Origin of the sequence: Limnobacter sp. (assembly GCF_036405155.1) — a bacterium.
In the GTDB taxonomy this organism is placed as follows: Bacteria; Pseudomonadota; Gammaproteobacteria; order Burkholderiales; family Burkholderiaceae_B; genus Limnobacter.
The window spans coordinates 1-57,671 of record NZ_DASWYD010000006.1 but is presented as its reverse complement, the minus strand read 5'-3'; the positions used below and the strand labels follow the sequence as shown (position 1 = coordinate 57,671).

At 51.6% G+C, this 57,671-nt stretch carries 52 protein-coding genes (1 of these 52 running past the window's edge); 28 read left to right on the top strand and 24 right to left on the bottom strand.

Annotation, left to right across the window (positions count from 1 at the left end; translation table 11 throughout):
* Positions 1 to 598 carry the 5' portion of an acyl-CoA dehydrogenase family protein gene (locus VGE55_RS06660; RefSeq protein WP_331130933.1) on the bottom strand. It extends 545 nt beyond the left edge of the window, so only the first 598 of its 1,143 coding nucleotides appear in the window; the start codon lies at positions 596 to 598; its stop codon lies off the left edge, out of view.
* Positions 599 to 783: 185 nt separating this feature from the next.
* Here VGE55_RS06660 and VGE55_RS06655 point away from each other — a divergent pair, with 185 nt between their 5' ends.
* Positions 784 to 1,431, top strand: coding sequence for a helix-turn-helix domain-containing protein (locus VGE55_RS06655; protein WP_331130932.1), 648 nt, complete (start codon positions 784 to 786; stop codon positions 1,429 to 1,431).
* 7 nt (positions 1,432 to 1,438) lie between these two features.
* On the opposite strand, the gene VGE55_RS06650 is transcribed toward VGE55_RS06655, so the two are convergent.
* On the bottom strand, positions 1,439 to 1,762 hold the full coding sequence (locus VGE55_RS06650; RefSeq protein ID WP_331130931.1) for a hypothetical protein: 324 nt from the start codon (positions 1,760 to 1,762) through the stop codon (positions 1,439 to 1,441).
* Between the two features lie 162 nt (positions 1,763 to 1,924).
* On the opposite strand from VGE55_RS06650, the gene VGE55_RS06645 reads away from it, so the two are divergent.
* The 3 genes from VGE55_RS06645 to VGE55_RS06635 all read left to right on the top strand — a co-directional run bounded on the left by VGE55_RS06645 (position 1,925) and on the right by VGE55_RS06635 (position 5,850).
* Positions 1,925 to 3,628, top strand: a complete 1,704-nt coding sequence (locus VGE55_RS06645; protein ID WP_331130930.1) for an acyl-CoA dehydrogenase family protein — start codon at positions 1,925 to 1,927, stop codon at positions 3,626 to 3,628.
* A 65-nt stretch (positions 3,629 to 3,693) separates the two neighbouring features.
* Positions 3,694 to 5,193, top strand: coding sequence for a hypothetical protein (locus VGE55_RS06640; protein ID WP_331130929.1), 1,500 nt, complete (start codon positions 3,694 to 3,696; stop codon positions 5,191 to 5,193).
* Between the two features lie 18 nt (positions 5,194 to 5,211).
* Entirely contained in the window at positions 5,212 to 5,850 is a 639-nt protein-coding gene (locus tag VGE55_RS06635) for a DUF305 domain-containing protein (RefSeq protein WP_331130928.1), read from the top strand.
* A 15-nt stretch (positions 5,851 to 5,865) separates the two neighbouring features.
* Here VGE55_RS06635 and VGE55_RS06630 read toward each other — a convergent pair whose 3' ends face one another.
* Together VGE55_RS06630 and VGE55_RS06625 are read right to left on the bottom strand one after the other, a co-directional pair.
* Positions 5,866 to 7,344 (bottom strand): hypothetical protein, encoded by a 1,479-nt coding sequence (locus VGE55_RS06630; protein WP_331130927.1) that lies wholly within the window; start codon positions 7,342 to 7,344, stop codon positions 5,866 to 5,868.
* 25 nt (positions 7,345 to 7,369) lie between these two features.
* Positions 7,370 to 8,068: a DUF305 domain-containing protein gene (locus VGE55_RS06625; RefSeq protein ID WP_331130926.1), complete on the bottom strand. Its 699-nt coding sequence runs from the start codon at positions 8,066 to 8,068 to the stop codon at positions 7,370 to 7,372.
* 160 nt (positions 8,069 to 8,228) lie between these two features.
* Here VGE55_RS06625 and VGE55_RS06620 point away from each other — a divergent pair, with 160 nt between their 5' ends.
* The 4 genes from VGE55_RS06620 to VGE55_RS06605 are packed head-to-tail and all read left to right on the top strand — an operon-like array spanning position 8,229 to position 12,512.
* Complete coding sequence (locus tag VGE55_RS06620; RefSeq protein ID WP_331130925.1) at positions 8,229 to 8,687, top strand: (2Fe-2S)-binding protein; 459 nt, start codon at positions 8,229 to 8,231, stop codon at positions 8,685 to 8,687.
* Between the two features lie 14 nt (positions 8,688 to 8,701).
* The gene (locus VGE55_RS06615; protein WP_331130924.1) at positions 8,702 to 10,915 is read left to right on the top strand and encodes a xanthine dehydrogenase family protein molybdopterin-binding subunit; all 2,214 of its coding nucleotides are present in this window, start codon (positions 8,702 to 8,704) and stop codon (positions 10,913 to 10,915) included.
* 8 nt (positions 10,916 to 10,923) lie between these two features.
* On the top strand, positions 10,924 to 11,928 hold the full coding sequence (locus tag VGE55_RS06610; protein WP_331130923.1) for an XdhC family protein: 1,005 nt from the start codon (positions 10,924 to 10,926) through the stop codon (positions 11,926 to 11,928).
* The gene (locus VGE55_RS06605; protein WP_331130922.1) at positions 11,925 to 12,512 is read left to right on the top strand and encodes a nucleotidyltransferase family protein; all 588 of its coding nucleotides are present in this window, start codon (positions 11,925 to 11,927) and stop codon (positions 12,510 to 12,512) included. Before VGE55_RS06610 ends, VGE55_RS06605 begins: the two co-directional genes overlap by 4 nt.
* Here VGE55_RS06605 and VGE55_RS06600 read toward each other — a convergent pair.
* The 4 genes from VGE55_RS06600 to VGE55_RS06585 all read right to left on the bottom strand — a co-directional run bounded on the left by VGE55_RS06600 (position 12,509) and on the right by VGE55_RS06585 (position 17,324).
* Complete coding sequence (locus tag VGE55_RS06600) at positions 12,509 to 13,246, bottom strand: hypothetical protein (RefSeq protein ID WP_331130921.1); 738 nt, start codon at positions 13,244 to 13,246, stop codon at positions 12,509 to 12,511. The two genes, VGE55_RS06605 and VGE55_RS06600, sit on opposite strands and share 4 nt — an antisense overlap.
* A gap of 14 nt (positions 13,247 to 13,260) precedes the next feature.
* Positions 13,261 to 14,388 (bottom strand): cyclopropane-fatty-acyl-phospholipid synthase family protein, encoded by a 1,128-nt coding sequence (locus VGE55_RS06595; RefSeq protein WP_331130920.1) that lies wholly within the window; start codon positions 14,386 to 14,388, stop codon positions 13,261 to 13,263.
* A 20-nt stretch (positions 14,389 to 14,408) separates the two neighbouring features.
* Positions 14,409 to 15,200, bottom strand: a complete 792-nt coding sequence (locus VGE55_RS06590; RefSeq protein ID WP_331130919.1) for a DUF1295 domain-containing protein — start codon at positions 15,198 to 15,200, stop codon at positions 14,409 to 14,411.
* A 78-nt stretch (positions 15,201 to 15,278) separates the two neighbouring features.
* On the bottom strand, positions 15,279 to 17,324 hold the full coding sequence (locus VGE55_RS06585) for an ATP-binding protein (RefSeq protein ID WP_331130918.1): 2,046 nt from the start codon (positions 17,322 to 17,324) through the stop codon (positions 15,279 to 15,281).
* Between the two features lie 179 nt (positions 17,325 to 17,503).
* Here VGE55_RS06585 and VGE55_RS06580 point away from each other — a divergent pair, with 179 nt between their 5' ends.
* The gene (locus VGE55_RS06580) at positions 17,504 to 19,972 is read left to right on the top strand and encodes a hypothetical protein (protein ID WP_331130917.1); all 2,469 of its coding nucleotides are present in this window, start codon (positions 17,504 to 17,506) and stop codon (positions 19,970 to 19,972) included.
* An 11-nt stretch (positions 19,973 to 19,983) separates the two neighbouring features.
* Here VGE55_RS06580 and VGE55_RS06575 read toward each other — a convergent pair whose 3' ends face one another.
* Positions 19,984 to 20,403 carry a hypothetical protein gene (locus VGE55_RS06575; RefSeq protein WP_331130916.1) on the bottom strand — a complete coding sequence of 140 codons (420 nt, stop codon included), beginning with the start codon at positions 20,401 to 20,403 and terminating at the stop codon, positions 19,984 to 19,986.
* A 197-nt stretch (positions 20,404 to 20,600) separates the two neighbouring features.
* Here VGE55_RS06575 and VGE55_RS06570 point away from each other — a divergent pair, with 197 nt between their 5' ends.
* On the top strand, positions 20,601 to 21,866 hold the full coding sequence (locus VGE55_RS06570) for a GDSL-type esterase/lipase family protein (protein ID WP_331130915.1): 1,266 nt from the start codon (positions 20,601 to 20,603) through the stop codon (positions 21,864 to 21,866).
* A 44-nt stretch (positions 21,867 to 21,910) separates the two neighbouring features.
* Here VGE55_RS06570 and VGE55_RS06565 read toward each other — a convergent pair whose 3' ends face one another.
* The 4 genes from VGE55_RS06565 to VGE55_RS06550 all read right to left on the bottom strand — a co-directional run bounded on the left by VGE55_RS06565 (position 21,911) and on the right by VGE55_RS06550 (position 24,469).
* On the bottom strand, positions 21,911 to 22,321 hold the full coding sequence (locus tag VGE55_RS06565; protein WP_331130914.1) for a type II toxin-antitoxin system VapC family toxin: 411 nt from the start codon (positions 22,319 to 22,321) through the stop codon (positions 21,911 to 21,913).
* Positions 22,322 to 22,332: 11 nt separating this feature from the next.
* A complete protein-coding gene (gene vapB / locus VGE55_RS06560) occupies positions 22,333 to 22,560 on the bottom strand; it encodes a type II toxin-antitoxin system VapB family antitoxin (RefSeq protein WP_331130913.1) in 228 nt (75 codons plus the stop codon).
* 561 nt (positions 22,561 to 23,121) lie between these two features.
* Positions 23,122 to 23,988, bottom strand: a complete 867-nt coding sequence (locus VGE55_RS06555; RefSeq protein ID WP_331130912.1) for a MobA/MobL family protein — start codon at positions 23,986 to 23,988, stop codon at positions 23,122 to 23,124.
* A gap of 52 nt (positions 23,989 to 24,040) precedes the next feature.
* Positions 24,041 to 24,469: a hypothetical protein gene (locus tag VGE55_RS06550; protein ID WP_331130911.1), complete on the bottom strand. Its 429-nt coding sequence runs from the start codon at positions 24,467 to 24,469 to the stop codon at positions 24,041 to 24,043.
* 160 nt (positions 24,470 to 24,629) lie between these two features.
* Between VGE55_RS06550 and VGE55_RS06545 the strand changes: the two genes are divergently transcribed.
* On the top strand, positions 24,630 to 25,055 hold the full coding sequence (locus VGE55_RS06545) for a hypothetical protein (protein ID WP_331130910.1): 426 nt from the start codon (positions 24,630 to 24,632) through the stop codon (positions 25,053 to 25,055).
* On the opposite strand, the gene VGE55_RS06540 is transcribed toward VGE55_RS06545, so the two are convergent.
* The 5 genes from VGE55_RS06540 to VGE55_RS06525 form a co-directional block, all read right to left on the bottom strand.
* On the bottom strand, positions 25,027 to 25,281 hold the full coding sequence (locus tag VGE55_RS06540) for a hypothetical protein (protein ID WP_331130909.1): 255 nt from the start codon (positions 25,279 to 25,281) through the stop codon (positions 25,027 to 25,029). The two genes, VGE55_RS06545 and VGE55_RS06540, sit on opposite strands and share 29 nt — an antisense overlap.
* Before the next feature lie 6 nt (positions 25,282 to 25,287).
* Positions 25,288 to 26,334: a site-specific integrase gene (locus tag VGE55_RS06535; RefSeq protein ID WP_331130908.1), complete on the bottom strand. Its 1,047-nt coding sequence runs from the start codon at positions 26,332 to 26,334 to the stop codon at positions 25,288 to 25,290.
* Positions 26,334 to 26,558 (bottom strand): DUF4224 domain-containing protein, encoded by a 225-nt coding sequence (locus VGE55_RS15030; RefSeq protein ID WP_414674971.1) that lies wholly within the window; start codon positions 26,556 to 26,558, stop codon positions 26,334 to 26,336. The genes VGE55_RS06535 and VGE55_RS15030 overlap by 1 nt, the downstream gene beginning before the upstream one ends.
* An 89-nt stretch (positions 26,559 to 26,647) precedes the next feature.
* Positions 26,648 to 28,048: an AAA family ATPase gene (locus VGE55_RS06530; protein ID WP_331130907.1), complete on the bottom strand. Its 1,401-nt coding sequence runs from the start codon at positions 28,046 to 28,048 to the stop codon at positions 26,648 to 26,650.
* Between the two features lie 254 nt (positions 28,049 to 28,302).
* On the bottom strand, positions 28,303 to 28,704 hold the full coding sequence (locus VGE55_RS06525; RefSeq protein WP_331130906.1) for a helix-turn-helix domain-containing protein: 402 nt from the start codon (positions 28,702 to 28,704) through the stop codon (positions 28,303 to 28,305).
* Positions 28,705 to 28,828: 124 nt separating this feature from the next.
* Between VGE55_RS06525 and VGE55_RS06520 the strand changes: the two genes are divergently transcribed.
* From VGE55_RS06520 to VGE55_RS06500, 6 genes are all read left to right on the top strand, one after another.
* Positions 28,829 to 29,053 carry a YdaS family helix-turn-helix protein gene (locus VGE55_RS06520; RefSeq protein ID WP_331130905.1) on the top strand — a complete coding sequence of 75 codons (225 nt, stop codon included), beginning with the start codon at positions 28,829 to 28,831 and terminating at the stop codon, positions 29,051 to 29,053.
* Positions 29,054 to 29,093: 40 nt separating this feature from the next.
* Positions 29,094 to 29,426, top strand: coding sequence for a hypothetical protein (locus VGE55_RS06515; protein ID WP_331130904.1), 333 nt, complete (start codon positions 29,094 to 29,096; stop codon positions 29,424 to 29,426).
* A 412-nt stretch (positions 29,427 to 29,838) separates the two neighbouring features.
* The gene (locus VGE55_RS06510; RefSeq protein ID WP_331130903.1) at positions 29,839 to 30,738 is read left to right on the top strand and encodes a helix-turn-helix domain-containing protein; all 900 of its coding nucleotides are present in this window, start codon (positions 29,839 to 29,841) and stop codon (positions 30,736 to 30,738) included.
* On the top strand, positions 30,735 to 31,595 hold the full coding sequence (locus VGE55_RS06505; protein ID WP_331130902.1) for an ATP-binding protein: 861 nt from the start codon (positions 30,735 to 30,737) through the stop codon (positions 31,593 to 31,595). The genes VGE55_RS06510 and VGE55_RS06505 overlap by 4 nt, the downstream gene beginning before the upstream one ends.
* Positions 31,592 to 31,972, top strand: coding sequence for a RusA family crossover junction endodeoxyribonuclease (locus VGE55_RS15025; RefSeq protein WP_414674970.1), 381 nt, complete (start codon positions 31,592 to 31,594; stop codon positions 31,970 to 31,972). The genes VGE55_RS06505 and VGE55_RS15025 overlap by 4 nt, the downstream gene beginning before the upstream one ends.
* Positions 31,893 to 32,342, top strand: a complete 450-nt coding sequence (locus tag VGE55_RS06500) for a hypothetical protein (RefSeq protein WP_331130901.1) — start codon at positions 31,893 to 31,895, stop codon at positions 32,340 to 32,342. The genes VGE55_RS15025 and VGE55_RS06500 overlap by 80 nt, the downstream gene beginning before the upstream one ends.
* A 278-nt stretch (positions 32,343 to 32,620) precedes the next feature.
* Here the strand turns inward: VGE55_RS06500 and VGE55_RS06495 are convergent, their stop codons facing one another.
* Positions 32,621 to 33,307: a M48 family metalloprotease gene (locus VGE55_RS06495; RefSeq protein WP_331130900.1), complete on the bottom strand. Its 687-nt coding sequence runs from the start codon at positions 33,305 to 33,307 to the stop codon at positions 32,621 to 32,623.
* A gap of 185 nt (positions 33,308 to 33,492) precedes the next feature.
* On the opposite strand from VGE55_RS06495, the gene VGE55_RS06490 reads away from it, so the two are divergent.
* From VGE55_RS06490 to VGE55_RS06465, 6 genes are all read left to right on the top strand, one after another.
* Entirely contained in the window at positions 33,493 to 33,990 is a 498-nt protein-coding gene (locus VGE55_RS06490; RefSeq protein ID WP_331130899.1) for a porin family protein, read from the top strand.
* Positions 33,991 to 34,043: 53 nt separating this feature from the next.
* Positions 34,044 to 35,186 (top strand): hypothetical protein, encoded by a 1,143-nt coding sequence (locus VGE55_RS06485; RefSeq protein ID WP_331130898.1) that lies wholly within the window; start codon positions 34,044 to 34,046, stop codon positions 35,184 to 35,186.
* Between the two features lie 67 nt (positions 35,187 to 35,253).
* The gene (locus VGE55_RS06480) at positions 35,254 to 35,463 is read left to right on the top strand and encodes a hypothetical protein (protein WP_331130897.1); all 210 of its coding nucleotides are present in this window, start codon (positions 35,254 to 35,256) and stop codon (positions 35,461 to 35,463) included.
* Positions 35,464 to 35,662: 199 nt separating this feature from the next.
* Entirely contained in the window at positions 35,663 to 36,649 is a 987-nt protein-coding gene (locus tag VGE55_RS06475) for a transglutaminase-like domain-containing protein (RefSeq protein ID WP_331130896.1), read from the top strand.
* A 70-nt stretch (positions 36,650 to 36,719) separates the two neighbouring features.
* Positions 36,720 to 37,505, top strand: a complete 786-nt coding sequence (locus VGE55_RS06470) for a 3',5'-cyclic-nucleotide phosphodiesterase (protein ID WP_331130895.1) — start codon at positions 36,720 to 36,722, stop codon at positions 37,503 to 37,505.
* Between the two features lie 23 nt (positions 37,506 to 37,528).
* On the top strand, positions 37,529 to 38,149 hold the full coding sequence (locus VGE55_RS06465; protein WP_331130894.1) for a Crp/Fnr family transcriptional regulator: 621 nt from the start codon (positions 37,529 to 37,531) through the stop codon (positions 38,147 to 38,149).
* Between the two features lie 19 nt (positions 38,150 to 38,168).
* Here the strand turns inward: VGE55_RS06465 and VGE55_RS06460 are convergent, their stop codons facing one another.
* Positions 38,169 to 39,872 (bottom strand): adenylate/guanylate cyclase domain-containing protein, encoded by a 1,704-nt coding sequence (locus VGE55_RS06460; protein WP_331130893.1) that lies wholly within the window; start codon positions 39,870 to 39,872, stop codon positions 38,169 to 38,171.
* A 220-nt stretch (positions 39,873 to 40,092) separates the two neighbouring features.
* Between VGE55_RS06460 and VGE55_RS06455 the strand changes: the two genes are divergently transcribed.
* The 5 genes from VGE55_RS06455 (at position 40,093) to VGE55_RS06435 (ending at position 46,793) form a co-directional block, all read left to right on the top strand.
* Positions 40,093 to 40,713, top strand: coding sequence for a hypothetical protein (locus VGE55_RS06455; protein WP_331130892.1), 621 nt, complete (start codon positions 40,093 to 40,095; stop codon positions 40,711 to 40,713).
* 24 nt (positions 40,714 to 40,737) lie between these two features.
* Positions 40,738 to 42,501 carry a CHAT domain-containing protein gene (locus VGE55_RS06450; RefSeq protein WP_331130891.1) on the top strand — a complete coding sequence of 588 codons (1,764 nt, stop codon included), beginning with the start codon at positions 40,738 to 40,740 and terminating at the stop codon, positions 42,499 to 42,501.
* Between the two features lie 61 nt (positions 42,502 to 42,562).
* The gene (locus tag VGE55_RS06445; protein ID WP_331130890.1) at positions 42,563 to 43,816 is read left to right on the top strand and encodes a hypothetical protein; all 1,254 of its coding nucleotides are present in this window, start codon (positions 42,563 to 42,565) and stop codon (positions 43,814 to 43,816) included.
* 374 nt (positions 43,817 to 44,190) lie between these two features.
* Positions 44,191 to 45,326, top strand: a protein-coding gene (locus VGE55_RS06440; RefSeq protein ID WP_331130889.1) for an IS3 family transposase whose coding sequence is annotated in 2 segments (ribosomal slippage) — positions 44,191 to 44,449 and positions 44,449 to 45,326 — 1,137 coding nt in all. Because the reading frame shifts where the segments join, the coding sequence is not laid out codon by codon here.
* A 342-nt stretch (positions 45,327 to 45,668) separates the two neighbouring features.
* Positions 45,669 to 46,793: a DNA methyltransferase gene (locus tag VGE55_RS06435; protein ID WP_331130888.1), complete on the top strand. Its 1,125-nt coding sequence runs from the start codon at positions 45,669 to 45,671 to the stop codon at positions 46,791 to 46,793.
* Positions 46,794 to 46,808: 15 nt separating this feature from the next.
* Here the strand turns inward: VGE55_RS06435 and VGE55_RS06430 are convergent, their stop codons facing one another.
* From VGE55_RS06430 to VGE55_RS06415, 4 genes are all read right to left on the bottom strand, one after another.
* Positions 46,809 to 51,077, bottom strand: a complete 4,269-nt coding sequence (locus VGE55_RS06430) for an ATP-binding protein (protein WP_331130887.1) — start codon at positions 51,075 to 51,077, stop codon at positions 46,809 to 46,811.
* Between the two features lie 26 nt (positions 51,078 to 51,103).
* Positions 51,104 to 53,806, bottom strand: a complete 2,703-nt coding sequence (locus VGE55_RS06425; RefSeq protein WP_331130886.1) for a TnsA endonuclease N-terminal domain-containing protein — start codon at positions 53,804 to 53,806, stop codon at positions 51,104 to 51,106.
* On the bottom strand, positions 53,796 to 55,742 hold the full coding sequence (locus VGE55_RS06420) for a site-specific DNA-methyltransferase (protein WP_331130885.1): 1,947 nt from the start codon (positions 55,740 to 55,742) through the stop codon (positions 53,796 to 53,798). Before VGE55_RS06420 ends, VGE55_RS06425 begins: the two co-directional genes overlap by 11 nt.
* A partial coding sequence (locus VGE55_RS06415) for a PD-(D/E)XK nuclease family protein (RefSeq protein ID WP_331130884.1) occupies positions 55,742 to 57,671 on the bottom strand: 1,930 nt, incomplete at its 5' end. The genes VGE55_RS06415 and VGE55_RS06420, both read right to left, overlap by 1 nt.

The following is a 57,671-nucleotide window of genomic DNA, read 5'->3' as shown; positions in this document are numbered from 1 at the left end:
GGCCCACCTTGAAGCCCGGTGCATTGCGGGTTTCGAGTATCAACAGGGTCACGCCCTTGGCACCTGCATTGGGGTCGGTTTTGGTGACCAGAACAATCAGGTCAGCCATGTAGCCGTTGGAGATAAAAATCTTGGAGCCATTCACGACGTAATCGTTGCCATCCTTGACCGCGGTGGTGCGTATGCCTTGCAGGTCAGACCCAGCGCCTGGCTCGGACATGGCAATCGCACCAATCATTTCCCCGGTGGCCATCTTGGGCAGGTACTTCTGTTTTTGCTCTTCGGTGCCGTGGTTCAAAATGTAGTGGGCTGCAATCGCATGCACATGCACACCAAACGCACGGTCACCACCATAGGCCAGCTCCTCAAACAACACGGCCATGTGCGAAAAATCACCACCACTGCCACCGTACTCGTCGGGAATATCCGCCAGCAGCAGGCCCAGTTCACCCGCCTTCAACCAGGTGTTGCGGTCCACATGCTGCTGCTCTGCCCAGCGTTTCTGGTGAGGCACAATTTCAGCCTCCACAAAGCGGCGCACATTGGCGCGGTAAAGTTCAAGGTCGGAATTCATCCAGCTGGGCGTGGGGTATTTCATGGTGCGTCAAGTCCGTGGGAAAAGTAATAAATCAAACGATTGTTTGAATGCTTCAGCGATTATAGGTCGATCGACCTATTTGTCAATGATCCCTCGCCCCATACCCGTGGCTTGCAAGCCAATTCAAGTGTGAGAGAATGCCGCCATCGAACACCATGCCCAACATTCAGCAGCCCTGCCCTTTCATGATCAGCTCCACCTCAGCGTCAATCGGCGACCTGGCCGCGAACAAACACAGCGCCACCACCGACAAAGGCATGCTGCGCGTGCAGGCCATTCTGGACGCTGCGCGGCAACTGCTGGCCACCGAGGGCTACGCAGGCTTGACCATGCGGGCGGTGGCGCATGAAGTGGGCGTGTCGCTAAGCACCGTCCAACACTACTTCAACAACAAAGAGGTGTTGGTGCAGGCTGTTCTCACCTATGTGATGGACCATTACCAGGCGGTGGTGGCCGACCTGATGAACACCTTAAGCCAGCAGAGCCAGCTTGAACGGTTCATGGTGATCATCGACATGGTGCTGATAGAAACCCGTCGCCCGGAAACCTACGGCATCCTGACCGAAATGTATGCCTTGGCCAACCGCTTGCCGTTTGCAGCGCAGCTCATGGAAACGGTGTTTGCACGTGAACAAAAAGAAATTTTTCGGTTGATTTACGGCATTGAGCCAGCGCTGTCAGCCCATGAATGCAAGCGAAGGTCGGCCATCATCGTGGCGCAAATTCATGGATTGGCCACGCAACTGGTGGGCAAGCACGGCACAGGGCTCACCCGTACGCAACTGGAAGACGCCGCCCGCCAGTCGTTCATCCGCCTCGCAACCCTGCCCTAGGCACTGTTTAACGGCCCCGTTTGGCCCGCTCCAGAATTTGGGCAACCAATTCGCCCCGAACCTGTGCACCGCGCTCCAGGTTTTGTGCCTGCAGCAGCACGTTTTCTTCAATCAGTTTGGCCATGGCGCTCAGCAGCACATAAATCAGGTCTTCCGCGCTAAAACTGGCGGCATGTTGCAAAATGTTGAGCGCACCCTGACAACACGCCTGGCGCAAGGTGGCCTCATCCACAGGCAAGTCGGCATAATCCAGTGGATCTTCAGCAGCCACTTCGCTCACCAAACGCATCAGCACATTCAAGTCGATCTCAACACGGTGGGTGTCGGCCATGAACACTCCTTGGTATGGATGTTCAACTTTTATACATGAAGCCCATTGGTTTCGTCACTCACCCACTTTAAATTACATTTAATTGCTTGATTTGTTATTTAATGTAACTAATAATGCAAGCACCGTGCTGAACTCCATTCTTTTAAAGCCAAGGTCATCGCCATGAAAACCGCCAAAGAACTGCTGAACACACCTGCCCTTGGTGAAACCCACCAGGTCACCAACGTGGCCAGTGAGCTGCACAGTTACAACCTGTTTAGCACCGATGCTGCGCTGGTCGACGGGGTGCAACGGGAAGGCGGAGCATGGGGCATCGAAGAAATTCGCCAATTTGGCGCGCTGTGCGGTCAACCCGACTACTTGGAGCTTGGTCACCTGGCCAATAAATACACCCCTGAGCTGGACACCCATGATCGCTTCGGCAACCGGGTTGACCTCGTGCGCTACCATGCGGCGTACCACACCCTGATGAAAACAGCCCTGGAAAACGGCCTGCACAGCCAACCTTGGACCGACCCCAAGCACGGTGCCCATGTGGTGCGTGGCGCCAAAGCATTCATGCAAAGCCAGGTGGAGGCAGGTCATGGTTGCCCGGTCACCATGACCTTTGCGTCCATTCCCAGCATCCGCACGCAGCCTGAGGTGGCCGCGCTGTTTGAACACAAAATACTGGCGCGGGGTTACGACCCACGCAACCTGCCGATTGACCACAAGGCCGCCATCACGGTGGGCATGGGCATGACTGAAAAACAGGGCGGATCGGATGTTCGTGCCAACTCAACACAGGCAAGCCCGGTGGGTGAAGCTGGCCCGGGCAAGTTGTACAGCCTGGTGGGGCACAAATGGTTTTTGTCGGCTCCCATGTGCGATGTATTCCTGATTCTCGCCCAGACTGGTGCGGGTGTGTCCTGCTTTGCCGTGCCCCGCTGGCTTCCGGATGGCACCAAAAACGCCCTCAACGTCATTCGACTGAAGGACAAGATGGGCAACAAGTCCAACGCCTCCAGCGAAGTGGAGTTTCGCGGTGCGCAAGGCTGGTTGGTCGGTGAGGAAGGTCGCGGTGTGCCAACCATCATTGAAATGGTCAGCTTGACCCGGTTTGACTGCATGGGCGCATCGGCCGGCTTGATGCGTGCCGGATTGGCCAACGCCATTCACCACACTCGGCACCGTGCAGCCTTTGGTGCCAAGTTGTTGGATCAGCCCCTGATGCAAAACGTGCTGGCCGACCTGGCCCTGGAATATGAAGGTGCGATGGCATTTTCCATGCGCATGGCACGGGCGCTGGACCACAAGGACAGCGACGAACACGAAGCCAAACTGGCCCGACTGGCCACGGCAGTGGGCAAATACTGGATTTGCAAACGCGCGCCCCAGCATGCCTATGAAATCATGGAATGCATTGGTGGCAGCGGTGTGATGGAAAACTCGATCTACCCTCGCCTGTTCAGGGAATCGGTCATCAACCCGATTTGGGAAGGCAGCGGCAACGTGCAGTGCCTGGATGTGCTGCGCGCTGTAGGCAAGGACCCCGCCGTCCTCATGGCCTTTGTGCAGGAATTGAACCTGGCCCGGGGCGGCAACAGCATTCTGGACACAACATTGAACAGCCTTCAGGCTCAACTCATGGGCCTGAGCAAGGCCACACCCCACGACCTGCAATTCATGGCCCGCCATTTGGTGGACCAAATGGCAGTGGCCTTTGAAGCCGCATTGCTGGTTCGCCATGCACCCGCTTCGGTGAGTGACGCATTCTGCAGCAGCCGACTGGCCAGTGTGGACCAACACAACTATGGCACCTTGCCCACAGGCTCGGCTGTGCGGCAAATCATCGAGCGTGCAGACCCAGCCGTGGACAAGATTTAACACCACATCCAGATGCAAACAACGGCGGTATCAATGGGTGTAACCATCCACCTGTTGACACCACCATGCATCGCCCCTACCCGCTTCTGGCCACCGGCCTGTTGGCCCTGTTTTCCCTGCAAGGGTGCAATTCCGACACGGCCACGGCACTGACCACCGCTGCGCGCATTGGCTTTGCTGCCAGTGAATTTCCCAGTGTTGCGCCGGTGGCCCAGTGCGCCCCGGGCGGCCAACCCGAGACTGACATTCAAGGACGAGTGCCCATCACCGACCGGAACAGCGGACGAAGCCAGTCTGGTTATTGGTGCAACCTGACCCGCATTGGGCAATTTCAGGGTGAAGGCAGCACCTGGGTCAACCCGTCCACCGGCCACTGTGCCTACATGGCCACCTCATTTTCCGGCTTGCTCACGAAGAAACTGCCGGGCGTGCAGGTGATTGATGTTCAAAACCCATCCTCACCCCGCTATGTAAAGAGCCTGGACAGCATCGCTTTTGTGCAGAGCACCTGGGAAAGCCTCAAGGTGAATGAAAAACGGGGCTTATTGGGTGGCGTGGCAGCAGGCCCCATCGAAGATGTGGCCTTTTTTGACTTGTATGACATTTCCGGCGACTGTGCCCAGCCGAGATTACTCAACGGTTTGACCGGCAAAATCACCCTGCCCGCCAACCTGCTGGGCCATGAAGGCGAATTCAGCCCCGATGGCAACACTTACTGGGCCACGAGTTCGGCTGGGGGCAGCATCACTGCCATCGACATTCGAAACCCAGCGCAGCCCAAACCTGTGTTTATTGGCAATAGCTTGCTGCCCAACCATGGGTTTTCATTCAGCGCCGATGGGCGACGCATGTACCTCACCAGTGCAAACCCCGCCGGCGTGATGATTCTCGATGTGAGCGACGTGCAGGACCGCAAACCCATTCCCATCGTCAAACCAGTGGGCAGCCTGTTTTGGCAGGACGGCAATATTTCCCAACACACCATCCCTGTGAGCATTCGCGGTGTGCCGCACCTGGTCGTGGTGGATGAATTTGGCACTGGCGCCGCCCGCATTCTGAACATCGCCGATGAAACCAAACCCTTTATCGTGAGCAAAATGCGGTTGGCCATTCAGCAGCCAGAACATGCCGACAAACGGCGTGCAGACCTCGGCAACAATGGCTTGTTTGGTTACGAAGCCCATTACTGCACGGTGGACCGAACCACAGATCCGCAAGCCATGGCCTGCGGATACTTTCAGTCCGGCGTGCGGGTATTCGATATTCGTGACATCACCAAACCCCGTGAAATTGCCTATTACAACCCACCTGCCCAAGCAAACAATGCAGCCATTCTCAAGGGGTGGGAACACGCAGTCAGCCGCGCAGGCATTGGCCCTTCTGTCAGCGACGCCCAAAACCTTGGCATTGGCATACCGACCAAAGTCAGCCTTCAAAGCGACCTCAGCACCGACTGGTGCAGCTCACCACCGCGATTTGTGAACGACCAACTGTGGGTGACCTGTCAGGACAATGGGTTCATGGTGTTGCAATTTGCACCGGGGGTGTATCCTTTCGCGGAGTAATCACTTCCGCAGACCACCATGCAATCCCGTTTAAAACCCTGGTTGTTGGCGCTCGGTGTTTCCGTGCTGTCGGTTCCAGTGTCCATTCAGATTTGGCAGGCTCACCAGTTGAGCCTGCAGCAGCAGGCGCTTGAAGTCACCGACATTCCGTTTCTGCAGCACATGACCATCCACCACGACCAGGCCATCACCATGGCTCAAATCATGGCGGGAAAATCCACCGGCGTGCTGAAAAACCTGGCCCGACAAATTGAACAGACCCAACGCAGCGAGACTGGCATGTTCAAGGCCTGGTTGATGTTGTGGCAGGCTGAGCCCCTACCCCGGACAATCAATATGGACTGGATGAACCACAACGCCACGGCCGATGAAGCCTTGTACATCAGCCGCTGCAAAGCCACCGATGGCGGCATGGAAGGTTTGGCCACAGTGAGCCAACTGAACCAACTGACCACAGCCCAAGGCGAAGAAGCCGAACGACTGTTTGTGAGCCTCATGATTGCACACCATGAGAGTGCACTGCCCATGCTGGCCTATGCAGCCCGCGAGGCCCACACCCCGGCTGTGCGGCAAACCGCACAAGCCATGTGGGCTGAACAACGCAAGGAGCTGCTGACCCTGCAGGCGCTGCGCAATTCGCAAAGCACCGCAAAATAGCCGCCTGGGTGCGTTTTACTTCCAAACGTCGTTGGTCACCTTGACCACATAAAAACCCTGGTAGCCATCGCTGTACCAAATCTCTTTACGCTCTGGCACAAACGATGGGCTGGACATGGCCCAGTTGCTGGCGGGTGCAGGCTGAGTCAGCGCCCGGGGCTTGACCGGTGCATTGAAATACGCCACCTCCACCGGGTTGGCTGGGTCGGTGATGTCGAACACCCGCAAACCCGACAAAATCATGCTGCAAGCAACAATCGTGGGGTTCACGCGCGTGGGCACATTGCAATAGTGGCCTGCATAACCACCGGTCGGGTTTTGGGCGCCCGGGTCGTTGGCAATGGCGTCCCGGTTGGCTTTGTTGTGCACGGCCAAACGCAGGTTGGAAATCACTCGAGGCCGGGTTTCGTCCGAAATGTCGATGATGCGCCCGGCGCCCACCAAGGGGCCGTTGGTCGACACAATGATGCCACCGCTGCCCGTTGCATACTCATCGATTTCCACAATGTACGGCTTGCCTTGAATGGTCACGGGAATGGCATTTTGGGGAATGCTGGCTGTGTCCCAGGTCAACGCAGAAATTTGCCGAACTTGCGGATTGGGCTTGCGGGCCTGAATTTCAGACACATCGAGCACCAACATGCCAGCTGGATCGCTAATACTGGCCACGTATGCCCGGTTGCCATCCGGGCTAATCGACAAGCCATGGCTGGGGTACTGCCCATACCACAGGGGCTTGGGCACGCTGGGGTTGGAAATGTCCAAGGCCACAATCGTGGATGTGGATGGCGAGGCCGAATAGAAGGTTTTGCCGTCTGGCGACAAACCGCTTTCATGACCAAACACGCCCAGCGGCGTGGATGATTTCAGAACCGGATTGCGGCAATCCTGAGAGATGTCATACACATCCACCACACCGGGGCCAAAGGCCGGGTTGCCCAACACGGCAGCCAAAATACCACCTTGCGAACTCAACACCAGCGACTCATGCGGCGACAACATGGCGGGCGTGACCAAACGCGCGGTGCGCACCGGGCTGGCCGGGTTGCTCATGTCCATCACATTCACGCCAATTTCACGGTCGGCCAAATTGGTGGGGAACAGCAGCGTGCTGTCGTAATAGGCACAGTCATGGCCAGCCTTGTCGGTGTAGCGTTCCACCTTGAAGCCACCCACAGTGCCAATCACCATGTCAGGCGCAAACTTGCCTACCAGCTCAGTGTTGCAGGTAAAGCCCGCTGCAGCGCGGCCGGCATCATGATCAGCCTGCGACACGCGGCCTTGCATGCCCACCTCGGGACGTGAGCCCGGGCCGCACACGCCCTGGGGAGTGGCGGCGATGTTCACACCATCGTTGGACTGCTGAAACTGGTTCGGCGATATGGTTGCCCCCGCACTGCCCCCGGAGGATCCCGATGTGCCGCCCAAACAGCCTGCCAGCAGTTGAGAAATCACCAGGGCTGATATGGCCCATTTGAATTGCTTGTTGATCATGGTGTGCCCTTGAGTCTCCGTTGTTTTATGGTGTGTTGAGGCTTTGCAAACGACGTTGCATCCAGTCCATTTCAGTCAACTGGTCACGCGCCACGGTTTTTGCAAAACTTTTGATCAATGGTGAATTGGCGTACCGCCATGCAAAATTTGCCATGCGAATGGCCGACTGGTGGTGCGCAATCATCAGCGTTAGAAACAGCTTTTCCTGTGTTGGGCCTGTGGAGGTCTGCAGCCGCTGCAGGTCCTCTGGCGATGCCAGTCCCGGCATGTTTCCGCCCTGTGAGCGACACAATGTGGCAAACAATTCGTCTTCCACGGTTTTGAATGTCTTGACGGAGTCCACCCAGGCCATGGCTGGTCCCATGGGCACGGGTGCTGCATCCCAGGCGCTTAACCAGCCCTCCATCAGCCCAATCTCGCGCATTTGAGCCAGCAGAATCGACCGCGCCAAGCCCCGCACCGCCACATTTGGATTTTCCTGAACAGCCATGGCCATGGTGACCGCCTGGCTGTGGTGTTGAATCATGCTTTGCGCAAAACCGGTGTCGACCACGGTGGGCTTGGGCATGGTTTGCACACTGGATGGCGCTGCAGGATAGAGGCCACGGTAACCCAACCAACCCACAGCCAAGAATGCGAGCACCAGCAACGCCACCACCCCGTACAGGCGGCCGCGTGCCACAAATGGTCTTTGAGATGAAATAAAACCCATTGAATTCGACATGATGAACCTGTTACCAAGCCTCGGCAGCAACGGATTCAAATGGGGGTTATCCTGAGTCGACTTCCCGACAAACTGCAGTGAAATACGGATGGAATGTTGTACATTGCAAACTATTGTGTGGGCAGCATCATCCAGCCCACTCTCTTCAGGAGCCCTTCCAATGATTGAACTCAACGTGAACGGACAGGCCATGAAGGCCGATGTACCCGCTGACACCCCCCTCTTGTGGGTGCTGCGCGACACCCTCAACCTCACCGGAACAAAATTCGGCTGCGGCCAGGCCCTGTGTGGCGCCTGCACCGTGCATGTGGATGGCAACCCCACCCGCTCCTGCAGCGTGGCGGTCGGTGACGTGGCCAGCAGCAAAATCACCACCATCGAAACGGTGGACCAAAGCCGTGAAGGCAAGGCCGTTCAGGCAGCCTGGCGCAAGCTGGATGTGGTGCAGTGCGGTTACTGCCAAAGCGGCCAAATCATGAGCGCGGTGGCCCTGTTGAAAACCAACAAAAAGCCCACCGACGCCGACATTGACGGCGCCATGGGTGGCAACCTGTGCCGTTGTGCAACCTACCAGCGCATCCGCGCGGCCATTCACGAAGCCGCCAAGGCCTTGGCATAAACGGGAGCAGCACCATGACACACAGCATTGAAAACATCAGCCGCCGACGCTTTGTACAAGCCGGGGCTGGCCTCACCCTCGGTTTCGTCATTCCAGGCGCCGTACAAGCTGCAATGTCGGCGGCCGAGTCTGGCCCCGGAAAAACCCTGGGCAGCGCCGCGGCTGGCAGTTTCGAGCCCAACGCTTTCTTGAAAATTGGCACGGACAACACCGTGACCGTCATTTCCAAACACCTGGAAATGGGCCAAGGCACCTACACCGGCTTGGCCACCTTGGTGGCCGAGGAACTGGATGCTGCATGGGGCAGCGTGAAAGTGGAAGGCGCCATTGCCGATGCCACCCGCTACAACAACCTGCTGTGGGGCCCGGCCCAAGGTAACGGCGGCAGTACCGCCATGGCCAACAGCTTTGAGCAAATGCGCAAAGCGGGTGCGGCTGCACGCGCCATGCTGGTGTCGGCGGCTGCCAAACAATGGAAGGTACCGGCCAGCGAAATCACCGTGAGTGAAGGCGTAGTGCGCCACAACAGCGGCAAGAAAGCCACCTTTGGCGAACTGGCCGAAGCTGCAGCGCAAGAAAAAGCGCCCGAGACTGTGGTGCTGAAAAAGCCCGAACAGTTCAAGCTCATCGGCAAAAAAGCACCTCGGCGGGATTCTTTCGCCAAAACCAACGGCACCGCAACTTTCACCCAGGACTTTAAATTGCCCGGCATGCTGGTGGCCATGGTGGCCCACCCACCCCAGTTTGGCGCCACAGTCAAATCATTCGATGCCACAGCCACCAAAGCCATACCCGGCGTGGTTGACGTGGTGCAGATTCCCCAAGGCGTGGCCGTGCTGGCCAAAGACACCTGGACCGCCAAAAAAGGGCGCGATGCCCTGAAAGTGCAGTGGAACGACAGCAAGGCCTTCAAACTGGGCAGCGATGAAATCATGGCCCAATACAAGGCCATGGCCGAAAAGCCGGGCATTGTGGCCAAGCAAACCGGCAGCGTTGACACCGCATTCAAAGGTGCGGCCAAGGTACTTTCCCGCAGCTACGACTTCCCTTACCTGGCCCATGCGCCCATGGAGCCCCTGAACTGCCTGGTCAACCTGCAAGGTGACCATTGCGAAGTGTGGAACGGCGAACAACTGCACACGGGCGACCACTTCGCCCTGTCCAAAGTGTTGGGCCTGCCCATGGAAAAAATCCGCATCAACACCCTGTACGCAGGCGGCAGTTTTGGCCGCCGTGCCAACAAGGATTCGGACTACGTGGTTGAAGCAGCCATGATCGCCAAAGCCCACGGCGGCAAGGCCCCTGTCAAGCTGGTGTGGACCCGCGAGGACGACATGCGCGCCGGTTATTACCGCCCCATGTTCCACCACAAGCTGGAGGCTGCATTGGACAGCGCTGGCCAGGTCACGGGGTGGCGTCACCGCTTGGTAGGTCAGTCGATTGCAACAGGCTCGGCCTTTGAAGGCATGATGGTGAAAGACGGCGTGGATGCCCTGTCCGTGGAAGGCGCAGCCAACCTGCCCTACGCCATTCCCAACTTCCAATGCGACCTGCACACACCCAACAACATTGGGGTGCCTGTGTTGTGGTGGCGCTCGGTGGGCTCGTCCCACACCGCCTTCTCGACCGAAACCTTTATTGATGAAGTGGCCCTGGCCGCAGGCAAAGACCCTGTTGCCTTCCGCACCGCGCTGTTACAAAGCCATCCACGCCACTTGGGCGTGCTGAAGCTGGCGGCTGAAAAGGCCGGCTGGAACAAGCCCCTGAAAGCTGGCAAGGCTGGTGAGCGACGCGGACGTGGCGTGGCCGTGCACGAGAGCTTTAACAGCTACGTGGCCCAAGTGGCTGAGGTCACTGTTCAAAAGGACGGCAGTTACAAGGTAGACCGCGTGGTGTGCGCTGTGGATTGCGGTGTGGCCATCAACCCCGACGTGATTGCGGCACAAATTGAAGGGGGGGTGGGCTTTGCCCTGTCGGCCATGATGAACAGTGCCATCACCCTGAAGCAAGGCCAGGTGCAGGAAGGCAACTTCGACACCTACGCACAACTGCGCATCTTTGACATGCCCAAGGTGGAAACCCACATTGTGCCCTCGGCGGCCCCCCCCACTGGCATTGGCGAACCCGGGGTTCCCCCGCTGGCGCCTGCTGTGGCCAATGCGCTGGCTGCCGCAACCGGCAAACGGCTGACTGCCATGCCGGTGGACACGGCCCTTCTGAAGGCCTGAGGACTGACATGGACACGATGGACGCACAGGTGCTGAATGCGGCCCTTCAATGGGCTGCACAAGGGCACCGGTTTGCCACCGTGACCGTGGCGCGCACCTGGGGCTCTGCCCCCAGGCCACCGGGCGCCTGGATGGTGGTGCGCCACGACGGCCAGGTGGTGGGTTCAGTCTCGGGTGGCTGCATTGAAGACGATCTCATTCACCGCGTCACGCACGGTGAATTCAATGGCACTGCACCACTGGCGTTGAAATACGGGGTGACCACCGAGGAAGCGAACCGCTTCAACCTGCCGTGCGGCGGCACACTGGAGTTGGTGCTGGAGCCGGCTGCTGACTTGACCGCACTGGACACGTTGCTCAAATTGACCAGCGCGGGGGCACTGGCCCTGCGAACTGTGGACTTGCAAGCGGGCACCACGCGGGTTGAACCGGGCGAGCGGTCTGACACCCTGCAATGGACTGGCACGGTGCTGACCACCGTGCACGGGCCGCGCCTTCGCCTGCTCCTCATTGGGGCCTCACAAATTTCCCGGTACGTGGCCCCCATGGCCCATGCGCTGGGCTATGAGGTGCTGGTGTGCGACCCCCGGGAGGAGTACTACGCCAGTTGGGATGTGCCCAACAGCCGCTGGCTGCCCGGCATGCCCGACGATGTGGTGCTCGCCATTCAGCCCGATGTGCACACCGCCATCGTGGCCCTTACCCACGACCCCAAACTGGACGACCTGGCCTTGATGGAAGCGCTGCGAAGCCCTGCCTTTTATGTGGGCGCTTTGGGCTCCAAAGCGAACAATGCGCGCCGAAAAGCACGCCTTCAGGAACACTTTGAGTTACAGCCCCATGAACTGGAACGACTGCATGGGCCAGTGGGCTTGCCGATTGGCAGCCGCACACCACCGGAAATTGCGGTGTCATTGCTGGCGGAATTAACGCAGGTGAAAAACCAACTGCACCAACAACCCGCTGTGCGCTCAGCCTGCAACACCGACAGCACGCAGGGTGTGCCTGTTTGATTGTCGGCATTCTGTTGGCTGCGGGCCAAGCGAGCCGGTTTGGCAGCAACAAGTTGATTCAGCCTTGGGGCTCACGGGGTGAGCCTGTATTGGTGCACAGTCTGTTGGCATTGAAGGCGGCCTGTGACCAGGTGTTGGTCGTGGTGGGGCAACACAATCAAGCCGACTTAACGCCCTGCATAGAGCCACATGGCTGTGCCTGGACCGTCGCCCCGGATGCCCATTTGGGCATGGGCCACAGCCTGGCACATGGCATCGCCCGCAGCCCGGCGTGCACCGGTTGGCTCATCGGCTTGGCCGACATGCCCGCCGTGAATGTTTCCACCACGGTTCAATTGGCCGAGGCATTGAAAGAAGGCCATTCGATCGTGGTGCCTGTCATGAACCAACAGCGCGGCAACCCGGTGGGCTTTTTGGCAACCCACAAGGCAGCACTCATGCAACTGACTGGTGATGAAGGCGCACGCAGGCTGGTTCAAACACATGCAGCTCAGGTTCATCGTGTGGATGTTCAAGACCCCGGCATTCATCACGACATTGACCGGGTTGAGGACTTGAACCGCCCGGTTCAATCATCGGCTTAATATCCGGAGTAAACGATTTTCACCATCGGCGGCTTGCCGGTTTTTACATCGGGAATATTGGACAACCCGTTGTACTCCAGCAAATTCCGGCTTTCCAGTTCGTAAACCAAGGTTAACGGGTCCACCACAAAGCGCAACAGCGAATCGGGCTCGGCCCGAAGCTCCACCCGGGTTTTACCGTCCTGTTGCGAACTGCCGGTTTTCAAAATCCGGAAACTGTACTCACTGCGCCGCCCCACCACACCAAAGGCCAAAGTGATTTTTTTGCCTGCATTCAGATCGGGCAAATTGGCCTGAATAAAAGCGTGAAAACCAGAGTCGGCACACATCGGATTTTTCCGGTTGACCTTGTCCGATTCTGTTTTGCCATTCTCCGTGGTTTGCATCACCACAAAGTCTTTGTTCACCTCGGTGATGGCCTCTGCATATTTGGAGCGGGGAATGCTCATGGCGGTCAACGGAATGAAGGGGTCTACCGAAAAATCGAGTTTCTTCTCCGCAACCAGTTCACCATTGGGCAGCACATAGCGAATCACGCCCGACACCCACTTACCATTCCGGAAAGTCTGGTTGTGCTGTTCGGTGTAAATCCACTGGCCGGAATCCTTGTCATAGGCCTTGCCGATGAACTGCTGGGTTTTGCTGCCCTCTTCTGCCCATACCACGGTGGGGCCCATCAAGCCCACACCTGCCAACAGTCTTGCCGCACCGGTCATCCACTCGCGTCGGTTCATGTTGCTCTCCTCGCTCAGCTGCGTTTTTCAAACAGGTAATGCCCCACACCCCACTCTCGGCCCAGGTTGTAGCCAAACAGCTCCGCCACCGCCATGTAAAACATGCGCCAGCGCTGGAACCAGATTTTGGCCTGCGCAGCACCATAGGCCTTTTCAAACACTGGCATGATGTCTTTCCTGGCCGCATCCATATTGGCCAGCCAGTGGTTGGCGGTTTTTTCATAGTGCTGCCCATTGATCCACCACCGTTGTACCACTTTCAGGTCGTCCTGGTAATGCAGAAAGAGGTCAGCGCTGGGCATGATGCCACCGGTAAAAAAGTACTGGCTCATCCAGTCGGTTTTGTCCTTCACCACAAAATGGTAGGCCAGCTCCTTGTGGGCAAACACATGCACAAACATGCGTGCACCCGTGTTCATCCAGCTGGAAATCTTGCGGAACAGCCCCTGGTAATTCTTCATGTGTTCAAACATTTCGATCGAGATAACCCGGTCAAAACCCGCCTCAACACCTTCACAGGGAAAATCAAAATCCACGATATTGGCCGTGATGATTTTCAGGTTCGTCAGGCTCAACTCGCGAGCCCGTTGCTCAATGTACGCGCGTTGACCATGTGAGTTGGAAACCCCCACCACTTGGGATTGCGGATAACGCTGGGCCATCCACAAACTCATGGAACCCCAACCGCAACCCAACTCGAGAATGCGCTGACCATCAGCAAGGCCTGCCCGTGCAGCGTATTGCTCAAACATCGCAACCTCGGCTTCTGCCAGGGTTTCTGCACCGGTTTCATACCAGGCGCAAGAGTACTTCTTGCGGGGGCCCAAGTGCAGGTGAAAAAACTCGGCGGGCACTTCGTAGTGCTGCTCATTGGCCGCATCGGTATCGACCGCAATCGGGCTGGCACGAAGCTCTTCCACCAAGGCACTTAAACGCGCACGGGCCACCTCAGGCTGGTCGGCACATTCATCATCGAGCCGTTGCTGGATCAGGCCCCGCATGGCAGCTCGCACCGCGGCATCGGGCACCCACCCACGCTCGCAGGCCTCAATGGCCGCGTTGGTGGCCAGGTTCAAAACAGACAATTTCAATTGGCTCACCAGTGGACTGGCCACCGGTGCGCTGGAAGTTGGGCTACGCATGAATCAACAAACCTACACAATCAGGATTTTGGAAACCAGGGAATAAAGGCGGAGGTGGTGCGAATGTACTCGGCATACTCTGGCCGTGTGCGGGCCGCTTGGGCTTCGGTGGCCGGAATGCCGGACATTTTGAGCAACAGGAATGCCATCACCGCAGGCGGAATCAGGGACAAAAACCCCCAGGGTGCGCCCAAGGCCAAAGGCACATAGGCCACCCAATGCACGCATTCAAAAAAATAATTGGGGTGTCGGGAGTACTTCCACAAACCCTGCTTGCACACCCGCCCCTTGTTGGCCGGGTTCGCCTTGAATGCGGCCAGTTGACGGTCGGCCAAAGCCTCACCGGCAATGGACACCACCCACAACACCACACTGAGCCACAGCCACACCGGAGCAGGTGCGTCGGTGCGCTGTGAAGCCACGGCCAGACCCAAAGCGATCAACATTGAAAACACCACTTGAACCTGGAAAAAGGACCACATCCGCAGGTTTTGCGCGTCGCCCCACTCCTTGCGCAGTTGGGCATAGCGGCCATCTTCGGCATGCCCATGGTTACGGAACCACAGGTAAGTGCCCAGGCGCAGGCCCCACACCAGCGGCATGATGCCAATCAGCCAACGCACCTCGATCGGGGCTGTTGAATTGAGTGCAAACCAGGGACCCAAGGCACCCAAAGTCCAGGCCCACACCGCATCCACAATACCGGCGTTGCGGGTTTTGAGTTGCACCGCCCACACTGCAGTGAAAATGACGACCAGGCCGAGCCAACCCAGTCCAAATACGGTCCACGCATTCATCTTGTTCACATCCATTCAAAGGCCACCCAATGGCCCTACCCAGTATACGTTACAGGGTCTTGAATAGATGCACCCCGGCAGGAATAGTTCTCCTCACACCGCCGACGGCAGTGTTGCATCGCCGGGCACTGTTTTCAAAAATCGCTTCAAACACGCAATGAATTCATCCACATCCAGGGGCTTGACCAAAAACTCATCCATCCCCAGTTCCAGGCACCGCTGCCGCTCACCGGCCATGGCGTGTGCTGTCAGGGCCACAATCGGCACATGCGCGTTGTACGCACCGCATTCGCCCCGGCGAATCAGCCGGGTGGCCTCATAACCATCCAACACCGGCATTTGCCCATCGACAATCACCAGGTCCACCTCATGCGCCTTTAAGTGGTCAATCAATTGCTGACCATTGGCCACCGATGCAGCCTGAACACCGTAGCGCTTTAGAATGCCCAGAATGATTTTCTGATTGATGGGTGAGTCCTCGGCCAACACCACACGGCCTTCAAATTGATGCAGTGCTGGCTCGACAGACTGATGCTCTGGGTTCACCATCGACCCCGCAGCCCCATCACCCATCACCTGCTTCAAGGCTTCGGCCAACTTCACAAAGCTGAGTGGCTTGAGCACAGAGGCATCCACCCAGGCGTAAGCATTGGACTCACCGGCCACCTTCAGCGACAATTGATCAATCAGGATCACTTTCAAATGGCCTTGGCTTTTCAGTTGCTGCAAGCGCTCGCGGACCTTGGGTTGGTTCAGCAAACATTTGCGGCTCACGAACAGCAAGTCTGTTGTGTTGCTCTGCGCGGGCTCAGTGCTTGAGCCCAAACGCTCCAGCATGGATTGTCCATCACAGGTTCCCAAACCCAGGTGATGCAATTGCGACTCCACATACCGCTGAAGGATGTCGGTACTCATCCAGACCCCCAACTGGCCACGGGGCCGGCAGGAGGCCGGCAATACCGTCGCTGGGTCAGATTGCTCAATCAACCGGACGGGCAAACTGAACTCCACCCGTGTGCCTTTGCCCAACACACTGTCCAGCGCAATATGCCCACCCATCCATTCCAACAACTCATGCACAATGGTCAAGCCCAGACCTGTTCCGCCCCGGTGCTGCCCTGTGGGGTCCTGGCTGGCCTGTTTAAAACGCTGAAACACGCGCTGACAGTCTTGTGGCGCAATACCGATGCCGGTGTCGCCAACCTCCACGAACAGCACATGCCCATCGGCAGCATGGCTGGCCTCTCGGATGGACCAAGTCACCTGAACATGGCCAGCATCGGTGAATTTCACCGCGTTGCCCACGAGATTGAACAAAATTTGGCGCAGGCGTGTTCCATCCGCTTCAATCAATGTGCTGAAGCTGGGATTGAAGGGACAAATCAGTTCGATGTTTTTCTGCTCGGCCTCCAGCACAAAGCTCTCCGCCACCTCCTCAAAGAGCTGTTCCAGCTTGACGGGCCCCTTGCGGATCACAAAACGCCCGCTCTCAACCCGGGACAGATCCAGAATATCGTTCAACAAATTGAGCAAGGCTTTGCCACTGGCACGAATGGTTTTGATCAAATCTTTCTGAGTTGCATCCATCGGCGTGTGCAGCAACAGTTCAGAAGCCCCCACCACGCCATTCATCGGCGTGCGGATTTCATGACTCATGTTGGCCAGAAATTTCGATTGGGTGTGCTTGGCCTCAATGGCCTCATGCATCGACTTTTCCAAATGCTGCTGAATGACCTGACGCTCGGCCACCTCACGTTTTAACCGATCATTCAGGTCGATCAACTCCTGCAAATTCGGCAAGGAGAGGATCAACTTCAACTTGGGAATCAAATACAGTGCAGTGGCCACCGACACCAATGCCGTGAACGCCTTGGCGTAACCTTCAAACAAGTACAGGGGCACCCACAAAGTCGCAATGCCCATGACATGGGTGACCCCGCACGCCAAAATGAACAAGGCGAACAGGTAATACACCGTTTGCAACGAGCCCAGGTTCTGGCGTTTGCTGATCCACAGCAAACTCACCGGAATGGAAAAATACGCGAGCGCGATCAGCAGGTCGGAACCCACATGAAGGCCCAGCAAAAACGGGTTCCAATTGATGCAGAACCCATGTGGCAAATACTCATTCAATTGCATGGTTGACCCCGGAATGTCAACAAAGTGTGACAGAAGAACTTTGAAACAATTTGACAAAATAGCGCCTCTCAGGGGCACATATCGAGCAATGGGTGGCTGAATCCTGATCCGAACAACGCCCGGTATAAGCATTAAGGCCCAGTGGTTTGCGGCCAACGTCACCCATACCAGGCCACACAATGACCCATCGACCCAACCTGGCCCGCATCTTGGCCCTGTTCGCACTGCCCTTGTTGTCCAGTTGTCTGGGCAATACGGACAGTGGTTCTTCTGCCAACGGCAACCGGCTGGTTGAAGGCCAGGGTGCCAATGTGGGCAAAACACGCTACCAGTTCAACAACCAATGCCTGGCCATTCAGGCGGCAGACACCGGCCAGTATTTGACCCGCGATGGGGACAGTTGGGCTAACAACACCGCCGACCTGGACCAGGCCGCTGGCATCTATTTCAAACCCGCTGCACTCGGTGAGTACCTTCTGTACACCGAATCGGGCGAACTCCTGACATCGGCCGGCACCGGCAACCTGCTCACGGTCAGCCCCTTGTCGCAGGCCAACCCATTGGCCGTGTGGACACTGCGCATCAAAGGGGACACCACGGTGTACCCAACAGCGCCTGACCCGGCCAAAGAGGCCGATCCAGTCCTGCTGGCGGCTTACCGGGGGTTCATCGACCCCGACATTCGAGGCGATCAATTCGAATTGGTGTCAGCCCAGGGTCAAGCCTTGCCCCAGGCTTACCGACTGCGGGAATTGCCTGCCGCACGCTGCGCCGAATTTCCCGAAGCGCAAAGCAATGTTGATGGAGACACCTTCAAGGGCCCCGAGCTACTGGGTTATGCAGACACGCATTTGCACGCCACATCCACCACATTTCTGGGCGGTGCAAAGCCTGGTGGGCCCTTTCACAAATTCGGTGTAACACACGCCTTGGCCAGTTGCGCAGCAGAACACGGACCGACCGGCCACGGCGATGTGGTGGGAAGCCTGTTCACCGGCGATGTGGATGGCCACAACACGGCCGGCTGGCCCACCTTTCCTGATTGGCCCAGCCGCACCGCCACCACACACGAAGCCACTTATTGGAAATGGATGGAACGGGCCTGGAAAGCGGGATTGCGTTTGATCGTTAACTTTGCCGTGGACAACCAAACCCTGTGTGAAGTGCAACGCAACGCAGCGGGCAAGCCCACCCAAAACTGCAACGAAATGCTGAGCGCAAAACGCCAACTCAACACGGCCTGGGCGCTTCAGGATTACATTGATGCCCAATATGGCGGCCGCGGTGCCGGCTGGTGGCGCATCGTTACCACCCCCGCCCAGGCGCGTGACGTGATTGCGCAGGGCAAGGCTGCTGTGCTGTTGGGCGTTGAAGTCTCGAACCTGCTGGATTGCAGCGTGACATTCAACCCATTGAACCAGCAAGAAGGATTCGAGGAAACCAGTGAACCTCGAACCGGCCAGTTGTACGGCTGCACCATGACCGAAACCGGCGCACCGCACGAAATTTTGACGCAGTTGAAAGAATTGAAAGCCATCGGCGTGAGCAACCTGTTCACGGTGCATGAGTTTGACAACGCCTTTGGCGGTAGCGACATTTTTGAAGGTTTGGTGCTGAACCTGGGCAATCGCGAAAACTCCGGCGGCCTGAACAACGTACAGAAGTCATTGGCACTTCAAACCGGTGCACCCAACCAACTGGCAGCCCTTCAACAATTCGAGCCCATTGGTTTGGCCACGGGTGAATTCTGGACCACCCACACCTGCCCAAGCCTGACCGACGTAGCCGTGGGAGGGTCCATCTTTCCGGCGCTGGGTGCCACCATGACCAACCTGGGCCCACCACCCCCTGCCTGCGCATTCACAGGCAGGGGTGGACGGCCCGGCGGCAAAACAGCCTGTTACCCCAGCGAGCCGCAATGCAATGCGCGAACATTGACACCGATTGGTTTGTACACGTTCGGCAAGGTCATGGAACTGGGGTTCAACTTTGAAATCGACCATTTGGGCTATGAACTGAAAAACCAGTTGCTGGACTTGACCCTGGCCCAACAGCCCCATTACCCCACCATTTCAGGCCATGGTTTTTCCGGACTGTCCGTGGTGCAAGCCAAGCGCATTTTCCAAGGCGGAGGGTTGGTGTACCCCACCTACAATGACACGCCCGACTTCATTTCCCTGTGGCAAAAAATTCGCTCCGCGTGGAAAGCCAGTGGAAGCAATATCCCGTTCGCGATGGGATTTGGCAGCGACACCAATGGGCTTTCACCGCAGGCGGCACCCCGCAAAACAATCCAGCAAGGCCACGAAGTACGCTACCCCTTTGAACTGTTCAAAGGCAAAGGGTTTGATGCCCTCAAAGAGTTCAATCAGCGAGAAGCGCTGCGGTTCGATCAACCCGCGGCAAAAGCACCCGATGGCACCGGGCGAACCTGGAACGAAGACACCGACGGCAACGCCCACTACGGCATGGCCGCCGACAGCATTGAGGAACTTCGACAGGATGCACCACCCGCATTGCTCCAGGACCTGTATGGGTCAGCCCTGGCCTATGTGGCGTTTTGGGAACGGACGCAGGCCGCCTCGCAGGCAGTGCGCAACAACGGCCTGAAAATGCCCGCCCAATTGCTGCGCCCTGCGCCTAAGTAGGTGCCAAAGGGTCAGTATGGGTACCGATGGTGGTGATGATGGTAACCGCCACCACCATAAAAACCGAAGGACACCACCGGTGGTGCCCGGTAATACACGGGTGGCGGGCTGTAATACACCGGTGCCGGGCTGTACACCACCACAGGCGGCTGCTGAACGGCATACCCTGGGCATGCGCCCACTGCACCGCCGGGGTATACACACTGGGGAACGGGCACTGGCTGTGCCTGAACGACAGCAGGTGCGGGTTGCACAACAACCGGTGCTGGGGGCGGCACACTGGGGCCTGGTGAGCTGGCAATGGCCGCACCCAGTAAACCGCCAAGCACCAAGCCACCCATGGCCGCACCGGCCCGGTCTGCATGGCTGGGGGTAGACACCAACAGAGTGGATGCTGCCAGCACTGTGGCAAACAATTTGACTGCCTTCATTGGACGACTCCTGCTGAAAGGCTGCGCCTTGTGCGTGCCTTATTCACCCAACATAACGCAATCGGCGTCTTCAGGGTATACAGACCGGGACAAGATCCTTGCTGGGTCAGGCGCCGAGCATCCATAAAGACTCCGGCCGAGTATCAACAGCAAACACAAGGGACTGTGCCATGCTGACCATCCGAAGATTAGTTGCAATGCCAATCGCCCTAACCCTATTCCTGTCGGCCTGCATGGGCGGCGGCGAATCCGGTTCAAGCACTGGTCGCATCAACAGCACGCAGGTCAATCAATCGGCGTGCAGTAATGCCGAGGGCCAGGCCGATGCCCGCTGGGTGTCGGCATGGGGCGTCACGCGGTCTTCAGGCACTGCACCCACAGACACCACCGTTCGCAACATCGCCCGGGTAACCACACAAGGCAATTACATTCGCATCCGCTTCATCAACTTAAGCGACCAGCCCATTGAAATCGGTGCCGCAACCGTGGGCCTGCGGGACGGTGCTGTCGGCGCCAATCTCAAACCGAACTCCAATCGGGTGCTCAGCTTCAATTGTGGCCAGCAGGGCGTCACCATTCCACCCAACACACCGTCGTTTTACAGCGATGCAATTGCATTTCCGGTCAACAATCAGGACGACCTGGCCATCAGCCTGTATGTGAAAGGCACCACCAACCCGGGAGAGTTTGGCGCCACCTGGACTGAATCTTACAAATTGCCCAACGGCTCTGGTGATCAAACCCGAAGCAACGCTGGCGCAGGATACGGTCTGATTGATGACAGCCGATTTTCATCCGTGCCGGGCACTCCACTGACCTGCAACGGCTGCCTGGTGTACGCCATTCGCGATGTTGAAGTGCTAAGCAGTGATGCCCAAGGGGCCATGGTGTTTTTGGGCAGCTCCAGCTTTCACGGCTACAACACCACGCAAAACGGATACAAACGCATCAGCGACCTGCTATCGGTCAAGATGTTGAGCGAGCTGGGCGCCGGGCAGCGCATGACCATTGTCAACCGGGGCATTGGTGGTGACACACTGGAAAATGCCAGTGCAACGCGACTGGAGCGGGATGTGTTTGACACTGTGGGCGTGCGCGCCGTGGTGGTGTGGGTCACCAACGACCTGGCCGACCGCACAGCCGATGAAATCATCGACAATTATCGAGAGGTCATCGCCAAAGCCCACAGCAAAGGTATTCAGGTGTTTTGCCCAACCTGGTTACCGGGCGCGCAGTCCATGCAGGCCAACCTCAACGGTGAGCGGAAAAAACTCAACGACTGGATTTTGAACAGCGGCGAATGCGATGGCACCGCCGATTACAACAAAACGGTGGAGGCACCCGGCGGGCTGACCTACCTGCCCCAGTACAACAGTGGCGACTTCATCCATTCCAACGATACAGGCCATGCCCTGTGGGCGCAAGTCACCCCCTTGAAAACCTGGGTGGAGAAAAGTCGTTGAGCGATGCCACGGCGAAGCAACCATCGGCCATCACCTTGATTCTCTTACTGATTACCCTGCACCCAATCTTGCACGTTCAGGCCTGGCACTCGCGAAAACTCGCTTAGATTATTGGTCACAAGAATGCAATGTTGCGATAGCGCGTGGCCGGCAATCGCGGTGTCGTTGGGCCCAATCGGTGTGCCCAGCGCCTCAAGGGTCTTCTTCAGGGTGGCAGCCTGCTCCACAGCGTCACGATCCCATGGCAGGACCTCATCCATGCGCTCAATAAATTCACGCACGATGTGAACCATCCTTGGCGAAGCTTTTTTGCTGTTGGCACCATAAAGCAATTCAGCATACGTGATAGCCGAAATCACCAAACGACTGCGCGCCTGAACCGCCTCCTGCAGACGGTGCAGGACACTTTGCGGTTTTTCTCGAATGATGAACGAGCAAATATTGGTGTCCAACATGTAGACCTGTTTCACAGCAACACACGCCCCAGTTCAACAATGTCTTCACGCTCTACCAAAAAGTCCGTATCGGCCATGTCCACCGCCGCAAAACTCTCCCAGCTTTTGCGCGCGGGGCGCAACACCAACGCATCGCCCTCGCGGGTGATTTCGAGTTCGGAAACACCCTGGAATTCAAACTCTTTGGGAAGGCGAATGGCTTGGTTTCGACCGTTCTTAAATAGTGCGACAGTTCTCATATTTGTACCCCCAAACCGAAACAAGTGCCCAAACTGGACCTGAACAACATTCACAAGCCCGATGTACAAAATCGTCTCATTCAATTTGGCATATGTCAAGCATATGTCACATTGGTATCTGGAGAAATTCGTGGCCCAAGGTTTGGACGAAGGAAATGGAGGGTGCGTGTAAAAACAACGGTGTTTTTTGCAGGATCGCGGTGATTCACACGAGGGCTAGCAGATCGCCGCTTTTATCTCGATCGGAAGCGCCACCAACTGAAAAAATAAAAGGGCTTGCATTGCTGCAAGCCCTTCTTTCAAAACTTGGCTCCCCGACCTGGACTCGAACCAGGGACCTGCGGATTAACAGTCCGAAGACATATTGAGCGATTTCATAGACTTAAGGTAAAAAAATTCCCGCAAATGGCTTTTTAAGGCCATCTGAAGACCCGCGTCGGGCTTAGATCGAGAAAACTTTGCGGGAAAGATTTTCTAGCCGAGATATCGGCAAAAAGATCGGCAACTATTCGACTGAGACCAAGCAAATTGGCAGCTTAAAGGCCAAAAAATATCGGTAATTCACATCGACATACCGGTGTTTGGTTTTCGCTTTGATTTTGGCGGTGGCTGATTAGCGATTTCAGCCTCTATGGCTTCAAGCTCGGCATTGAATGTTTTTATTTCCTTGTTCAACTTATGCCAAGGCACCTCAAAGCCGTGTTTGGCGGCCCAATGGCCTTTTTGACCAAGCGGCTTCGTAGGTAGATTCTTTGATCCACGGCGCCGGGCTGATTTTGCGTGCATATTTAAGGCTATTCCCAGTTCACGCGCCTTTGCGTTGATAATCTCGGCCACAGTTTCCCGAATCCTCTCCACTTCCTTTCGGCCGGTTTTCCGATCGTCTAAAACCCGTGTCTTTTTTCCAAAACCGCTCGGCGTCATTTCCCTGGTCGAAAACATCACGTGCGCATGCCAATTTTCGTTCTGATAGAACCCAGGTCGACTCGGAATCGGTACCGCGTGCTGGTCAGTTAGCTCCTCAAGCTGCTTCTCGCTGAAAATCTTCGGGCTGTGTATATCGCTTTGAACGACAACCGCATATTGAGAGACCAAAAAATTGGCGATTTGATCGACGACCGACACTTGCGCCTCATGGCTAAAAGTAGCTGGTAAGGAGACCATTAGCTCACGCGCTAATCGACTATTTTTGCGCTTGTCTATCTTCTGTGCGGCATTCCAAGTAGGTTCCGGAAAAGTTGCCCATCCAGGTGACCCCTTCGGAGGGAAAAAAGCGCTGTAAGCAACATCCTTTCGATACGAATAATCAAAAACCTTGTTTTTCTCAAGATCGAGTAATTTTTGGCCTCCCCTGTACGCCGATCTTTGAACCGCTGAGGCCCCAGAACTTCGAGAAATTACATTCAGCTGGCACTTGAAATTTTTCATGTCGAAAACTTTTTATATGGTTTGCGTATCTGAAAGGAGTGAAAAACGAAATTCACCCACGCGCCCGGAAAAGCACAAAAATATTGTCGCGCTCTTCATCGGTCCGATATTTTTGAGCCGTCTCAAAAAATGCGTCGAACAAATCCGGTCCACCACGAAGATTTTTGATTCGAACAGATCGACCTGGCATGAAATCTTTTCCGGTAACGATTCGGTGCTCAAACAGAACAGCGCGATCACATGCTGAGCAAACTCCATCCTGAGACCACATTTCGTTTTTCACCCCTCCAGATTCTTTTTCAAGGCGCTTCACCAGGTGTACTTTTTCACCACACAAGCACTTAGCTTCTAGGCGGCTTAGACTAGTGCATGAAAGGGCCAATGTGAGCTCCTCTGGATAAGAGGCGTACGGCAGGTCCATCACTTCTAATGGTGCGCGATCTTTTGATTCGTTAGTCAGTGCTGAAAAAATTGGTTGCATGATCATCTCCAAGTGTTTAAACCATTTTAGTTTAATTTAATTGATATTTCAAGCAATTTCAATTTAATTTCGCACGGTGCTTACGACAATTTAAAACACTTCGCTTTAACACAACGCTGATCTACAATTGTTTTCATGTATATATCTTTACGGGGCGATCATGAAAACAGCTGAACAGCGACTAGCCGAGTTGGACCAGAAACGGGCACTATTGCTACACAAGCTGAAGAACGAGGATTCCAGAAAGGCCGCTAAGGTTGGCCAATTCGTTCGTGAAAGGCTGCCCCACATAGAACAAAGCCCGGAATTTTTGGCCTGGCTGAAGACCGACATTGATCGTGCTCTTTTTGGAGTGCCTGGTGACAAAAGAAAAAGCAAATCTGGCGGTGGCCAGGCTATGAAAAAAGAGCAATCAACACTAAAGGCTGATATTTCAAATACAGAGGCCAAAAGCCACCAGGTCGTGGAGGCTCCGGTTTTTGATTACAGGGCGAAATTCGCTGCAGTTGGCCGAAGGGATGAGCCGATTACTCCTACCGGTGGTGCTGGTGATGCCATCAGGAGGAAGATGTCTGGCTTTGTATAAGGTCAACATCATTCTTGTGAACGTGCACAGGATGGAAGATTTTCACCAGGCGGCTAGACTCACTCAGCAGTGCTTTAGCTGCTTCAGCTGATACACCGGCTTCTTCCGCCTCCTTTATAAAAACATCGTTCGCTGCAAGGCGGCCGAAAAAATCATCCACCTGGCAACTCGATCCAGCCACCACCGCCACACCCTTTGTTTTTTCGATCACTTTCATAGATTTCATATGGTCTCACTTGGTTGGTTTCACCGAGTCGCCTTTGCGCTGGCGGGTGTAATGCTCAGTCATTACTAAATTGGCATGCCCCAGCTGCTTCTGTGCCTGGCGAATATCACCGGTTGCTTCAGTGGTGTCAGTAGCTGCCTTAGCACGTAGATCACGGAACTGAAACTGCTTCATATCAACCCCGGCGGCTGCACGGGCCTTTGTGAAACGGTTGCGCAATGAGTTCTCGGTTAGCTTCGAGCCTGATTCCGTGATCAACAAATAGTGATGGATAACACTTTTCTTGCGGCGGTATGCCTGGATTTCAGAGATTAGGCTATGCAGCTCCCCAGTGATCTCAATCCTCAGTTTTTTACCCGTCTTGGATTGTTCGAAGTGCAGGTACCCGTCTCGAATGTCACCAGTAGTTGCGGAAAGCACATCACCAGGTCGTTGACCTGAAAGGTATGCCAGCTTCATAGCAAACCGAGTTGGCTGGTCGGCTTCTTTCAGCACAGCTTCAAACGCTTCATCTTCAACATACACAGTAGAACGGCCTTTTTCGCTAAAACCCTTGACGCCAGAGACAGGATTTTCAGCATCTGTCATACCGATCGAGCGGGCGAAGTTGAACATGTGGCTGAACAGGGCCTTCTCGCGATTCGCCCTGACATGAGCCTTACCATCCTTGGTTCGCCTGTCCAGGTACTGCCTGATATGGATAGGCCTGATCTCATCTAGTGGCGCCGGTGGGTTTCCGAAGAAGCCTTTTAACTTCTCCATTTCCTTCAAGTTATCCTGTCTGGTACGAGGCGCCTTATTCGGCAGCACATCCTTGATGTACCTTGTACAAAGATCCAAAAAGGTCGGTTTTTCCTCGGCTACTACATAGCCACCGCCATGGGCCCGCTCAAGCTCGGCCCATTTTTCAACCGCGGCAAGAAAATTTGTGCCAAGGCTGATCTCTTTACGTGGACGACCACCAAGATCATATGAATAGTAATCGCGGCCACCCTTGGTGCGCTTCCTCATCCTGGGAGGCAAGTTTTGGTGAACGTAAGAGACGCGGCCCATTACATAACCCCTGGCTGCCAAGATTGCTTCTGAATCGGCGCGGCGGTGGCCATGCGACCGGCCTCAAAATAAGCCCTGGATACAATTGGTCGTCCACGCGTGTTCAGGATGAAAGGGATGCCACATGATTTCAGGAAAGAAACCTGTAGTTCATGCTTTGTTCGACCGGAGCGACCGGCACCTATACCAGTAAGATCAACCATCTCATCTTCGCTTAGAAACATAAATGCACCCGATTTAATTCGCACTCAACCAAAATACCGGCTTTTCTATCACTGTTGATAAAAACAGTAGTCTGAAACCCCTGTTTTTTTCACACTCGGAACTCAGCTGGTATTTGAAGCCGCTTTGCGTCAATCAATTGAACCTTATCAAAACCATTTCGCAAGGCACGGGCGGCCAACTTTCGGAGATCAGCCTGTACCTGTCGAAGGCTTCTAGATGATCGGTTGATCTCTACCAAGGCATCCATGGAAAAGTCCACCGGGAGCTTTCCGACCATTAGCTCAATGATGCGCAGCTGCTGCTCAGACGAAGGACGCTTGATTTCAATCACCTGGCACCGATCCAAAATTGCTTTATCGATACCTGAAACTGAATTGCAAGAAAGTATTTTGATCCATCCAGACAGGTCCATATCGAACCCAAAAAAATGATCTCGAAAACGGGCCGACTGCTCCAAATCCAAAAGTTCCAGTAGGGTTGGAAGGATCGGATAGTTGCGGCTGTGGTCTTCAGCAGCGGCGCCGATCTCATCAATAAAAATTAGCCCAGATCTGCAATTCGATTTTGCTATCTCGAAAATCACATTCGACGGTTTTGCTTTTGACCAGCTCGAATTGTTACCCGTAAGCGGCCATGGAGTATCGGCGGTTGCTAGCGACATGGATACGAATGGTACTTTTAATCGGGAAGCAAGATCGTTTGCGAAATAGGTTTTTCCAACCCCAGGTGGGCCCACCATTAAGATTGGGCGGGGGCTTGGCTTGATTTGGCGGCTTGAAAGCAAAAGCTCATCAATTAAAAAATTGGTTACCTGATGCATCACTGGATGAGATTCAGAAAGCTCAATTTCTAGGTTTGACCAGGCGTCAACACTTGCATCGTCATAGATCGACCAATCCGCCTTAGGGGCTGACGCGCAAAGTCGTTTCAGCTTCAAAACGAAGGCTTTTTCCTCATCGGTGCACGTAGTTACCGCTCTCTCAGTAAGTGCAAAAAGCAAGTGATTGGGAGGGGAATTTTCATCTTCATATTCATCGATATGAGCATGTCCGGCGACTACAGCGGGGTGTTTTTTAGGATCGTAATTTTCGTTTTTTGAATCGAACACTTCTTGTAATCGTTCGCTTAAATTTTGATCGCGAACCGGCACCTCTTTATATTCAAGAGAATTCTCAGAATCGTCTTTATCCGATCCGGTAGCGTGCAGTTGGCGAATTTTTCGATCCATCTGACTGGCTCGAAATTTTCGATAAATTCGAAAGTAATAGTCGCGCTCAACAAAGCGCTCCCATTCGATAGCAAGTTCAGGTTTGTCAAAAAAAACCGCGCGCTCGATATCTTGTGATGGGATCAAGATGTTTTCATCTGACGCCAAGAACCATGCGCGGCCCATTTGGACAGTTACGCCAAAAATATCGCACTTGTACTTTTTGCTGACATGCTCGAAATTAGGATCAACCTCTTCTCTGTAGGAATAGAATTTGTTCATGGTGCACCTCACCACACGACACGATAACTTTTTAGACCTCCTTCATGGGTGTTTAAAGTGAATCGACACTAGATCAGGCATTGCTTGTCGAGCTTTTGACATAAGGTGTGCCACGATATCTTCGGCTCGACAGATGGATTCAAAGTCCTCACGGCTCATCAAGATATTTTTGTAGATCATCAAAGTACCTGTTAACTCTGATGCTTCACCCCGTCCGTACGTAAAATCTCTGAACATCTAAACCCCTCTTTTTTTCAATCCCCTCCTCTCAATGTCTTAACGATCTGGAGGATTGCTTTTTGCTGGTCGACTGAAGCCCCTCTTAGGGTCTCAATCACCTGATCTATCAATGGATCAGAATCTTGCTTTGCTAAGTAACCTTTCTCTAATTTTTCAAGCCGCCTCTCAATTTTTTGCAGACGTAGCTCTGTCTCATCGGGCTTTATGAACTGTGTTCCGTTCAATAGCTCATTTGCAGACATATCCATTGCTTTAGCAATGATTTCAAGGTTTTCATCGCGAGGCACACTTTTTCCAGATACCCACGCGGCCACGACTTGAGGGCTGAAACCTAGATCTGAAGCCATCTTTGACCGATTACCACCGTACTTAGCGTTGAGTAATTGGTTGATCGCGCCCAAAAAGTTTTCGCTCATTTAAAGTAATCCTAACACAATTTAATTTAAAATGCAACCAAGCAACGCACGATTTACACTAAAATACTTGCAATTTAAATTTGTTTAGTTTAAAGTGTTGAGACCGTGACGAAACGAGGTTTAGATGGAAAAGCAAGACCAGAAAAAATCTACGATTGCATCTGATGTAATCAAACAGCTTGGTGGTACCACCGCCGTGGGTCGAATGTTCGGCCTCAGCCCGCAAAACGTTAACGGTTGGCGCGAACGCGGTTTTCCAGACAAGTACGTTCGAAAAATCTCTGAGCTGACTGGGATCGATATAAATACTCTTCGACGCCCACTTAGAGAAAAAGATAAATCGATTTAAAAATACACTGATTTAATTTAAAAAACAACAGGGGTTGTAAATGACTGATTACTTAAGCGAAATTTTTGGACCGAAGCACAATTCATACACAGGTGCTTTCGCGGCGGTTGACGCGCCATCCTTTCTTTTCAGAGAGCACGCTCGGCTGACGATGATGCGCGAGGATTTTGATCTCTCTGAGCCAAAAGACCTAGCGGCCCACGCGGCTGATGCGGTTCGTGATCCTGAATCGGCAATCATGCGGCTTAGGTCGGCTACGCAGCGTGGGTTCTATCTCTGCAAGTCTTTGTGGCAACAGCTAGATGTGGCGTCTCGAATCGGAATGTTTTTTGACGAGACCCAGACCATGAGCGACTTTGGATCGCTGAACTGATACCTACAAGAGAAGTGTTCATTCATCAGTCGACTTTCAAAAATTCAGCTTACTGAGGTCCAACAAGAATGGTTGTTGACTGAGGTTGTGATTTTTCACGCGGAGATGTCTCTGTCGAACGAACTTTTTGATCGAATTATTGACATCGAGGCTGTTGAAGTCTACGGCGGAACCAAGCATTAAAAAAAGGGGGGTTCAAAGGCACAAAAACGTGCACAAAGAGAAAAATTGAATATTCTGAGAAGTTGCCCTGCATGGGCATAAATGAAAACGGCACCTGATCTGCGAAATCGGGCGCCGCCTTTAAAACTGAACTTCGAGTGAGGAAGTCCATGAATCCAATAGTACACGTAAATTTAAATAAACACAATGCTTTTTTGATCATCAAATCAGCAGCTTGCGGGGTGTCCAAATGAGCCTCTCAGTCAAACACGCCGTAAAGACGTCAACCATAACCAATCCGGTTCAGATGGCTGTTTTGAAGGAGCTTGCCGACGTTGCAGACGACGAGGGCTATTGCTGGCCCAGCATCGTGTACATCCAAGCCGGAACCAAATTTTCCGCGCCAACGATCAAGCGTGCGATTGCTGAGCTTTGTAAGTCAGGTCACCTCATTCGTACCAGGCGGTTTAACCAAACAAACATCTACCGTATCACCCCGGTACGAAGCGATTTGGCAAGCGAGTTTTTTACTCATACGACTCCAAGAGCGAGAAAAGCAGCTTTATTCCAAATAATGTTTCAGAAGAAGGTTCGAGAGTCCGATTTTGGCTCTCAGGGTCCAGAAGAAGAGATGGGATCAGAGAGATCCCATCAAGAAGTAGGTATGGATCAGAGTGATCTCATCAATGGGATCACAGCGATCCATACAATGGGATCAGAGAGATCTCTTACACATCAATATACACATCACTTAGATAAGTCATTTAATAATAATAAGGACGGTGCTGAAATTTCGGACCTAAAGTCTGAAAAAGCCAAACCATCGAAGAAGGCCGAAAAGGTCATATCCTTGATCGATAGACCTGATGATGTAGACACGCAAGTATGGGATGACTTCCTAAAGGTTAGGTCATCAAAGACATCCGCTCCGCTTACCATCACCGCCATCAATTCCATAAAAAAGGAAGCAGTGAAGGCTGGTATCACTCTTCAGGCCGCATTGGAAACCGCAATAGAAGGCGGATGGCGGTCTTTCAAGGCTGAATGGATAGATAACCATCAACAGAAGCCCAAGAAGCAAGCCAGCGCCCGTTTAGGCACCTCCTTGCCCTCTTCTGCATTCAAAGCCTCGGAGGACGGAATGCTATGAAACGCGAAACAGATTTCACAAACACGCTTTTCAAATCTGAGAAAAAGCTGACAGAGCTTGGTACACGACTCAAGAAGTGCGACGTGCATGGAGAGTATCAGTCGATCGGCAGAAATTATTTTGGCATACATGAGAGTTGGTCGAAGTGCCCTACCTGCGAGTCGATCCGAGAGCAAAAGGAGATCGAAGATCAGATCTCTAGAGAGAGAGAAGCCCAGATGCGTGAGATAAAACGCAGGTTGGGTCTCGTAGGAGTGCCGGTTCGATTTGAGGATTGCTCTTTTGAAAATTATCGCTGTGATAACGACGATCAAAGAAGGGCGCTGAGCACCTGCAGAGAGTACTCAGAAAATTTCGACTATTACAAAACTAATGGCGATGGTCTCGCTCTCCTAGGCAATATTGGAAATGGAAAAACACACCTTGCCATCGCAATTTTGAAGGAGGTTCAAAAGAGGCACACGGTCATCTACGTCACCGTCGGCGACCTGATAAAAGCCGTCCGAGCCACTTGGCAGCGCGATTCAGAAAAGACCGAAAAAGAAGTGCTCGACTATTTCAAAAAAGTTGTCCTTCTAATCATTGATGAAGTTGGTGTGCAGAGCGGATCCGATAACGAACAGCAAATTCTTTTTGACATTTTGAACGCTAGGTATAACGAGAGAAAATCGACCATATTTCTGTCGAACTGCCCGCCGAGGACCTATATGGATGGTGGTGTTCAGGTTCTTGGCGTCAAAGAATACCTCGGTGACCGGACCTTCGACCGCCTAACTCAAATCAGCCAGGTGATCACATTCAACTGGGAATCTCACCGCAAGATCGCTCGTCGCGAGTGGATGGAGGGCTCAAGATGAAACCAATCCTACTACCCTACCCAGTGTCGGCGAATCGCTACTGGCGCCACTTCAGGGGCCGAACAATCAGATCTTCAGAGGCTTTGGCGTTCATCAGGGATGTGAAGCTAATCGCCGCTTCTGAAGGGGTGAAAAAACTCGACGGACCCGTGGAGCTCACCCTAATCTTTCACCCAAGGGTAACCAGGCGTGGACAAGCAAGCAAAATCCGTCTGGATCTCAGCAACTGCATCAAGGTTGTTGAAGACGCACTCCAAGGTGTGGCATTCGAAGATGACAACCAGGTAATCAGCATCAATGCGTGTATTTCAAACCCACTGCATGGCGGTGGTTTATCAGTGGACTGGAGGGAGTGCCATGATCAGATTTATAGATGAAAGGCTCAAGGAGTGGGCACAGGTGCAATACATCAACCGCGACAGGGCTCAAGGTTGGTCGGGCCAAAGCCCAATCTGTCGCCTTGGTTCCGTTAGCTCAAAGGTCTGGGACGGTGATATAGCAGTTCTATGGCGGCCCACCGAATCGGATGTATCGGATATCCAGGTGGCGGTGGATGCCCTGGGTGATGCTGATCGCATCGTGATTGCGGCCTACTACATAAAGTGTGGTTGCAACAAATCAGCAGCTGCAAGGGCTGCCAATATGGCGCGCCAAACTTTTGCTGATCGCCTAGCGGTGGTGCATAAGAAAATTGAAAGGTTGTTGGCCATGCATAACCACATCCATTCGATTGGTATGAAGTTTTAGAAAGAAATAAGAATGGTGGGCTTGAGCAACACTGAAATAGGGATGAACTGTCTCATAAGGGCACTCGTCGCCACTGGAAAAAATGGCTTGCAGCAAAACACTGGACACCTGTAATCGCTTCAACCCGCTCGGTATTGCCATCTGAACTCATAGTCGTAAACATAGTTGTATTCCTAATCCCTGGCTTAAGGAATAACTCTGGTACTTTTATTCGAGGGGCAAGCTCACAATCTCAGCAACACTGAAATTCTTACAGTCAATGCACCGAAGGCCTGTTTTTAACGTGAGTTCATCATCGTCTCGATCAAACTGATTCTACTTTCGACCGATGGATGCGAGACTGTAGATTGGTCCTTAGGCACTCGCGATGCCCCTATCGCACCGCGATAGTCAACAGGCAATTGGTATGTCCTCAGAAAATTTACCGCCCAAAGATCTGCCTCGTATTCTTGTCTCCAACGCAGTCGCGTCAAGCTGTCGTTGGCTACGCCAACTTGCTCTGCATTTTTCTTAATGCAGTTACCTACCTGTTGAATATCTTTGTCTGATGCGATTTTTTCGACATCACAGTACTCTGCAAGCCAACGTATTGTTGTCGAGCTGTGCCTCAAAATAATGTGCGCCAATTCATGTGCGAACAAAAAATAGAGCGCATCGGTCTTGTAGCGCTCCATTCCCTCTCCTGGAATCAAAATCTCACCAGTCTCAAGCGCTGTTGGCATCAATTCTGAATCGACTATACGAATACGAACTTGCTGTTCAGAGAGCGATATCAGTTTATCCCCCAGCTTTTTAGCTTGTATTGCAGCCTCATTTCCCTTCACTGAGCTCGAGCTCTCCGATAGGAAATTCGCACTGCGAACTACAATGGCCTGAACAATTTTTTCCTTGATCCCTTCTTCATTAATTCCTCTAGACCAAGCTGCGTGTGTTGTCATTCCGTTGAGTACGGAAATGAACGCCATATACAGAGTGCTTCTAATGAGCGTCATCAATTGGCCCTTTGGGTATATCGATTTTGATGGTTGAAATTCAGCCCTTCAAATTATGAGCGCAACTCGTCTTTCGCTGTCGAAAAGTCGACAAACAACTTTCCCACAGCATTGCATGATGTCTGTGCGTTTCATTCATCAATCAAGGAGACTTCTTCATGAAAACGACATTGATCAAAACCCTGTTCGCTCTTTCCACAGCTGCATGCTGTATTTCTGGCAACGCGGCTGGAGAGCCTTACATCGGCGTTAAAACTGACCGAGTAATTGTCAACGTGGATGGTATCTCCTTGAACTACGGCGGCGTTCGCGCTGTGGGCGGTGTTCAGATCAATCCAAATTTGGGCATTGAAGGCTTTGTTGGCACTGGGGTAACAGACGCCAAAATCAACGGCCTCAGTTCAAAGCTGGGAACCTACTACGGTGCTGACCTGGTTGGTCGTTTACCCGTAACTGAAAAGTTGTCTGTTCTTGGACGAGTGGGATATGGCTCGGTGGAGATTGATGGCGAAAAAGATAACGATGTGCGATACGGCGTTGGTGTGAACTACGCCCTAAGCAAAACAGTGGATCTTTCATTGGGGCTGGAGCGCTGGTATTCAAAGAATGGTCTGGATATCAACAACATCCATGTGGGCGCTGCCTATAAGTTCTAAATCACTACGGCACTGACTGGCGCCATCTAAATATTTGACTAAAGGAGAAATTCATGAAAATCGTTACGCATGCAATGATTGCTGCGATGGTGTCGACCATCGTTGGTTGTGGTGGTGATGGCGCCAGTAGCAGCAGTGGCTCAGCAGGTAACCGGCTAGAGCCCGCCGATAAGACTGGCATCACGTTTTCTTACAACCCGATGCCAATTACGTTAGCAGACGGTGAAAAAATTCAACTTGATACAACCAATGCATTGGAATTCGCGCGCCTTGCTTTGGTGAAAGCCACCGCATTTGCAATAAATGCCCAGGTCAATGTGGGAAATTTGCAATCGGCTGAGTCGCTTTTCGCCCAGGATCAAAGCCAGTTTTCGGACACCTGCCCTCAGGGTGGCATGGTTCAAGTGTCCAAGTTTGATCAGAATGGCAATTTTCAGATTGATGCGGGGGATTCGTTCACCGTTTCTTTTACCAATTGCCAAAATGCAAATGGATCACTGCAAACCGACTATGACAGCTATTCAGGTTCCGTCGATAGTGGTGCATTAACCACTAACAGTTTCGTGACGGCTCGCAGTTTTAAAGCAACACAACCCAGCACTAGAAGCACTGCGGAGGCCTCAGGAACAGAGGGACGTCGAATTGTTTTGGGGGCTGGTCGTTACCAATACATCGCAAATGCACCAAAAAACCATATTTCGGAAACAGAGGCAGGGAAAGGGTCTTCCGACTATATGATGACAATGTCTCTAGATGTGCAAGGAAATCAACAGGGGGCTAACAATCCAACAGTTCGAATGAACTTACTTGAGAAAGGTGATTCTTCTACTCGAATCGATATTCCAAAAGACAAAGCCTACACCGCCCAAGCCGATGGGTTAGCAGTAGCCTTGACTGATAACGCAGTGGCCGACGGTAATTTGGTTATTGAAAGTGGTGGGCGCTTGTTGATCCAAGCGTTGGGCAACAGCAGCGGTCGATATCTTGTTCGAGTAGGCTTGGACGGCAATGCCGATGGCACTGTCGAGCGAACCTGTGACTTTGACTATGGTGAATTGATGAATGGAACCGCTAGCTTTCAAAACCCAAACTGTTCAATGAGCACTCCTCCAACAAGCAGCGAACCTGTTCTAGGCAATTTACCTTTGCTTGGCTCCCTGGTCAGCAATGTATTAGGAACGCTTTTGCCACGCTAAGTGACTTGAAAGCAAACTCAGCCAAGATTAAACCAGCTTCATCATAAATTTCTCAAGTGATAGGCACATGACAGCTAAACTTTTATTTATGTTGACTATTCTTGGTTTGAATTTTCATGCATTTGCAGAAGAATCACCAGCGGTGATGACCACGAGAAGTTTTGTCAACCCGTCTGATCTCGATTGCCTGAACAACTCTGTAAAAACACATATCGACCAAGTAGCAGATTGGCAGCAAGCATTAATGAATGGCTTGAACGAATGTATTACTGCTTAAAGGAGCCCAGTCTATAAATTTGAGCAGATTAAAGCTCAAATTTTTAAACATCTGGGTCGCAAGGTAGGGCTCACTGATCAACTGGCACTTGTTCGATTCCGCTATGCACTTATTTATCTGCTTTTAAACGATTGTTATAACGATAAAATTATCGCTAAATGTGTTCCGTCTGCCCATCACTCTTCTTATTTTGCTGAATATGAAATTGATAATCTCACGAACCAGTCTAATAATTTTGCTCATTTGCAGCAGCTTTTTTCATAGTCAAGAAGCATCAGCTTTCTCACTACGAGATCTCTTCGAGCAATTCTCCAACAAAGACTCTTCTCCTGAATTGTTAGCTAAACGTATTACAAAAGGCGTTACCAGCGAACAAGATAAAGCTTTAAAAATATTCAATTGGATAACTGAAAATATTCAATACGATGTTGATGCGTACATAAAGGGCATATCGAAAAATCAGACGCTAGAAGAATTATTGAAAACGAAGAAGGGGGTATGCGACGACTACGCACACCTTTTTAACGCAATGGCTAACGCTGTTGGTCTAAAAAGTAGGATTGTCAACGGATTTGTAAACAGATCCACTGAGTCACAAAGGATTCGGGATCATGCCTGGAATATTGTCAATATTCAGGGTAGAAGCTTGATAATAGACACAACATGGGGAGCAGGTTTTTATGATTCCATAACGAAAAAATATTCTGCCAAAAAAAATATTAGCTATTTTTTAGCGGAGCCAGTCGATCTGCGTTTGACACACCGCGAGGCAGATGAAAAAGGTAATCCAATCGACGATCCAAACTTCCCTTTCGAGCAATTCAAAGCAATCAGTTCAAATATCAAAACTTTGGCTAGTTTGGGTTTTTCTTCAGGTGATCTAATTCCGTTGGTCGGTACACCTTTGGAAGCTAAACTACCAACAGCTCATAGCCCGGATGATCTAAAGATCCGAATAATTCGGGCACCGTTGAAACTCGCTGGTCTGAAGGCTGACACCGTCCGATTCGAGATCAATCATTCTCCAAGCACAAAAATATTTTTGCGCGACGGGGGTATTGATGTTCCTTTTTATACGGACAGCAAAGGTCTTTCCACGTTGGACTATAAAACCTTGGATGGTTCTGAAATCGTTTTGGTATACCAGGTTGAATCTGGCCAATACTTTTCCTTACTCGAGTATTGATCGACTCTTCAGAGCACGTAATGGGAAATTTTTCCGAGCGTAATTTAAATATCCTTCAGGCGATTATTGAATGACTCAGTTGATTGTAGCGGGCTGCAGCAGTGGAATTGGTCACTCTCGACACGCCAGTACAGCCATGGTCATCAATGATCTTGTCGCTCTAGAGGCGGGTAGTGGTTTAATGAATCTGGACCTCGAGACGCTTTTAAAGATTCGTTCTGTCGTGATCAGTCATGCGCATTTCGATCATGTTTGTGGATTGCCGTTTTTAGTCGAACTGATCAAACAGCAGTCGAACGGCACGCTGACTGTCTACGGTCCGTCCGATGCGATTGAAGCATTACAGCAGAACGTATTCAATAATCGTATTTGGCCAGACTTCACGATGCTACCCAGTGCACACCAAGCATCGTTAAAGCTTGTTGCCCTTCAACCCGATCAAATTCATACGATTGAGGGTTTGTCCTTTCTCCCGGTTAGAGTAAACCATACCGTTCCTGCGTTTGGCTATTTCATTCAAGGCGAATCTGGCTGGCTTGCCTATTCCGGCGATACAGGACCTTGTCCAGAGTTTGTTCATCGATTGATTACTTGGCCTCGTCTGCATCACGCGCTGGTTGAATGCTCGTTTCCCAGATCTCTGGCCAGTCTCGCCACAGAGACTGGGCATTTGTATACAGAAGATCTAATTGATCTAAGGGTACGTCTTCCGATGAATACCTCACTCTGGGTTCTATCCATGAAGGCGTGGTTTTTGTCTGATATTCAGCATGAGTTGATTGGCTCAAACGAAAGCGATAACGATTCACTCAGCGGTTTGAATCTGCTAGAACAATGGCAAATTTTGGATTTTTAGCATACGAGTTGAGAGAAAGCGATATGGAATTACGCCATTTTTTTGAGAAGTTTGGAGTATCGAAAACTTATCCGAAGGGCACCGTTCTTTTTAAGGAGGGTGCATCAGCGTCATACGCTTTGTTGATTGTGGATGGCATCATTCAGATCAGTAAAACCGTGGATGACAAGCAATTCGTCGTTGCCTTGCGTAGCGAGGGCGACATCATTGGAGAAATGATTTTTGATGGGCAACCTCGCTCTGCGACAGCGACTGCTTTAAATGAAGTGCATGGCATTTATTTGGCATCGGAGACGTTTCGTCGAATCGTCCATGAAGAACCAGAAGTCACGATGATGCTATTTACCACTCTGCTTAGAAGGCTTCGGGAAGCAACCGATCAGGCCAGTGACATGGCTCTGATTGGTGTCTATGAAAGGGTAAGAAAATTCCTGATGAGTCGACTTGCTTCGACACCATTTTCTCAGGGTGACGGCTTAACGGGTCTTACTGACATTGATGCCAACTTTCAAGCAATTGGTAACCATGTCGGAGCCTCTAGAGACATGATCAGTAAGATTTTTAAGGAATTAATTCGGGGTGACTATGTAAAACTGGATAGCGGAAAGATTCAGATCAATCGGAAACTACCGCTCAAGATGTAACCCTCCGAATGAGGAATCCCTAAGGCGCTTGTAACCCAATCAGCCTCAGCTCTGGGTGCTTGGGATGAGTGATCGATAATTCAATACCTTCGATCGGCTGTGTTGACAAACTCAAACTCCGTTCATCCACCACGATCGGCCACTTTACAGGGTCGGCGAGGCTCTCGATGTGAGCCGCTCGGTTGGCAGCAAGACCAGTTACAGCAATATCGAAGCGCTTGAGATCCCCTACTTTACCCAGAACGATTTCCCCGGCACTAATACCGATTCGAACTCTGCCCTTGAATTTAACCAGGGTTCCCTGTGTTTCTTGATGAAGCATGGCTAATATTTTTTGCGCGGAAGAGATGGCGTCTTCCAGAGCTGATTCGTAAGTCAATGGCGCCCCAAAATAAGCGAGTAAGCCATCGCCCCTGAAACGTTCAACGCAGCCACGATGGTCATGAACGATGGTTGTACACAACGATAGCAGTTGATTCGTATCACGGAAGACCTGTTCAACAGAATCCTCTTTTGTGGTCTGCGTATGCTCCTTTATATCTAAAACTAAGACTGCAGCATCCTCGTATTTCTTGGTCTTAAAGAATTGCTCTGGATCATCTAAGCAATGGCGAAACACAGCTGGGCTCAGCAATCCTCCCAGTAGATTCTGTATCTGACGTTTGATCATGATTTCTTGCAGCGTTCTTTTTGCACCTAGAAAGAAGGCGCAAGACAATGCTAGTAAAGCTGGCATTACTGCATCAATATAGATTGAAAAATAATTGACAGCTGTCAAGTCAGCCAAAAGCAGTACAGGAACCGCAAACCACAGCCATTTGATACAAGATTGTTTTTTACGCCCCCAAGCGAATAATAAAAGAACAGGCAGAGTCAACAAGTGGATCAATTCTTGATGCGAATCCCAAGCGATTCGATTTTCCAGCAGGGCTTCCGTGTTCAGGGCGTGAACCAGGCCGCCTTTTATGACTGGATGTATCACCCCGTGCTGAGTGGCATGCGAAGACATCATTTCATCTTCTGATGGAAAGTTAGAGCCAATAACCACAATTGTATTTTTGAAGGAAACGCTAGGTGTTGGTGACTCAAGTAACTTGCTAGCAGCAATAGCGTGAACGGATTCTATGCCTCGAGTCAAAATCAAACCCTCTCGTTGCGGCGTCACACCCAATGCCTTGGCAGCCACAGCGGCCATCGATTCCTCGGCGATTGTTGGGCATGGGTCTGATGGGTATCGCTTGAAGTCGCGCAATACTCGGTCGTAGTCTAGGTCCAGGCTCATGCAGCCTCGCCGTAATTCTGGACTTTGCTCAATCGCACGTAGTGTTAGATGACGAAGTTCGCGTCCATCAACGGCCGGTGCAATTCCAAAGATGATTGGAAGCCTCTTGGACAATGTGAGCACCACACTTTCGAAATGATCAGCCGCACCTGGCAACATCTTTTCGAATCGGTTGGGGCTGAACTGATAGTCAACCAGAATCAAAACCGGCTTTTCTTCTGCAATCCGTTGGAGTAGATCCCCCCATTGTTGCAATTGCATGGTCAAAGGGATTTCGGATTGAAGGAATGATTCATCAATCTGCACAAATACCGTTCTGTAGTCGGGCCGATCTTCTGGCTCCCCAGCCAGGTTCGATGTCACTAACAGATCCCGCCAAATGAATTGAATCGTCAGCAACATCACCACAAACAAGGCGGCAGTAATGCTGATATCAATCATCAATCGACTGATTTTTGATGCGACGGATCTGGCGGCTAGCAATGAGCGTGAAAATAAATTAAACAAGATTTGATTTCACAAAATTTAACGAATTCATGGAAATATGCTAGCCCCCTTCTATCGCTGATGCATGTCTAATAGTCGACAGTCAGGATTACACCAGAATGCTTAAATACCAGTACAGAATAACTTGCACGCATCATCCTACAGAGATTTATTCATGCCAATCCGATTTCAATATGTCGTGTCCATAGGGATCTGGTTTTTGGGGATACTGTCGGGTTCGACGCTCGCTGCTGAAAGTTCAGTGACCCCGAATCCAACCGACAATCGTCTCTCAAGCTTTTTCAGCGAGCTTATCCGAAAGAAATCTTCTGTGGGGGGGACGATTCTGCGTGGAGGGAATGCTGACAATGAAGCAGAAGTACGCAGTGATTTTTCAGCTGTCAGATTGGCGGATCAACAGTTCTTCCGTGTTCTTCCCGATACCGCTCGGATTAGATTGACTTGGGAATCTCATCCGGAGCAGCGATGGGATCTCAAAATCGATGGCCAAACATTCAGAATGACTGGTGGCAATGCAGAAGTTGATCTAAGCGGCTTAAGTGATTCAGCTCTTCATTCGTGGCAATTAATATCTAGTCACAACTCAGAACTCGCTATGACAGGGCAGTGGTTTTTCGATCAAGACATTTCGCAGCAAGATGCACTCAAACTTATTGTCCTTATGACAGATTACAAAAGACAACGAAGGTCACAATCTTCCGAATATCTTGAGGTTTGCGAGTGGATGCACGCCGAGAGACTGATCAATTTTAATCAGTGGTGTCTATCAAACTGACTGACACACCAAGAGGCAAACCAAATGTTTACAGGTCTATCCAACACACTCTACGGAACGCTATTAGCTTCGTCGCTGCTGTTTATCTCAAGTCCAATTTTTGCTAACCCTGCCGAAAAGAGTGCGCCGCTACCTATCCAGCCAGCACCTGTTACCAGTCCAGCAGACACAGATTCGTTGGCTCCGTCGATTCAGCTACTTATGCGAGGAAACCAAGCCCGACTGGTCGGCAATATAGACCTTGCTGTGGGTATCTATAACAAAGTTCTAGCATCTGCCATTGAAACAGGTAATTTGAGAGATGTTTGGTTATCCACCAGCAATCTCTTGAGTATCCAAAGCGCTATCAGATCGACTCGTAGCAAAGAGTTGGCAATTGCTTATGGAAAATTGGCTTTATCCGCGTTCAACGAATTATCCGGCGACTTACCCAAGTTGTACGAGCAATCGCCCGGCTTGTTTGAGGAGAATCCAGCGCAGACGTATCAACAACTGGGAATTCAATTGCTTCGATCGGAACGATTTGATGAGGCGGAAGCTGTTCTTCATCACTTAAAGCAACGCGAATTGAATGAGTTGTTAAATGTATCTAACCAAGAACTACTTGACCAGAAATTGAGTCTGCGCGATCAGGAACTTGAACTGTTACTGACAAAGAATCCTTCTGCAGAAGTTGTCTTGCGCAGTCAGTCTGATTCAAAACCTTTGATCAAAAAGGTTTTTCAAACGGCGGCTGTTCAAACGCAAGCAAGACGTCTCCTGGGCAAAGGGACGATCCTTGAGAATCCCAGAGTTGTGCAGCTTCATTACTTTGTAACGGACCGTGAAATTGGTATTTTGTTGAAATCTGGCCAGGATAGCCATGCGAATATCGTCGCCTATCCCAAAAAAAAGCTTGCTCGTCAAATTTCTGAGTTTCGATTGGCAATTACCAATCGGCTCGATACACGGGAAATCTCCTCCGCGCTACGTGAAATTTTGATTAGTTCAGTTGATGATCTGCTGCAACAAATTCACCCCGACACTTTAGCCCTGAACTTAACAGATCGACTGCGCTACATTCCTTTTGCAGCGTTACAAAACAAAGCGGGGAGGTATCTCATACAAGATTATGGCTTGGTTAATGTTGCACCAGCAGCCGGACAAGAGATTAGGCCTTACCGCCGTATAACCTCAATTAATGGGATGGGTTTGCGACAAGCACGGTTAGGGCTCAACGCGTTACCAGGCGTACAGGAAGAGATGGATTCGATCATTCGGTCGAAACGAAATCCAAGTGGCGCAATGCCCGGCATAGTTGCTATGGATGATGAATTTACTTTCGCCCGATTCAAGCAGGCACTGAATGGGGAGCAGAGAGCAGTGCATGTCGCTACGCACTTTAAATTTCAATCTGGGAGCGCGAAGAATAGCTTGTTGTACCTCGGTTACGGTGACCCAGTGAATCTCCAGCAAATCGGCCAGTTAGACTATTCGGCGGTCGACCTATTGACATTATCAGCATGTGACACAGCGACCGGAGGGGAGGTTGATGAGAACGGAATGGAGGTTGAAGGACTTTCAGCTACAGTTTTGAAAGCAGGCGTCCGATCGGTTCTTGGGAGCCTTTGGTCGGTATCCGACAAATCAACAGGCATGCTCATGGCCGAGTTTTATAAACAAATAAGTCGGGGTATAAATACGCCACTTGCCCTACAAAAAGCTCAAATAAAACTGATAGATACATCATCAGAAAATTATAAACATCCTTTTTTTTGGAGCAGTTTTATTATTAACGATAAAACATAGAGATAACCGTTATCAAATTATACTCAATACACGCTACTTTAATTTTCAACAAGGATCACACATGACACTTTATAGAACACTAGGAATGCTTTTAGTTATAGCATCAGCAACAGGATGCTCAACAAACCCCAAAACAAATAACGACATTAGTCCATCAGTTAAAAACTCGGGTTTATATCTAAGCGAAGAAACAATAAAAAAAAGCAACGGAAGCATGGAAATTTTAGATTCAATATGGCTAACACTAACCACTAACGACCATAGAAAACTCTTAATAAGCAATGAAGAAATCACCATGACCCAAGACGCAGTCCGAGACGGCTTACAACGGTTTTGCAGTTACTATAACAATTCTTACAATGAAACCAAAACAGAATTTGGCTGGAACTTAGAATGCAAAGATAGAAAATCCAATCTTGCTGGAACAGTTACAATTGTACGCTACAACACCAACATATCTCCGTATAAAGTCAGCATGGAATTTGAAGTAAATTCACCAGAACGAATTGCAAGAAAACTCGAACAAGAAAAATTGTCTGAGTTAAAAAAACAAAGGCAAACAATTCAAAAGGGCTTAAATGGACCTAGAGGAACGTTATATACAACAGACGGGACATATCGGTTTATCCGAATTGGAACCATGACCGAAACGGACGTAAGATCATATTACATTAACGATAAGGAATATCTTAGCGAGGACTTAGAGTATATTTCTCGAGTTGCACCAAAATCTAGTGATTTCGAATTTAAGGCGAAAGGCAAACCCGCTTCAAAACAAACATGGTATTCACCAGTAGAGAAATTTGTTATTAACGACAAAAAAACAGGTTACATATATGCGAGGGCATTCAATCCAGCAGATATTATAAAAATCGAATTCGACTCAAATCAACCTGAAAAAGATTACAAAATATACCCCACTTCCAGCAATGTTGATTTTTTATCAGAAGACCTCCTAGAAAAATACCGAAACAAAATGATAAATGAGGCTACCATATTAGCCAACAAAAAAGAAACCAAGAACTTACTAAATGCCTTTTCAACACCCGACGGAAATTCGATAGTTTTTGGAGACTCTTCTGAAAGACGAATGTTTAGAGATGACATTAGATATACATTTTCACCGGTTAACTTATGCCGAATCTACCCATCAGCAGAAGTACAAGTAATCATATCCTTAGAAGATACCTGGGCCTGCCGCGAAATACAACGAGAACGAAATATACTTGAGAGGAATGATGCAAGAATTACACCAGAAATACTACCTCTTTATTTCATTCACCTCGTCAAAACACTTCAGCGCAGGGTAAAATAACGATGACGATTCTTTATATTTAATAAAATCTTACTAAAATCAATAATTTATTATATAACCAATAAAGATTTGGTTTTACACTTTCGTAATAGTCGCTCAACCACCTTGCCGCTCGGAATTAGCAGGTAAGGTGGTTTTTTCATTTCATGAAATAATTTAAATTAGTTTCAGATACTAATAATTAAAAATCCAGTGCTATAGGAGATCTTTCACTGATGTGGCCGGCAGCATTCGCTCCAAACGGGTCATTGATGTACTGAGCAGGCTGATCTGAATCGCCCCGAGTTAACTAGACACTCGTTAGCCTCATTTTGGACTACCCCGCCTATCGTGGACAACTCCCGGCTAATATTCGTGCATAGGAGAAAGTCACTATGAGTGGACAAAGGTACACCCCAGAATTTAAAGACGAAGCCGTCAAACAGGTCATTGACCGCGGTTACACAATCGCTGAAGTATCTGAGCGACTGGGTGTTTCATCGCACAGCCTGTACAAATGGGTCAACGCGGTAAAGCCTACAGAGACCGAGCAACAAAGAAATGAGCTGCTTGAAGCCAAAAGCGAAATTTTGAAATTGCGTTCCCAACTTCGGCGTACCGAAGAGGAGCGAGATATTTTAAAAAAGGCCGCAAGGTACTTTGCAAGCCAGCCCGAGTAAAGTACCAATTCATTAACGAGCACCAACACGAGTTTCGTGTGGCCACGATGTGCAGGGTGCTGCGCATTGCCAGGGCTGGATTTTATGCATGGCTTCACAAACCTGTTTCTGACCGTGCGATTGAAGATCACCGATTGTTGGAATTGATTCGGGCTTCTTACTTGGCCAGTCGCGGCGTGTATGGAGCGCGTCGCGTATTTCAAGACATGCGTGAGGCTGGTGAGCTTTGTGGCAAACATCGTGTGGCTAAAATCATGCGAGTCAACCAGATCAAGGCTTTGCGGGGATATAAGGCACCTCGTCCGATTGCTGGCAGGCCCTCCATCATTGCACCGAATCGATTGGAGCGGGAGTTCACGGTCAGTGACCCAGACACAGCCTGGGTCACTGACATTACCTATGTTCGAACTTGGCAGGGCTGGCTTTATTTGGCAGTCGTTGTGGATTTGTATTCACGCAAAGTGGTTGGCTGGTCAATGAAACCATCCTTGAATCGAGAAATTGTTCTTGATGCTTTGCTGATGGCTTTGTGGCGCAGGCGCCCCAAGAGAAAGGTGCTTGTACACTCGGATCAAGGCTCGCAGTACAGCAGTGATGATTGGTTGAGATTTTGTAAAACCCACCAGCTTGAGCCCAGCATGAGTCGACGTGGAAACTGCTGGGACAACGCTGTTGCCGAATCATTTTTTAGCAGTTTGAAAAAGGAGCGAATCAAAAAACGCATCTACAAAACGCGCGATCTCGCCAAGGAAGATATCTTCGATTACATTGAAGCGTTTTACAACCGAACCCGAAGGCATTCCCATCTCGGTGGGGTTAGCCCAGAGGTCTTTGAAGCAGCCTCAAAATGAGGCTCCGGTTTGTCCAAGAAAAGCGGGGTAGTCCAAGTTTAGGTGTCGAACGATCAGATCATCTGAAGCCCTAACATTTATCAGGGATGTTAAACTCCTTCCTGCTCGTAAAGGTGCGAAAGAAGTCGACGGCCCTGTCGAGTCCAACATAATCTCTCCCCCTAGGAAAACCCGGAGCAGCTCAATTTCAATAGAACTTTAGCCTGCAAGGGCATCGCCCCCTAGGTGAAACCTCTGTTTTGAAGGTTGGCTACGCTCAGGTCAAGATTTGTCCCATTTAAGTCTTGGGCCATGTAAACTCACAATTCGCGAGGTCCTGTTAGTAACATAAACATCCAAAACGTGACCCTAGCCTACAATAAAGAAAATGCGCTGAACGCGATATGCCCTTACTTTACGATGTTTCCACTTGAGTATCCCAATCGGGTGCTCAAAAAACATCTTAAGGAAAGTCCAGTTGTGCTCGACCCATTTTGTGGTCGAGGCACAACTCTGTTCTCCGCGCGAAAATCCGGATTATCTGCTTGGGGCATTGATTCCTCCCCTGTCGCTGTTGCAATCGCCAAAGCAAAACTTGCGAGTTGTGACATTGAGGCCCCTCTAGAGCTTGCTGCTGAGTTGATCTCAGAATTCGAACCAGCCAACTTACCTGACACTCCGTTTTTCCGTTCGGCGTACCACCCGTCTACGCTCCTTGATATTTGCGCGCTTCGTGAGGGATTGCTCCGACTCGAGAACGAGACAGACGCATCATCCATTTTGCGGGCTGCCGCACTTGGATGTCTGCATGGCCCTCTTCCGAAACATGTTGAGAACGCGGGCTATTTTTCAAATCAAATGCCAAGGACTTACGCGTCAAAGCCTGACTACGCAGTGAGATTCTGGAGAGAAAGGAATCTTTTAGCACCGAAGGTGGATGTGCTTCGCGTGCTTCGTCGGAAAATCGAACGCTTGGTGGGACTTGAGGAGGCATCACCGTGTTCGATATCTCAAGTCTTGCATGGTGATGCTCAATCGGAAGAGTTATTCCGGTCGCTTGGCACTGCGCCATCGATTGTTATCACATCTCCACCTTATTACGGAATGCGGACGTATGTTCAAGATCAATGGCTAAGAAACTGGTTTCTGGGTGGGACTGATTGCATAGACTACTCAGCTGGACCGCAACTCGATCATGGCGGGCAGCAGGTATTTGCCGCGTCGCTAGGCAAGGTCTGGAAAAACATAGCCACCAGCGCAGAGTCGTCCGAGTCGCTTCACATGTACGTTCGATTCGGAATAATTCCATCCGCGCAGGTGGATGCAAAGAAACTCTTCAAAGCGTCTCTGGTGGAGTCTGGGGTCGATTGGCGCTTGGTGTCTACTCGTTCGGCGAAATCAGCAGATGTCGGCAAGCGGCAAGCAGATCAGATGAAAGCCGAGTCTGCCGCCGCCGTCGAGTTCGATTTTCATGTCGAACGAGCCTAAGTAACCGAGCCAAAATCACTGGTGCCAGCGTACCTCGACATCTCGTGTTGCGCCACCTGCAAAGCTTGCCGCGTGCATTTGGCGCTGATTACAAAATGTTTCAAGGTACGACTTAATAGCTTTGGCTGTCTTTACCGTCTTTTTCTCTGATGGCAAGTGGTATGCAAGCGACTTCGGAAGCACAACAATGCATTTTGCTTCTGCTCGCGAAACTGAAACGTTTATACGTTCCAATTGCAGCAGGAAAAATTCCTCGCCTTCAATGATGTCTACGTCGCCGACACCGAACGAAACGATGATCGTCTGACGCTGCCCGCCTTGAAATTTCTCAACAGTATCAATGGCGTTCGCCATCATGTCGCGACTGACAGTGGGAAACAAATTCATTAACTCATTGAGAATGAGGGCGCGCTGAGCTTTGTGTGGTGTAACAATCCCAACCACCCGCTCGAAAAGTTCGTTTTCAGAAGGCGCTTGATGAACTTTCCCTGACGGCAACGGCTCAAGCTCAACCGACATGGTGCGGTACAGCCCCCATACCAATGCGGCAACCATTTTGGCCTCCTCCGGGTTTGCTTGTGACGCAGTATCATCTTCGTGTATCAGCGTGCAAACCGCTCTATCGGGATCGAGCAATTGTTCCCAAGCAGTCGAAACCGGTAGTGTTGGCGGCAAAGAAGCCAGAGCAGCGGCTCTTGGCGTCACTTCCTTCAACTTAAGGTTCGGGCGAGCAGCTTTCAGCTGGGCCGGATAACCGAGCGTGAGGGCATAGTCAACTATGAATTGATTTGAGCGGTAGTTTTCCAGCAGTTCAAGCTGCGCAAGCTTGAACCTTTCCTTAAGATAAGAATGAATGCTTCCGACCAGATACTCCGACCCAGTCGGAGGATCGAGGCTGGCAATTGGGGGCATCTGCAGTGGGTCCCCAGCAACTACTAGCTGACTCTCCACTTTTAAAGTCGAGATAGGCAATAGAGCAAGAGTAACTGGGACCTGAGAACTTTCATCGATCACGACCATATCGAAAACCGGAGCCAAAACATCGTGAGAGTTTGCGAGAGCTGCAACTTTCTTAGCTGCATGCGCCGATGTTGCAACGAGGGTGATGACACTGGTTGTGTTCAGACTGTTACTCAGATCACTATAGCCAGCTGCAGAAGTTTGCAGCGAAACATTCTGACCATTGATATGTGGCGGTAAACTCGGCGAAGGTGGAAGTTCACGTGATTTTGAATATGCGCGAAAGAAATCACATGTAGCGGAAGGATCTTTAGCCAATAGATCAAGCAAGCGATCAGCCAAGACCTCTACAGCACGGTAATTTGGCCCGGTTACCAGAATCTTTGCCCCTTTCCCTACAGAAATAGCCTCGCGAATAACTGCATGAAGTAATGCTGCGAGGGTATCCGTCTTGCCGGTACCAGGTGGCCCCCATATGAGACTCAGGCACGTTTTTGCGGCCCCTTCTACGGCGCTTACTTGGCTTGTGTTTAAAGGCCTCAATGCAATTTTGCAAGCATCTGCAGCGAGCGCTTTTGCCGCTGCATTCGAACGGTATGCTGCTTTTGAAAGAGTCGGCGCATCCCATAGAACGCGAGAAGCAGTTGTTGGCGCATCAGCTCCAGGCTTGATCGTTTTACCGAATTTTCCAAGTGCACGAACTGCATTCGGATCTGGTTTGGCGTGTTTCGGGTCGCCGATCGCGTCTAGTACTTCTTTTATTTCTTCAGTTCCATCCCAAGGGGCGCCTTTGACCAGGTAGAGCTGTTCGGTCGCAATATTGACGACACCGGGGTTTACCACCGCATTAAAAGTTGATGCTACGCCGTTGTAGGTCGGAGCGATTTCCACCTCAGCCTCACCCGCAGCACGATCAAAAGTCAAAAGCGATGCTTTGATGATTTTGTGCATCGCTGGGCGCAACTCTTGTGGCTGCAGTAAAGGGTCAATGGATGTCAGATTAAGAGAAAATCCGTTCTCAAGAGGAAAGCCTGGGCGGCTAACAACGCCGATGGTGAGGAAGCGGTCAGGGGCATCGAATTTAGCTTCGAGAGAGTCACAGCTCACCTTGAATCGATAGCGATTACCTCCTAGGTTCGCCAGCATATTAGTCAGAACAATCGCTTCGTATCGTGCCTCAAGTTCTTCATGTGACGCACCCAAAGCGGCTCCGGCTTCTGTCGATGCCGTGGCATGTTCCAATAAGCTCCATTGAGCCCATAATTGGGAATCGAAAGCGAGTCCTTTCTTGGTACCGATACCAGATAACTCGAGTCGTTTGGCTTTGCCCTTAAGTGCCGATCTGAAATCTTGATCAAGCTTTGCAACAATTGAATTGAGACTGTAAGCGAGTATCTTCAAGTGGCTGCAATAGCGATCCACCGCCTTTGATAGTGGTAGAGAGTGAGATTTGCCCCATTGGACTACGCCAGATGTATTTGTCCAAATTTCGAATGTGCGCTCACGTGGAATCCCGTTTGACAGGGGCTCAGAGTAAAAGGTATCGACACCAGAGATAGGCGGCAGTTTAGGATGGTGGTACACAGCAACCGTTGCCAGCAATGTGTAGACATGGGCAACAGGTAGGTTCATCGCCCGCTCGACAATATCTTGCACAAAGACAATGGCTGGGGAAATCGCACCGTCGTCTCTTTCGAGAAGATCATCTGACGGGAACAGCCAGGCAAGAGCTCGTTGTTTGCTGTCGGGCAAAGACAGGATTCGTGGAAGATGTCGTCCGAAGGCTTTGCAAAGTTCTTCATACTGTCGGTATTCCCAAAAATAAACCTGGGCGTAAGGTAACTTTGGGTTTGTATTTCCAGGATCTAAATGCTTGGCGGCATCTACTGCGCTGGCGACCAAATCTTCAATGAATTGTTTTAGAACGATCCATTCTGCGTCGTCGGTGTTGCGCTCCACCATGTACGCCACATATTTGAGATGTTTTAGGGCTGCCGAATGCTCATAGGGTGGAAGAACATCCGCACGAAAGCCAATGCCAGTTAACCTCCCGGCAGAGGAATCAAAAGTAACAGCAGCACATGCTCGAAGCTCCACCCCTTTTGCGAGCGAAGTAACCTTGGAAGCTAATCCCGGACTGCTTGTATTGGTAATTAGAGATCCCGCCTTACCCGAAAGACCGTTCCTATGCTTTTTGAGGAACGAGTGCCGAGATAGAGTCGGGTCAGAGGCAGGTAATGCTTGGAGTGAAGCAACGTCCTTTGTGCCATTTGCTTCAAGAACCTTTCTCGCACCTCGCGATAAATTCGCGATTTGACTCAGATGCCCGCAAGCCTTGGTAGAAGGAACACAGTAATGATTGGGGTTGGCGTCATAAAAAGCCTGATCAACTGGCGATAACCAATCGCGATTTCCAAGCCAATCACATGCATTACAGCGGCTACCAACGTGGATATCAACCGCTTGCCACCCGAGTGTGTCGCCACGCGACAAAACACGGGGCACATCTTGAGCAAAGAACTTCTTTACGCTTGGTACAAACTGAAGGAAATCGACGGCTTCGCGTTCGAGATCCTTTCGCAGGGCCGCGATAAGCGCGGGTTTTGGTGTGGTCGGAGCTGCTTTGAAGAGCCCTTCAAACTCCGCGAGGAACGGTGTCGTCCAGAGGTATATTTTTTCGGAAATGTAGTACTTGCCTGTCAATCCGTGATGGACAAGCCAGTTCGAAAGAACCACAGCATAAAGACAAACTTCAGCAGCGTAGCTAGCGTTGCCTTCTGTGACATTCTTCAGGTCGATTACCGATAGCGCTTGCCTCGACTCTGTGGAATCGATGCGTTTCCGACTTCCGTTTGGCAGCACCTCCCAGTCACCCACCACTGGTTGATCCACCAGAATAAGGTCGGGGCGCATACCTGCTAGTACAGGGATGGAGGCTTGATCTGCCGACGAGACACCAAGATTGTTCAGCAGATTTGTCCGGAATGCCTCCGGCTCAATCGCGGGCTGAATGCACAGAGTTGGAGAGGTAACGGTAGGTAGCTCTACTAAGAGATCAATATCGTTAAAACTTGGGGCGTGACGGACATGCCCGCTTAATCTGGCCACAAGCATCTGAAATTGAGCATTCTCAAATGCGTTTCCGGCACCGGTTACTAGCTGCACATTTGGTCTGGATTTCAGCGGTGCGGGCAATCCCGCTGCGGCCATATCCTGTGCGCTCACGTTAAACAACGATAAGTACAGCTCTTTGTCGCACTGCGTACGCAGATATAGCGAGAGCTTGGACTTCGAGAGTTTCTTTTTGGGCAATAAAGTCGCCATTATTGGTTCCCTGAGTTGCGTGCTCTTTAGAGCAACACCCTAAAGTGTCGCTTGTCCGCATCGGACGACTTGAGAATTCGGTATTCCATCCCGCTGGCCACCGCAATTTGCTGCGCGAAGTCTTTCTTTGCCTGCACCACGGCGTCCTCGATCTGATTGTCGGCCTTCACCTCGACGATCACGTACTTCAGGCTGCCATCCGGCTCTTCTCGCTGGAAGATGAAGTCTGGGTAGTAGCTGCGCACGGTGCGTGAGTCGGGATCGATGTACTGAATGAAGAAATCGGACTGGCCGTGGGTCAGCATGCCGGTGAAGTAGATCTTCTTCACCCGCTGCTCGCGCAGCAGATCCCAGAACAACCAGTTCTCTGAGCCAGAGTCGAAGCAGTAGGTGTCGAGGTGGAAGCTCTTTGCACGCTCTTCGTCTTTGATCTGCGCGTCGTGCATCCGGACGATCTTGTCCTTGGCCGCCGACACCTCGTAGTAGCCGGTCGGAGGCAGCTTGATCAGATCGACCTCGTGTTCCTCGGTTTGCTGCGACTCATCCAGGTCGTAGAGCTGGCGGAATAGGCGCGGGATGATCTTGTCGTAGAGCAGTTCGTTGAACTCGTTGATGATGGTCACCAGTTCATCGGTACCTTCTTTCGTGCCATCCAACAGTTCCTCGATCTCCAGCGGGCTGCGATTGAGATAGCGTGACACCTCGGCCACCAGCGATAACGGCGAGAAGGCCCGCTTTTCTCGGCGCGAGGTCAGGTCGAAGGTGCGACTGCCGGAGGCACGCGCCGCGTCGGCGGCAGTCAGGCCGTCCTGCTGCGTTTCGATCAAGCGGTACTTCTCGATCATCTCGCCCCACTTCTGCTTATCTGCCCGCTCGGGCATCAATTCCTGCCCAGCCACCAGTTGCTTCTCGCGCATTTCGTACTGCTTGCGCACTCGCACCAGCTTGATCTTGACGGATGGCTCCACCACGCGCACTTCCACGCGCTCCTTGTCCTTGCCCGTTTTCTGCAGCTCGTCGGCGCTGATGCGGAAGTTTTGCTGCAACTCTTCGTTCAATGTGTTCAGATTGTCATCTGAGAGGAAAACGTGACCTGTATGCTGGGCTTGGCCAATCGCACGCAGGCAGCGCATCGTGGCCTGGAGGACAAATACCTTGGACTTGGGCTCTCGAAATAGTCCAACACCAAACAGCGAGCGACAGTTCCACCCCTCACGGCCCTTGTTGACCAGCAGGATGAACTGCTTCTCCGAGCCTTCTGTATCAAGCCGATTGAACTCGCGGATGTCGTCATTGGTAGTGAGTTTGTCGTCACCTACATTAACCAAGATACGCGAGGTGGGAATGCCGTGTTTTAGCAGCGCCCTCTCCACAGCAGGGCGAAGCTCTCCAGTTAGCTCGTCAATAGTAGCTGCAAAGAATGCCAGCTTTGGCAGTAAGCCTTCCGGGCGAAGCTCGCCGGACTCTTTCAAGAAGCTCTCGATGGCGATGTCGATAAACTCGTCGGTCCGTGTATTCGCATAGCCGTGTAGCGTCACCTTCTTGAGGTAGCCCTTGTCGATGGCCTCTTTCAGGCCGTAGGCATAGACGACTTCCGGCAACACCTCGCGCCCTACATAAGGCGTACCGGTGTAGTTATAGCAGGCCACAACTCGCGTACCCGCAGCGTTCAGGCTAGCGGCCAAAACGTCGATGGTGGTGCGCAAGCTGGTATCCGTTTCCTTCGCTCCTACGCCCATGTCCTTGGCCAGCGCCTTACCGAAGGCGTGGTGTGCCTCGTCCACAAAGATACCTAACTGTTCCAGGCGGCGCAGCTTTTCAAAGCGCTGGTTGGTGGTCAGCTCTCCCTCTTCCTCGGGCTGATCGAAGTTATAGAGGTCAGCGGCATCGGCGTAGACACCAGTAGCGGCGACAGTTTCACCGGTCGCGCCGAACAGCTTGTCGACGGATGTCTTGTCTTTGTGCTGGCGCTTAAGGATGATCTTTTGTGTATTGGAGACAATGATGTTGAAGCGCGAACGATCCAATGTATCCAGCGAAGTGCCCGCCTCTTCTAGATAGTGAAAACGCAAGTGCGTCGTCAAGAAGTTGACGTACTCCGGAGGCACAACGCGGGTCAAATCAAACGCCTCGATCTCCTTCAACGACTGCAATACCGTCTTATCCGGCGCAAACACCAGAGCGTTGTGACAATAGCGTGCGTCCTTTTCAAATTTATTGCCTAGCAAAAACTCGTAGAAGACACACGTCGCCATCAGAATGGTTTTGCCCGTGCCCATCGTCAGCGCGAAGATGTAGTTCGGGTAGGCGCGCGAGTTCTTGCGCATCTTTTCGAACAAGAGCTTGTACGAACTCAGCTCAAGCTCGTCAGACTCCCCAAACGAGAACATCTCCTGACCTGCAGTCCCCAAGAAAGAGCCAAACTTGCGGCCTTCGAATCGGCCACTACGCTCGTACCAAGTCTTGAAGATCTCCTCGACCTTAGCGTTGTCAAGAAACTCCTTGAGAAAAATATATGTTTCCAGCGCTTCGAACTGTGGCTGGCGCAGGAAGGCCTTGGGGTTCTTCTCTGGGTTATTAAAGTCGAGGAACTTGCGCGTCAGCTCCTTGTAGTGCGTTCGGATAGTCCCCCTGTTGTCCTTGTAGAACTGCCACAGGAAGCGGAAGAACGCGAAATCAAGCGACGCGCCGGCCGTGTTGGCCTTTGCAGTCGCGCGCTTAGTCGCCATTGCTGACGCTCCCTTCCCAAGACTCCGACAGCAGGTCGGTGATTTTCACGCGGATCGTGGCTGCATCATCGGGCACCGTGTACACGCCCTTGACCATATCGTTCTTGCCGGGAATATCTACCACAGTCGGCTGTAGCACCGCGCCGTCGAAGTTCCAATCGATCAGAACCGACTCTACCAACTCCCTCCAGTCTTCGACTGACTCCTTCTGCAGCGATAGCTTCTGCAGCAAGTTCATCGGGTAAAACTTCTCGATGACCAGCTCGCTATCCTTGATGGAAACCTTGGCTTGCGAGTCGCGCTTGAATTCCAGATCGGCCTTGTCGCGCAGGATGTCCACCACCTCCACGTCGATCTTGAAGGGCTTGGCGGAAAACTCCAATTGCGCGGCCAAGTCCGGCTCGTGTCCCATGCAGACGAGGGCGATCTTCTCAACCGGGCGGTTCGGGGACTCGTGCTGCTTACGCTCCCACGCCTTGTAATCGAATCCGGCGATCAATTCGTTCAGATCTGCGCGCGTGGCGATCCGATTGACGGGCATGATCTTGACCATGCGCCCGTCCTTCTCGCCGTCGAACACGGTGCTGAATTCCAGCTTCTGTACCTCTAGCGCCTCAATCAACAGCTCCTTGGCCTGAATGGGGTTGCGGAAGACGTCGTAATGGTTGACGTTGTGCAACTCGAAGCCGGTAAAGCAATTAAAAGCAGCTTCCAGCCCTTTTTGGCGAAGGCTATCAGCAACACCGATCAGACGCTTAGTGGTCGTCTGGATTGCACCAAGGTTGATATCTGCGCCGATGAAGCGGCGGCCTAGTTTCATGGCAACAGCTTGTGTAGTCCCAGAACCCATGAAGCAGTCGAAGACAAGGCCGCCGGAAGGGCAGGACGCAGAAATGATTCGCTCAAGTAAGCGCTCTGGCTTCTGCGTTGGATAATCAAGTCGCTCCGCGGCGACAGGGTTAACAGGTGGAATATCAATCCAGAGATTTTGGATTGGGCTTCCTTTCCATTCGTCCAAGTATTGCTTTCGTTGAATTCGGCCTGTTGGCTTTTCTGGAAATACAAGTCGGCCCTCGGCGTCCAGGCGCTTCATCGTGTCAGGAGAAACTGACCAACCGTTAGGTGGACTCTGAATTCCTTTGTACTCATAGACAAGCGTTGGGCTGTACGATGGGCTTAGCAAAGGACTAAGGCGATAGCGACGCCCGTCCGAATCAATATTCGAGAAGCGCTCTTCGACATAGTCCTCCTGTCCTTCTTTTACCAGCGGAGTATCAAAGAAGTAATCAGAGCTCTTCGAATAGAAAAGTATCGTGTCGGTCGCAGCGCCATACTGCTTGCTTTGCGCAAGAACTCCACCTCGTCTCTTCCATACGATTTCATTTCTAAATGACTCTGGCCCAAATACTTCATCAAGAACACACCTGATGTGATGCGATCTATGCCAGTCACAATGAACGTAAATGGATCCTGTTGGAGATAGCAGCTCCCTCAGTATGCAAAGTCTTTCATACATGAATTGCAGGTACTCATCATTCGACCAAATATCGCCGTACTGCTTTTCTTCGAAAGAATTTTGATTTGACTCTGCGACATTGCCTTTAATGCGCACACGCCGCTTGTACTCAGCTTTTGAGTCATATGGTGGGTCGATATAAATCAAATCGACCTTGCCCCGGAACTCCTTGAGTAGGTGACTCATCACCTGCAGGTTGTCACCCCAGAAAATCTTGTTACGCCAGCCATCTACCTCTTCGCCATGGACTTCCTTCAACTGCGCCGGGTAATACTGCGTCGAGGTAAACGGACGCTTGCCACGCCAGTTCAACATTGGGTAGCCTTTGATCGGCTCGAATTCGTATTTTTCGACGTTGGTGGTAGCGCCATCGGGAGTTGCTAGCTGCAGGTTCACTTGCGCAGACGTGTTCTGTCTCATCAGTCGTTTTTCCTAAATTTCCAATTCTTGTTGTCGCAGTAAGCACGCAAATCGCACTCTAAGCAACGCTTCGCTGGGCGTGCCGGAATTTGGTAATCCTGCTGCTCAATGCGCGCCACAATGTCATCGAACCGAGCGATAGTTTTTCCGATAGCCCGATCGTCCTTGGTAAAGGACACATAGGGGTTCCCCCCATCCTCCCCCGTGTAGTACAGATGCATCCGGCTGACCTTCTGACCAGTGCGTTCTTCCACCAGGTGGGCATAGACCTCAAGTTGGCTCTGGTACTGGCGTAGGCGTTCTCGGTCCTTCTCCATGTCGGGCTTCTTCTCCGACTTGAAGTCGATAATCTCCACCGTATCATTCTCGCCTCTGATCAGATCAACACTGCCCTTCAAGATGTACTGATCCTTGATAAGGGAGATCTCAACTTCAGCCTCTTTGATGCGGTCCCAATTGCCTTTTTCACGGCCGTAATAGCCTAGGACGTGTTTTTCCACAGCCTTCAGCGTTTGCGGGGCAAGGTATTGCCGTTCCCGTTTTGAGAGGTACTGGTAGTTAACGCTTAACCAAGACTGAATCTGGTCGACCGTGACAATCTTCTCTTCCCCTCGCAGGACTGCCTTATGGATGTCCTCGATAGTTTGGTGGACGAGGGTACCGAACAACTGGGCACCTGCACGGATCGGGTTGAACTCCAGCTCTTTGAAGAATCGATACTGCTCGGCGCAGTTCTCAAACACGGTGATGTGGGAAGTGAACGAGTATTCGCGCTTGAGATTGATCTGCTTAACGTCTTCGTAGGTCAGCGCAGATAGATCAACGTCACGCCAGTTTGGCAGCTCGTAAAAAAGACGATCAAAATACTTCGATGGTGACCTGCCACGTCCCTGCCTCTCCTGCGCAGCCAACACCAGCAGGTTCTGCGCGCGTGAGAAGGCGGTATAAAACAGCCGCCAGAAGTCGAAGTTTTTGATGTGGTTAAGCGGCTCAAATCGTTCTTTTGAAAGATAGCCGCCATCCTCCAACAACACATCTAGCCCTCCATACTGCTTGCGAGGTACCGCCTCCAGTGAACCGCAAACCACAACCGGGAACTCCAGACCCTTGGACTGGTGGATCGTAAGGAAGGAAATACACCCCTTGGGTGCGTATTCGGCCTCATCTTCGTATTCACCAATACCGCCGTCATTCAGGAAGCGCAGAAACTGGTTGAACAGGTCGCACAGGTTCTTTTCCAGAAACTCTGGATTGAGCACGCTGACGTAATGCAGATACTCGAACTTTGTCAGCAGCTTGGAGAAGGTGCCAAGGTTACGCGCTGCACGGCCTTTATCGACCCCTTGTACGGCCTCTTCGGTAAGGAAGCGGGAGAACAACGGAAACTGCAGCAGTTCATAGAACAGGCCCGAGAAAGCGTAGTCAGTGTTCTGAGAAAGTACTAGGTGGCGCTTGGCCAGCGGGCGGGCCCAATCCAAAAGGGACTTATTCTCCGGTTTACGCAGCTCGTCCGTGAAAGCCTTGAAGCACAACTGATCGTAGTAGTCCCAGATAGGCAGCGTGACGCCTTCAGCCCACACCCGAACCTTGGAAAACTGAGGAAACAAGAAGATCAGTGCCCCGATCATCAGGCGAATCTCCTCACGCTCGAAGAACATATTCGAGCGTGGCGAAAACACCGGAATTCCACTTTTCTCAAGGGAGCGCGCAAGCGCTACGACCTTATCGTTCTTAACTGAGCGGAACAGAAATGCGACCTGATTCCAGTCCGCAAGCCGACCGGATGCCTTTAGTCCGTTGAGGAAGGCCAATACCTCTGCATGCCAGTTTGTGGTGTCGTCTTTATCATCACTGGCAGCCAACCGAACCGTCGTTGGCAAATTGGGAAACTCGTCCTCACGTGGAACAATCTGCTTGGCAAAGCGGAAC

Excerpts from the sequence above, each read along its gene's own strand:
- VGE55_RS06655 (WP_331130932.1), top strand. The coding sequence starts at position 784 with ATGATCAGCTCCACCTCAGCGTCAATCGGCGACCTGGCCGCGAACAAA.
- VGE55_RS06650 (WP_331130931.1), bottom strand. The coding sequence starts at position 1,762 with ATGGCCGACACCCACCGTGTTGAGATCGACTTGAATGTGCTGATGCGT.
- VGE55_RS06645 (WP_331130930.1), top strand. The coding sequence starts at position 1,925 with ATGAAAACCGCCAAAGAACTGCTGAACACACCTGCCCTTGGTGAAACC.
- VGE55_RS06640 (WP_331130929.1), top strand. The coding sequence starts at position 3,694 with ATGCATCGCCCCTACCCGCTTCTGGCCACCGGCCTGTTGGCCCTGTTT.
- VGE55_RS06635 (WP_331130928.1), top strand. The coding sequence starts at position 5,212 with ATGCAATCCCGTTTAAAACCCTGGTTGTTGGCGCTCGGTGTTTCCGTG.
- VGE55_RS06630 (WP_331130927.1), bottom strand. The coding sequence starts at position 7,344 with ATGATCAACAAGCAATTCAAATGGGCCATATCAGCCCTGGTGATTTCT.
- VGE55_RS06625 (WP_331130926.1), bottom strand. The coding sequence starts at position 8,068 with ATGTCGAATTCAATGGGTTTTATTTCATCTCAAAGACCATTTGTGGCA.
- VGE55_RS06620 (WP_331130925.1), top strand. The coding sequence starts at position 8,229 with ATGATTGAACTCAACGTGAACGGACAGGCCATGAAGGCCGATGTACCC.
- VGE55_RS06615 (WP_331130924.1), top strand. The coding sequence starts at position 8,702 with ATGACACACAGCATTGAAAACATCAGCCGCCGACGCTTTGTACAAGCC.
- VGE55_RS06610 (WP_331130923.1), top strand. The coding sequence starts at position 10,924 with ATGGACACGATGGACGCACAGGTGCTGAATGCGGCCCTTCAATGGGCT.
- VGE55_RS06600 (WP_331130921.1), bottom strand. The coding sequence starts at position 13,246 with ATGAACCGACGCGAGTGGATGACCGGTGCGGCAAGACTGTTGGCAGGT.
- VGE55_RS06595 (WP_331130920.1), bottom strand. The coding sequence starts at position 14,388 with ATGCGTAGCCCAACTTCCAGCGCACCGGTGGCCAGTCCACTGGTGAGC.
- VGE55_RS06590 (WP_331130919.1), bottom strand. The coding sequence starts at position 15,200 with ATGGATGTGAACAAGATGAATGCGTGGACCGTATTTGGACTGGGTTGG.
- VGE55_RS06585 (WP_331130918.1), bottom strand. The coding sequence starts at position 17,324 with ATGCAATTGAATGAGTATTTGCCACATGGGTTCTGCATCAATTGGAAC.
- VGE55_RS06580 (WP_331130917.1), top strand. The coding sequence starts at position 17,504 with ATGACCCATCGACCCAACCTGGCCCGCATCTTGGCCCTGTTCGCACTG.
- VGE55_RS06575 (WP_331130916.1), bottom strand. The coding sequence starts at position 20,403 with ATGAAGGCAGTCAAATTGTTTGCCACAGTGCTGGCAGCATCCACTCTG.
- VGE55_RS06570 (WP_331130915.1), top strand. The coding sequence starts at position 20,601 with ATGCCAATCGCCCTAACCCTATTCCTGTCGGCCTGCATGGGCGGCGGC.
- VGE55_RS06565 (WP_331130914.1), bottom strand. The coding sequence starts at position 22,321 with ATGTTGGACACCAATATTTGCTCGTTCATCATTCGAGAAAAACCGCAA.
- vapB (WP_331130913.1), bottom strand. The coding sequence starts at position 22,560 with ATGAGAACTGTCGCACTATTTAAGAACGGTCGAAACCAAGCCATTCGC.
- VGE55_RS06555 (WP_331130912.1), bottom strand. The coding sequence starts at position 23,988 with ATGAAAAATTTCAAGTGCCAGCTGAATGTAATTTCTCGAAGTTCTGGG.
- VGE55_RS06550 (WP_331130911.1), bottom strand. The coding sequence starts at position 24,469 with ATGCAACCAATTTTTTCAGCACTGACTAACGAATCAAAAGATCGCGCA.
- VGE55_RS06545 (WP_331130910.1), top strand. The coding sequence starts at position 24,630 with ATGAAAACAGCTGAACAGCGACTAGCCGAGTTGGACCAGAAACGGGCA.
- VGE55_RS06540 (WP_331130909.1), bottom strand. The coding sequence starts at position 25,281 with ATGAAATCTATGAAAGTGATCGAAAAAACAAAGGGTGTGGCGGTGGTG.
- VGE55_RS06535 (WP_331130908.1), bottom strand. The coding sequence starts at position 26,334 with ATGGGCCGCGTCTCTTACGTTCACCAAAACTTGCCTCCCAGGATGAGG.
- VGE55_RS15030 (WP_414674971.1), bottom strand. The coding sequence starts at position 26,558 with ATGTTTCTAAGCGAAGATGAGATGGTTGATCTTACTGGTATAGGTGCC.
- VGE55_RS06530 (WP_331130907.1), bottom strand. The coding sequence starts at position 28,048 with ATGAACAAATTCTATTCCTACAGAGAAGAGGTTGATCCTAATTTCGAG.
- VGE55_RS06525 (WP_331130906.1), bottom strand. The coding sequence starts at position 28,704 with ATGAGCGAAAACTTTTTGGGCGCGATCAACCAATTACTCAACGCTAAG.
- VGE55_RS06520 (WP_331130905.1), top strand. The coding sequence starts at position 28,829 with ATGGAAAAGCAAGACCAGAAAAAATCTACGATTGCATCTGATGTAATC.
- VGE55_RS06515 (WP_331130904.1), top strand. The coding sequence starts at position 29,094 with ATGACTGATTACTTAAGCGAAATTTTTGGACCGAAGCACAATTCATAC.
- VGE55_RS06510 (WP_331130903.1), top strand. The coding sequence starts at position 29,839 with ATGAGCCTCTCAGTCAAACACGCCGTAAAGACGTCAACCATAACCAAT.
- VGE55_RS06505 (WP_331130902.1), top strand. The coding sequence starts at position 30,735 with ATGAAACGCGAAACAGATTTCACAAACACGCTTTTCAAATCTGAGAAA.
- VGE55_RS15025 (WP_414674970.1), top strand. The coding sequence starts at position 31,592 with ATGAAACCAATCCTACTACCCTACCCAGTGTCGGCGAATCGCTACTGG.
- VGE55_RS06500 (WP_331130901.1), top strand. The coding sequence starts at position 31,893 with ATGCGTGTATTTCAAACCCACTGCATGGCGGTGGTTTATCAGTGGACT.
- VGE55_RS06495 (WP_331130900.1), bottom strand. The coding sequence starts at position 33,307 with ATGGCGTTCATTTCCGTACTCAACGGAATGACAACACACGCAGCTTGG.
- VGE55_RS06490 (WP_331130899.1), top strand. The coding sequence starts at position 33,493 with ATGAAAACGACATTGATCAAAACCCTGTTCGCTCTTTCCACAGCTGCA.
- VGE55_RS06485 (WP_331130898.1), top strand. The coding sequence starts at position 34,044 with ATGAAAATCGTTACGCATGCAATGATTGCTGCGATGGTGTCGACCATC.
- VGE55_RS06480 (WP_331130897.1), top strand. The coding sequence starts at position 35,254 with ATGACAGCTAAACTTTTATTTATGTTGACTATTCTTGGTTTGAATTTT.
- VGE55_RS06475 (WP_331130896.1), top strand. The coding sequence starts at position 35,663 with ATGAAATTGATAATCTCACGAACCAGTCTAATAATTTTGCTCATTTGC.
- VGE55_RS06470 (WP_331130895.1), top strand. The coding sequence starts at position 36,720 with ATGACTCAGTTGATTGTAGCGGGCTGCAGCAGTGGAATTGGTCACTCT.
- VGE55_RS06465 (WP_331130894.1), top strand. The coding sequence starts at position 37,529 with ATGGAATTACGCCATTTTTTTGAGAAGTTTGGAGTATCGAAAACTTAT.
- VGE55_RS06460 (WP_331130893.1), bottom strand. The coding sequence starts at position 39,872 with ATGATTGATATCAGCATTACTGCCGCCTTGTTTGTGGTGATGTTGCTG.
- VGE55_RS06455 (WP_331130892.1), top strand. The coding sequence starts at position 40,093 with ATGCCAATCCGATTTCAATATGTCGTGTCCATAGGGATCTGGTTTTTG.
- VGE55_RS06450 (WP_331130891.1), top strand. The coding sequence starts at position 40,738 with ATGTTTACAGGTCTATCCAACACACTCTACGGAACGCTATTAGCTTCG.
- VGE55_RS06445 (WP_331130890.1), top strand. The coding sequence starts at position 42,563 with ATGACACTTTATAGAACACTAGGAATGCTTTTAGTTATAGCATCAGCA.
- VGE55_RS06430 (WP_331130887.1), bottom strand. The coding sequence starts at position 51,077 with ATGGCGACTTTATTGCCCAAAAAGAAACTCTCGAAGTCCAAGCTCTCG.
- VGE55_RS06425 (WP_331130886.1), bottom strand. The coding sequence starts at position 53,806 with ATGGCGACTAAGCGCGCGACTGCAAAGGCCAACACGGCCGGCGCGTCG.
- VGE55_RS06420 (WP_331130885.1), bottom strand. The coding sequence starts at position 55,742 with ATGAGACAGAACACGTCTGCGCAAGTGAACCTGCAGCTAGCAACTCCC.